50 protein-coding genes (2 of these 50 cut by a window edge) are annotated in these 56983 nt (G+C 71.6%); 27 read left to right on the plus strand and 23 right to left on the minus strand.

Features of this window, described 5'->3' with window-relative positions; all coding sequences use genetic code 11:
- From treS to glgB, 3 genes are all read left to right on the plus strand, one after another.
- Positions 1-545, plus strand: the 3' portion of a protein-coding gene (gene treS, locus F603_RS0105005; RefSeq protein WP_019544922.1) for a maltose alpha-D-glucosyltransferase. Its footprint begins 1168 nt before the window's first position; the window shows 545 of its 1713 coding nt (coding positions 1169-1713); its start codon lies off the left edge, out of view; the stop codon is at positions 543-545.
- Between the two features lie 176 nt (positions 546-721).
- Positions 722-2320: a maltokinase N-terminal cap-like domain-containing protein gene (locus F603_RS0105010; protein ID WP_019544923.1), complete on the plus strand. Its 1599-nt coding sequence runs from the start codon at positions 722-724 to the stop codon at positions 2318-2320.
- A 48-nt stretch (positions 2321-2368) separates the two neighbouring features.
- A complete protein-coding gene (gene glgB / locus F603_RS31585) occupies positions 2369-4675 on the plus strand; it encodes a 1,4-alpha-glucan branching enzyme (RefSeq protein ID WP_019544924.1) in 2307 nt (768 codons plus the stop codon).
- 111 nt (positions 4676-4786) lie between these two features.
- Here glgB and F603_RS0105020 read toward each other — a convergent pair whose 3' ends face one another.
- On the minus strand, positions 4787-6187 hold the full coding sequence (locus F603_RS0105020) for a C4-dicarboxylate transporter DctA (RefSeq protein ID WP_019544925.1): 1401 nt from the start codon (positions 6185-6187) through the stop codon (positions 4787-4789).
- Positions 6188-6318: 131 nt separating this feature from the next.
- On the opposite strand from F603_RS0105020, the gene F603_RS0105025 reads away from it, so the two are divergent.
- From F603_RS0105025 to F603_RS0105035, 3 genes are all read left to right on the plus strand, one after another.
- A complete protein-coding gene (locus F603_RS0105025; RefSeq protein ID WP_019544926.1) occupies positions 6319-8022 on the plus strand; it encodes a sensor histidine kinase in 1704 nt (567 codons plus the stop codon).
- Entirely contained in the window at positions 8019-8777 is a 759-nt protein-coding gene (locus tag F603_RS0105030) for a response regulator (RefSeq protein WP_019544927.1), read from the plus strand. The genes F603_RS0105025 and F603_RS0105030 overlap by 4 nt, the downstream gene beginning before the upstream one ends.
- A gap of 227 nt (positions 8778-9004) precedes the next feature.
- Positions 9005-10039, plus strand: a complete 1035-nt coding sequence (locus tag F603_RS0105035) for a chitinase (protein ID WP_019544928.1) — start codon at positions 9005-9007, stop codon at positions 10037-10039.
- Between the two features lie 192 nt (positions 10040-10231).
- On the opposite strand, the gene F603_RS0105040 is transcribed toward F603_RS0105035, so the two are convergent.
- Positions 10232-10861, minus strand: a complete 630-nt coding sequence (locus F603_RS0105040; protein WP_037955320.1) for an LAETG motif-containing sortase-dependent surface protein — start codon at positions 10859-10861, stop codon at positions 10232-10234.
- A gap of 643 nt (positions 10862-11504) precedes the next feature.
- Positions 11505-12530 (minus strand): 6-phosphofructokinase, encoded by a 1026-nt coding sequence (locus F603_RS0105045; protein WP_019544930.1) that lies wholly within the window; start codon positions 12528-12530, stop codon positions 11505-11507.
- Positions 12531-12934: 404 nt separating this feature from the next.
- Between F603_RS0105045 and pta the strand changes: the two genes are divergently transcribed.
- The 3 genes from pta to pyk all read left to right on the plus strand — a co-directional run bounded on the left by pta (position 12935) and on the right by pyk (position 17773).
- Entirely contained in the window at positions 12935-15079 is a 2145-nt protein-coding gene (gene pta, locus F603_RS0105055; protein WP_019544932.1) for a phosphate acetyltransferase, read from the plus strand.
- Positions 15076-16284 carry an acetate kinase gene (locus tag F603_RS0105060; protein WP_019544933.1) on the plus strand — a complete coding sequence of 403 codons (1209 nt, stop codon included), beginning with the start codon at positions 15076-15078 and terminating at the stop codon, positions 16282-16284. Before pta ends, F603_RS0105060 begins: the two co-directional genes overlap by 4 nt.
- A 61-nt stretch (positions 16285-16345) precedes the next feature.
- Positions 16346-17773, plus strand: a complete 1428-nt coding sequence (gene pyk, locus F603_RS0105065) for a pyruvate kinase (protein ID WP_019544934.1) — start codon at positions 16346-16348, stop codon at positions 17771-17773.
- 150 nt (positions 17774-17923) lie between these two features.
- Here pyk and F603_RS0105070 read toward each other — a convergent pair whose 3' ends face one another.
- From F603_RS0105070 to F603_RS0105085, 4 genes are all read right to left on the minus strand, one after another.
- A complete protein-coding gene (locus F603_RS0105070) occupies positions 17924-19372 on the minus strand; it encodes a putative sodium/potassium/calcium exchanger (protein ID WP_019544935.1) in 1449 nt (482 codons plus the stop codon).
- The gene (locus F603_RS0105075) at positions 19362-19985 is read right to left on the minus strand and encodes a DUF6114 domain-containing protein (protein WP_019544936.1); all 624 of its coding nucleotides are present in this window, start codon (positions 19983-19985) and stop codon (positions 19362-19364) included. Before F603_RS0105075 ends, F603_RS0105070 begins: the two co-directional genes overlap by 11 nt.
- A gap of 113 nt (positions 19986-20098) precedes the next feature.
- On the minus strand, positions 20099-20716 hold the full coding sequence (locus tag F603_RS0105080) for a DUF6230 family protein (protein ID WP_016907340.1): 618 nt from the start codon (positions 20714-20716) through the stop codon (positions 20099-20101).
- A 676-nt stretch (positions 20717-21392) separates the two neighbouring features.
- Positions 21393-22349, minus strand: coding sequence for a tetratricopeptide repeat protein (locus F603_RS0105085; RefSeq protein ID WP_026328159.1), 957 nt, complete (start codon positions 22347-22349; stop codon positions 21393-21395).
- A 282-nt stretch (positions 22350-22631) separates the two neighbouring features.
- On the opposite strand from F603_RS0105085, the gene F603_RS0105090 reads away from it, so the two are divergent.
- Positions 22632-23264: a TetR/AcrR family transcriptional regulator gene (locus tag F603_RS0105090; protein WP_019544938.1), complete on the plus strand. Its 633-nt coding sequence runs from the start codon at positions 22632-22634 to the stop codon at positions 23262-23264.
- Between the two features lie 34 nt (positions 23265-23298).
- Here the strand turns inward: F603_RS0105090 and icmA are convergent, their stop codons facing one another.
- The 5 genes from icmA to F603_RS0105115 form a co-directional block, all read right to left on the minus strand.
- Positions 23299-24999, minus strand: a complete 1701-nt coding sequence (gene icmA, locus F603_RS0105095; protein ID WP_019544939.1) for a coenzyme B12-dependent isobutyryl-CoA mutase large subunit — start codon at positions 24997-24999, stop codon at positions 23299-23301.
- Between the two features lie 125 nt (positions 25000-25124).
- A complete protein-coding gene (locus tag F603_RS0105100) occupies positions 25125-25457 on the minus strand; it encodes a DUF3817 domain-containing protein (RefSeq protein ID WP_019544940.1) in 333 nt (110 codons plus the stop codon).
- A gap of 74 nt (positions 25458-25531) precedes the next feature.
- Positions 25532-26041, minus strand: a complete 510-nt coding sequence (locus F603_RS0105105) for a MarR family winged helix-turn-helix transcriptional regulator (RefSeq protein WP_019544941.1) — start codon at positions 26039-26041, stop codon at positions 25532-25534.
- Between the two features lie 120 nt (positions 26042-26161).
- Positions 26162-26458 carry an MTH1187 family thiamine-binding protein gene (locus F603_RS0105110; protein ID WP_016907346.1) on the minus strand — a complete coding sequence of 99 codons (297 nt, stop codon included), beginning with the start codon at positions 26456-26458 and terminating at the stop codon, positions 26162-26164.
- The gene (locus tag F603_RS0105115) at positions 26455-26841 is read right to left on the minus strand and encodes a DUF3817 domain-containing protein (RefSeq protein WP_019544942.1); all 387 of its coding nucleotides are present in this window, start codon (positions 26839-26841) and stop codon (positions 26455-26457) included. The genes F603_RS0105110 and F603_RS0105115 overlap by 4 nt, the downstream gene beginning before the upstream one ends.
- A gap of 88 nt (positions 26842-26929) precedes the next feature.
- On the opposite strand from F603_RS0105115, the gene F603_RS0105120 reads away from it, so the two are divergent.
- From F603_RS0105120 to F603_RS0105135, 4 genes are all read left to right on the plus strand, one after another.
- Entirely contained in the window at positions 26930-27568 is a 639-nt protein-coding gene (locus tag F603_RS0105120) for an AIM24 family protein (RefSeq protein ID WP_019544943.1), read from the plus strand.
- Complete coding sequence (locus F603_RS0105125; RefSeq protein ID WP_019544944.1) at positions 27568-28218, plus strand: AIM24 family protein; 651 nt, start codon at positions 27568-27570, stop codon at positions 28216-28218. The genes F603_RS0105120 and F603_RS0105125 overlap by 1 nt, the downstream gene beginning before the upstream one ends.
- On the plus strand, positions 28215-28952 hold the full coding sequence (locus tag F603_RS0105130) for an AIM24 family protein (protein WP_019544945.1): 738 nt from the start codon (positions 28215-28217) through the stop codon (positions 28950-28952). Before F603_RS0105125 ends, F603_RS0105130 begins: the two co-directional genes overlap by 4 nt.
- A 110-nt stretch (positions 28953-29062) precedes the next feature.
- Entirely contained in the window at positions 29063-29539 is a 477-nt protein-coding gene (locus F603_RS0105135) for a MarR family winged helix-turn-helix transcriptional regulator (protein WP_019544946.1), read from the plus strand.
- Positions 29540-29541: 2 nt separating this feature from the next.
- Here the strand turns inward: F603_RS0105135 and F603_RS0105140 are convergent, their stop codons facing one another.
- Genes F603_RS0105140 through F603_RS0105150 form a run of 3 tightly spaced genes read right to left on the minus strand, consistent with a single transcriptional unit; the run spans position 29542 to position 32689 of the window.
- Complete coding sequence (locus F603_RS0105140) at positions 29542-30477, minus strand: LLM class flavin-dependent oxidoreductase (protein WP_019544947.1); 936 nt, start codon at positions 30475-30477, stop codon at positions 29542-29544.
- A 60-nt stretch (positions 30478-30537) separates the two neighbouring features.
- Positions 30538-32025, minus strand: coding sequence for a sensor histidine kinase (locus F603_RS0105145; RefSeq protein WP_019544948.1), 1488 nt, complete (start codon positions 32023-32025; stop codon positions 30538-30540).
- A complete protein-coding gene (locus F603_RS0105150) occupies positions 32018-32689 on the minus strand; it encodes a response regulator transcription factor (protein WP_019544949.1) in 672 nt (223 codons plus the stop codon). The genes F603_RS0105145 and F603_RS0105150 overlap by 8 nt, the downstream gene beginning before the upstream one ends.
- 115 nt (positions 32690-32804) lie before the next feature.
- Here F603_RS0105150 and F603_RS0105155 point away from each other — a divergent pair, with 115 nt between their 5' ends.
- Positions 32805-33485 carry a PepSY domain-containing protein gene (locus F603_RS0105155; protein WP_019544950.1) on the plus strand — a complete coding sequence of 227 codons (681 nt, stop codon included), beginning with the start codon at positions 32805-32807 and terminating at the stop codon, positions 33483-33485.
- Positions 33486-33613: 128 nt separating this feature from the next.
- Here the strand turns inward: F603_RS0105155 and meaB are convergent, their stop codons facing one another.
- Both meaB and F603_RS0105165 read right to left on the minus strand, forming a co-directional pair.
- Positions 33614-34582, minus strand: coding sequence for a methylmalonyl Co-A mutase-associated GTPase MeaB (gene meaB, locus F603_RS0105160; protein WP_019544951.1), 969 nt, complete (start codon positions 34580-34582; stop codon positions 33614-33616).
- Positions 34583-34686: 104 nt separating this feature from the next.
- On the minus strand, positions 34687-35862 hold the full coding sequence (locus tag F603_RS0105165) for an acetyl-CoA C-acetyltransferase (protein ID WP_019544952.1): 1176 nt from the start codon (positions 35860-35862) through the stop codon (positions 34687-34689).
- A gap of 227 nt (positions 35863-36089) precedes the next feature.
- On the opposite strand from F603_RS0105165, the gene mce reads away from it, so the two are divergent.
- The 6 genes from mce to F603_RS0105195 all read left to right on the plus strand — a co-directional run bounded on the left by mce (position 36090) and on the right by F603_RS0105195 (position 43877).
- Positions 36090-36533 carry a methylmalonyl-CoA epimerase gene (gene mce, locus F603_RS0105170; protein WP_019544953.1) on the plus strand — a complete coding sequence of 148 codons (444 nt, stop codon included), beginning with the start codon at positions 36090-36092 and terminating at the stop codon, positions 36531-36533.
- Between the two features lie 270 nt (positions 36534-36803).
- On the plus strand, positions 36804-40409 hold the full coding sequence (gene scy / locus F603_RS0105175) for a polarized growth protein Scy (protein ID WP_019544954.1): 3606 nt from the start codon (positions 36804-36806) through the stop codon (positions 40407-40409).
- Between the two features lie 124 nt (positions 40410-40533).
- The gene (locus tag F603_RS0105180; RefSeq protein WP_019544955.1) at positions 40534-41490 is read left to right on the plus strand and encodes a coiled-coil domain-containing protein; all 957 of its coding nucleotides are present in this window, start codon (positions 40534-40536) and stop codon (positions 41488-41490) included.
- Positions 41491-41681: 191 nt separating this feature from the next.
- Positions 41682-42665 (plus strand): ABC transporter ATP-binding protein, encoded by a 984-nt coding sequence (locus F603_RS0105185; protein WP_019544956.1) that lies wholly within the window; start codon positions 41682-41684, stop codon positions 42663-42665.
- Positions 42666-42667: 2 nt separating this feature from the next.
- Positions 42668-43438, plus strand: a complete 771-nt coding sequence (locus F603_RS0105190; protein ID WP_019544957.1) for an ABC-2 transporter permease — start codon at positions 42668-42670, stop codon at positions 43436-43438.
- A 64-nt stretch (positions 43439-43502) separates the two neighbouring features.
- Positions 43503-43877 (plus strand): hypothetical protein, encoded by a 375-nt coding sequence (locus F603_RS0105195; protein WP_019544958.1) that lies wholly within the window; start codon positions 43503-43505, stop codon positions 43875-43877.
- Between the two features lie 12 nt (positions 43878-43889).
- On the opposite strand, the gene F603_RS0105200 is transcribed toward F603_RS0105195, so the two are convergent.
- Positions 43890-44213: a hypothetical protein gene (locus F603_RS0105200; RefSeq protein WP_026328162.1), complete on the minus strand. Its 324-nt coding sequence runs from the start codon at positions 44211-44213 to the stop codon at positions 43890-43892.
- A gap of 302 nt (positions 44214-44515) precedes the next feature.
- On the opposite strand from F603_RS0105200, the gene F603_RS0105205 reads away from it, so the two are divergent.
- Positions 44516-45541 (plus strand): LLM class flavin-dependent oxidoreductase, encoded by a 1026-nt coding sequence (locus F603_RS0105205; RefSeq protein WP_026328163.1) that lies wholly within the window; start codon positions 44516-44518, stop codon positions 45539-45541.
- Positions 45542-45699: 158 nt separating this feature from the next.
- On the opposite strand, the gene F603_RS0105210 is transcribed toward F603_RS0105205, so the two are convergent.
- Positions 45700-46092: an SCO5389 family protein gene (locus F603_RS0105210; RefSeq protein ID WP_019544961.1), complete on the minus strand. Its 393-nt coding sequence runs from the start codon at positions 46090-46092 to the stop codon at positions 45700-45702.
- A gap of 361 nt (positions 46093-46453) precedes the next feature.
- On the opposite strand from F603_RS0105210, the gene nucS reads away from it, so the two are divergent.
- The 5 genes from nucS to F603_RS0105235 all read left to right on the plus strand — a co-directional run bounded on the left by nucS (position 46454) and on the right by F603_RS0105235 (position 52124).
- Positions 46454-47113, plus strand: coding sequence for an endonuclease NucS (gene nucS, locus F603_RS0105215; protein WP_019544962.1), 660 nt, complete (start codon positions 46454-46456; stop codon positions 47111-47113).
- Between the two features lie 338 nt (positions 47114-47451).
- Positions 47452-48765: an ABC transporter substrate-binding protein gene (locus F603_RS0105220; protein WP_019544963.1), complete on the plus strand. Its 1314-nt coding sequence runs from the start codon at positions 47452-47454 to the stop codon at positions 48763-48765.
- Positions 48766-48775: 10 nt separating this feature from the next.
- Positions 48776-49789 carry a carbohydrate ABC transporter permease gene (locus tag F603_RS0105225; protein WP_019544964.1) on the plus strand — a complete coding sequence of 338 codons (1014 nt, stop codon included), beginning with the start codon at positions 48776-48778 and terminating at the stop codon, positions 49787-49789.
- The gene (locus F603_RS0105230; RefSeq protein WP_019544965.1) at positions 49782-50690 is read left to right on the plus strand and encodes a carbohydrate ABC transporter permease; all 909 of its coding nucleotides are present in this window, start codon (positions 49782-49784) and stop codon (positions 50688-50690) included. Before F603_RS0105225 ends, F603_RS0105230 begins: the two co-directional genes overlap by 8 nt.
- A gap of 66 nt (positions 50691-50756) precedes the next feature.
- A complete protein-coding gene (locus F603_RS0105235; protein ID WP_019544966.1) occupies positions 50757-52124 on the plus strand; it encodes a GH1 family beta-glucosidase in 1368 nt (455 codons plus the stop codon).
- Between the two features lie 248 nt (positions 52125-52372).
- On the opposite strand, the gene F603_RS0105240 is transcribed toward F603_RS0105235, so the two are convergent.
- The 4 genes from F603_RS0105240 to F603_RS35510 form a co-directional block, all read right to left on the minus strand.
- Entirely contained in the window at positions 52373-54667 is a 2295-nt protein-coding gene (locus tag F603_RS0105240) for an ATP-binding protein (protein ID WP_019544967.1), read from the minus strand.
- Positions 54668-55012: 345 nt separating this feature from the next.
- Positions 55013-55348 carry an STAS domain-containing protein gene (locus F603_RS0105245; protein ID WP_016907372.1) on the minus strand — a complete coding sequence of 112 codons (336 nt, stop codon included), beginning with the start codon at positions 55346-55348 and terminating at the stop codon, positions 55013-55015.
- A 229-nt stretch (positions 55349-55577) separates the two neighbouring features.
- Positions 55578-56426, minus strand: a complete 849-nt coding sequence (locus tag F603_RS0105250) for a 3-hydroxyacyl-CoA dehydrogenase family protein (RefSeq protein ID WP_019544968.1) — start codon at positions 56424-56426, stop codon at positions 55578-55580.
- Between the two features lie 381 nt (positions 56427-56807).
- Positions 56808-56983, minus strand: the 3' end of a protein-coding gene (locus F603_RS35510; protein ID WP_019544969.1) for a hypothetical protein. It continues 352 nt past the right edge of the window; the window shows 176 of its 528 coding nt (coding positions 353-528); its start codon lies beyond the right edge, outside the window; its stop codon occupies positions 56808-56810.

Genomic DNA, 56983 nt, shown 5'->3' on the forward strand with positions numbered 1-56983 from the left:
CGATCCTCTACTACGGCGACGAGATCGGCATGGGCGACAACATCTGGCTCGGCGACCGCGACGCGGTGCGCACGCCGATGCAGTGGACCCCGGACCGCAACGCCGGCTTCTCCTCGTGCGACCCCGGCCGCCTCTTCCTCCCGACGATCATGGACCCGGTCCACGGCTACCAGGTCACCAACGTCGAGGCCGCGATGAGCTCCCCGAGCTCCCTGCTCCACTGGACGCGGCGGATGCTCGAGATCCGCAGGCAGAACCCCGCCTTCGGGCTCGGGAGTTACGCGGAGCTCAGCTCCAGCAACCCGGCGGTCCTCGCGTTCCTCCGCGAGGTGCGCCTCCCGGAGGGCGGGGACGACGTGGTGATGTGCGTGCACAACTTCTCGCGGTTCCCGCAACCGACCGAGCTGGACCTCGCCGAGTTCACCGGCCGGGTCCCGGTGGAGCTGATCGGCGGCGTCCGCTTCCCGCCCGTCGGCGAACTGCCCTACCTGCTCACTCTCGCGGGCCACGGCTTCTACTGGTTCCGGCTCCGCAAGGACGTCTGACGCCGCGTCCTCCCGCACCCCCGCTCGCGCAGCAGAGCCGAGCGGGGGGCGCGCACCCGGCGCGGGGTCGGGCAGAAAACCCACGAAGTTGCTCGACACGGACCGCGCACCCGAGCATCCCTCTCCGTCATCCGAGAGACTCTGCGTACCTTTCGTGTGCCCGGGGAAAGGACGCCATGTCGGACAGCTCCTCGCCCCTGGCCGCGGGCCTGGCGAGTGCACCCACCCACGCGAGCCGTACGGCGCTGCTCGCCTCGCTCTCGCCCCTCCTCACCGCATGGCTGCCCAGACAGCGGTGGTTCGCCGGCGGGGGGCGCGAGCTCGCCGGGCTCTCGCTCGTCGCCTCCGTCGAGTTGCTCCCCACGCTCGGCGCCGGGCCCGGCCTCCTCCACCTGCTGGTTCGCGCCTGGCACACCGACTCGCCCGCGCTCGCCGCGCAGCCGGAGAGCGGCCCGGGCGCCGCCGCGGCCGGCGAACACGCCGACGACTGCTACCAGTTGCTCCTCGGCGTACGGCCCCGCCTCCCCGAGGAGCTGGCGCACGCCCTCGTCGGGCGGCCGCGCTCGGGGCCGCTGCGCGGTCGCGCCGTCTACGAGGCGCTGCTCGATCCGCGACTCGCGTCCGTGCTGCTGGAGCGGCTGCGTACGCCGGGGAACCTCGGTCCGCTCCGCTTCACCAGGGTGCCGCACACGGACATCGCCGACGGCCTGACGCCGCGCCCGCTCGCCGCCGAGCAGTCCAACTCCTCCGTGATCTACGGGCGTTCGCACATCCTGAAGCTGTTCCGCCGGGTCGAGCGAGGCGTCAACCCGGACCTCGAACTCTCCCTCGCCCTCGCCCGCCACGGCTGCGACCGCGTCCCGGCGCCGACGGCGTGGTTCGAGGCGACGCCTCGCACGCCGCCCCGCACGCCGCCCCGCGCCGAGCGCACGCCCGCGGCACCGGAGTCCCGGGCGTCCCCTCCGCGCCGGGCGGCCCCGGCGCCCACCGCAGCCGCACCGCGGGCCACCGAAGGCTCCCTGACGCTCGGCGTCCTCCAGCCGTTCTTCCCCGAGGCGGTCGACGGGTGGCAGCTCGCGCTCCGCTCGCTCGGCGAAGGCCGCCACTTCACCGCGCAGGCACGCGCGCTGGGGCGCACCACCGCGCAGGTGCACCGGACCCTCGCCGAGGCGCTTCCCACCAGAGTGCTGGGCGGCGACGATCTGGAGGAGGCCGCGGCCGGCATGACCGCCCGGTTGGAGTCGACGACCGCGGCGGTCCCGGCCCTGCGCCCGTACCGCGCCCGCCTGTTGGGCACCTACCACGCGCTCTCCCGGCTCGGCAGCGACGGCAGGCGGCGTCGGGCCCAGCGCGTCCACGGGGACCTCCACCTCGGGCAGGTCCTCCAGTGCCCGGAGGGCGACTGGTCGCTCATCGACTTCGAGGGCGAGCCGGCCCGCCCCCTCGCCGAGCGGTGCCGCCCGCAGCCGGCCGTCCGCGACGTCGCCGGGATACTGCGCTCCTTCGACTACGCCTCCTACCGGCCGGGCGCCCGCTCCGCCGACGACCCGTGGGCGCGGAGCTGGGCCGAGGCGGCGCGCGGCGCCTACTGCGACGGCTACGCCGAGTCGGCCGGCAGCGACCCGCGGGACGACGCGGTGCTGCTGCGCGCGTACGAGACCGACAAGGCCGTCTACGAGGTGCGCTACGAGGCACGCCACCGCCCGAGTTGGCTGCCCGTTCCGCTCTCCGCCGTCCGCAGGCTCGCCGCTCCCCCGACCGAGGCACGCGGCTGAACCGCACCGCAGCAGCGCGGCCCCCGACCGCCCCAGAAAGGCACCGCCGTGACGACGAGCAACCCCCTCCGCCCCGCCCCCGTCCCACCGCAGCACCCCGCACCGCGCTGCGCCGTCCTACCGGCGCCGCCGCTCCCCGAGGCGGACCGCAGACGCCTCCTCGACGGGACGCACCACGACCCGCACGCGCACCTGGGCGCGCACCCGACCGGGGCGGGCGTCGTCTTCCGCGCCCTGCGCCCCTTCGCGCACGCGGTCGCCGTCCTGCTCGACGGGGCACGGGCCGAACTCATCGACGAGGGCGACGGTTTCTTCGCCGCCACCGTCCCGCTGAAGCCGATGAGCGGCCGGGAGCACCCCACCGTCCCGCCGTACGAGCTGCTCGTCCGCTACGGCGCCGAGCCCGGACAGGACGAGCTGCGGACGGCCGACCCGTACCGATTCCTGCCCGCGCTGGGCGAGTTCGACCTCCACCTCGTCGCGGAGGGGCGGCACGAGGAGCTGTGGCGGGCGCTCGGGGCGCACCCGATGACGGTCGCGGGCGTCGTCGGCACGCGGTTCACGGTGTGGGCGCCGAACGCCCAAGGGGTGCGCGTCACCGGCGACTTCAGCCACTGGGACGGGACGGCGCACCCCATGCGCTCCCTCGGTTCGGCCGGCGTGTGGGAGCTCTTCGTGCCCCGCGTGGGCGCCGGCGCACGGTACAAGTTCGAGATCGTGGGGCCCGACGGCAGCCGCTCGCTGCGCGCCGACCCCATGGCACGGCGTACCGAGTGCCCGCCGGCGACGGCGTCGGTCGTCGAGACCTCGACGTACGAGTGGCGGGACGGCGCATGGCTCGCCGCGCGCGCGGGGCGCAGCCACCACGACGCGCCGCTCTCCGTCTACGAGGTGCACCTCCCCTCGTGGCGGCCCGGCCTCGGTTACCGGCAGTTGGCCGAGGAACTGCCCGCCTACGTCAAGGGGTTGGGCTTCACCCACGTCGAGTTGATGCCGGTGGCCGAGCATCCGTTCGGCGGCTCCTGGGGCTACCAGATCACCGGCTTCTACGCGCCCACCGCCCGCCTGGGGACGCCCGACGACTTCCGGTACCTCGTCGACGCGCTGCACCGCGAGAACATCGGCGTCCTCATGGACTGGGTCCCCGCGCACTTCCCCAAGGACGACTGGGCACTCGCCCGGTTCGACGGCACCCCGCTCTACGAGCCCGCCGACCCGCGCAGGGCGGAGCACCCGGACTGGGGCACCCTGGAGTTCGACCACGGCCGCCGCGAGGTCCGGAACTTCCTCGTCGCCAACGCGGTCTACTGGTGCGAGGAGTTCCACATCGACGGGTTGCGGGTGGACGCCGTCGCCTCGATGCTCTACCTCGACTACTCGCGGCCGGAGGGCGGATGGGCGCCGAACGCCTTCGGCGGCCGGGAGAACCTCGACGCCGTCGCCTTCCTCCAGGAGATGAACGCGACCGTCCACCGCCGCTGCCCCGGTGTGCTCACCGCGGCGGAGGAGTCCACGGCCTGGGACGGTGTGACGCGGCGGACCGACGAGGTGGGCCGAAGCGGCTTCGGCGGGCTCGGGTTCGGCTTCAAGTGGAACATGGGCTGGATGCACGACACCCTCGCCTACCTCGCCAAGGAGCCCGTCCACCGCCGCTGGCACCACCACGACATGACGTTCGCGATGGTCTACGCGTACTCGGAGAACTACATCCTCCCGATCTCCCACGACGAGGTCGTCCACGGCAAGCAGGCGCTCGCCGCGAAGCCGCCGGGCGACTGGTGGCAGCGGCGCGCCTCGCACCGCGCCTACCTCGGCTTCATGTGGGCCCACCCGGGGAAGCAACTCCTGTTCATGGGCCAGGAGTTCGCGCAGGGCGCCGAGTGGTCGCAGGAACGCGGGCCCGACTGGTGGCTGCTCGATCCCGGCTATCCGGCAGAGCCGGACCACCGGGGAGTCCGCGACCTGGTACGGGAGTTGAACGCCGAGTACCGCGACGCACCCGCCCTCTGGCAGCGGGACACCGACCCGGCGGGGTTCCGCTGGGTCGAGGCGGACGCCGCGGACGACAACGTCTTCGCCTTCCTCCGTTTCGACGCGGACGGCGCTCCGCTCCTCGCCGTGAGCAACTTCTCGCCCGTCGTACGGGAGGGGTACCGGCTCGGCGTACCGGCAGCGGCGGCGTTCTGGCGCGAGGTGCTCAACAGCGACGCCGAGCGGTTCGGCGGCGGCGGCGTCCACACGCCGGGCACGCTGTCGGCCGAGCCGGTCGCCGCGCACGGGCTGGAACGTTCACTCCGTCCGACGCTGCCCCCGCTCGCCACCGTGTGGTTCCGCCCGGCCGTCTCGTCCGACTGAGCGCGTACCGAGCGGAGTTGGGCCCCGCTCGCACGACGACGCCACTCCCCACCGCGCACGCCAGGGGCGCGGCCCGACCGGGCCGCGCCCCTGGTACGTCGAGCGCAGGCGTCAGCTCCTGGCCGCGCCCTCCGACTGCGCCGGGACGGTGTCGCCCGTCGAGGCCCCCTCTGCGGGCGGCGTGTCCTCCGGGTCGGTGTCGCCCTCGGCGAGGGAGCGCTCGTCGAACGGGAGCTGTCCGCTCAGGACCTCGCCGACGCGATCCCTGTCGATCTCCTTCGTCCAGGTACCGATGAGGACGGTGGCGACGGCGTTGCCCGCGAAGTTGGTGAGGGCGCGGGCCTCGCTCATGAAACGGTCGATACCGACGATCAGCCCCACACCGTCGACGAGTTCGGGGCGGTGCGAGTTGAGGCCGCCCGCGAGGGTCGCGAGACCGGCGCCCGTGACGCCCGCCGCGCCCTTGGAGGCGACGATCATGAAGACGAGCAGCGAGATCTGCTCGCCGAGCCCGAGCGGGCTGCCCATCGCCTCGGCGACGAAGAGGGAGGCCATCGTCAGGTAGATCGCCGTGCCGTCGAGGTTGAAGGAGTATCCCGTCGGGACGGTGATGCCGACGACCGGCTTGCTGACGCCGAGGTGCTCCATCTTCGCGATCAGACGCGGCAGCGCCGACTCCGAGGAGGAGGTCGAGAGGATCAACAGCAGCTCGCGCCCCAGGTACTTGAGGAGCGCGAAGACGTTGACGCCCGTGAAGACCTTGAGGATCACCCCGAGCACGAGGAAGACGAAGAGAAAACAGGTGACGTAGAAGCCGATCATGATCACGGCGAGCGATTTCAGCGCATCGAGACCGGTCTCCCCGACCACCGCCGCCATGGCGCCGAAGGCCCCCACGGGCGCGGCCCACATGATCATCGCCAGCACCCGGAAGACGAGCTTCTGGATGTGGCCGATCCCCTTGATGATCGGCTCGCCCGCGCGGCCCATCGCCTGCAGGGCGAAGCCGACGAGCAGCGCGATCAGCAGCGTCTGGAGCACCTCGCCTTCGGTGAAGGCGGAGACGAAGCTCGTCGGGATGATGCCGAGCACGAAGTCGGTCATCCCCTCGCCGCCGTCCTCGGCCTGCGAGGCGCCGGCATCCCGCGTCGCAGCGTCGAGGTGCATGCCGTGGCCCGGCTCCAGGACGTTGCCCACGAGCAGACCGATCACGAGCGCGACGATCGACATCACCATGAAGTAGCCGATGGCGATGCCGCCCACGGCACCGACCTTCGCGGCCTTCCGCACCGACCCCACGCCGAGCACGATGGTGCAGAAGATCACAGGCGAGATCATCATCTTGATGAGCGCGACGAAGCCCTCACCGATGGGCTTCAGCTCCTTGGCGGCCTCGGGCGCCACGAAACCGAGCGTCACGCCGACCACCACAGCCAGGATCACGGCTATGTAGAGGTAGTGCGTACGGTCCCGCCGCTGCGGCGGTGACTGCTCAGGTGTCTTCTTCGACACGTCGGCTCCTCGTCAATCCTTCAATAGCGACTCCGACTCGTACCGAGTCCCGGTGACTATCCAACGGCTCGTGCGCGACGTCACGCTTCTGTGCATTACGTGCATGAAAAATCTGTAGGCAGACTTGGCGGGTGCGCACCGTGTCCCGACTTTTCGACCGCCTGCCCCGGCGGAGCAGGCGGCCCCGCAGCCTCGCCGGGCAGCTCTTCGCGATGCAGGTGGTCCTCGTCGGCCTGGTGGTCGCGGCGTGCGCGGTCTTCACGTACCTCAGCGACCGGGTCCAGGCCGAGGACGACGCCAGGCACCGGGCCTCCGCCACCGCCTCCTCCGTCGCCGACTCGCCCTCGGTGCTCGGCGCGATCGGCGGGAGCAACCCGTCGGCGCAGCTCCAGCCGTACGCCGAGCAGGTCCGGAAGGACACGGGCGTCACCTTCGTCACGATCATGGACGCGGAAGGCGTCCGCTGGACGCACCCCGACACGGCGCAGATCGGCAAGCCCTTTCTCGGCCACACCGAGGAGGCGCGAGGCGGCCGCGCCTTCACCGAGGAGTACGAGGGGACGCTGGGTCCTTCCGTCCGCGCGGTCGCCCCGATCAGGGCCGACGACGGGGGTGCGGGGACGCGGGTCGTGGGGTTCGTCTCCGCGGGGATCACGGTCGACGCGATCAGCGAGGAGCTCCGCAGGCAGCTCACCGTGCTGCTGCTCTTCGCCGCGGCGGCGCTGGCGCTCGGCGGCGTCGGCACGTACCTCGTCAACCGCCGGCTCCGCCGCCACACCCGCGGCATGAACGCGGCCGAGCTCAACCGGATGCACGACTACCACGAGGCGGCCCTGCACGCCGTCCGCGAGGGCCTGTTGATGCTCGACGGCACCCGCAGGGTGGCCCTCATCAACGACGGCGCACGCACGCTCCTCGGGCTCCGCGACGTCGAGGTGCTCGGCCGGGGCGCGGACCAACTGGGGCTGCCGCGGCGGCTGGCGGGCGCGCTCCTCTCCTCCGAGCCGCGCGTCGACGAGGTGCACCTGACGGCGGACCGGGTCGTCGTCGTCAACACCTCTCCCGTCGCGGGCGGTGAGCGCAGGGGCACCGTGGTGACACTCCGGGACCACACGGAAATCCAGGCGCTGGCAGGCGAGTTGGATTCGGCGCGCGGCCTCGCCGAGGCGCTCAGGGCACAGGCGCACGAGGCGGCCAACCGCCTCCACACCGTCGTCTCCCTCGTCGAACTGGGGCGCACCGAGGAGGCGGTGGAGTTCGCAACCGAGGAGTTGGAGCTCGCGCAGGAGCTCACCGACCAGGTCGTCGCCGCCGTCTCGGAACCGGTGCTCGCCGCGCTGCTGCTGGGGAAGGCGGCACAAGCCAACGAGCACGGCGTCGAGTTGGTGCTCACCCCCGACAGCGGGGTGCACGACGGGCTGCTCCCCGACGAGCTGCCGGCGCGCGATCTCGTCACCGTCCTCGGCAACCTCATCGACAACGCGGTGGAGGCGGCGGTCGGTTCCGGGTCCGCACGCGGTGGCGCGAGCCCGCCGCGCGTCACGGTGACGGTGCGGCTCTCCGCGGCGGAGTCGGACGGAGGACCGCCCGAGTTCCTCGTGCGCGTCCACGACACCGGGCCCGGGCTGCCCGAGGGCAGCGAGGCGGTCTTCGAGCACGGATGGTCCACGAAGACGCAGGGCGGCAGGCACGGCGCCGGCCGGGGCATCGGCCTCGCGCTGGTGCGGCAGGCGGCGCTGCGGCACGGGGGGAGCGTCGTCGCCGCCGAAGGGCCGGGCGGTGGCGCGGAGTTCACCGTACGGCTGCCGCTCCGGAACGCGGAGGCGCCCGCATGAACCCTGCCGTCCGGGATGCGCTGCGCGTGCTCGTCGTCGAGGACGATCCCGTGGCCGCCGACGCGCACGCGCTCTACGTCTCGCGGGTGCCCGGCTTCGCCGTCGCCGGGATCGCGCACACCGCGCTGGAGGCGTTCCACGCGGTGGAGCGGCACCGCGTCGACCTCCTCCTGCTCGATCTCTACCTGCCCGAAGGGCGGGGCGCGGCGTCCGAGGACAGCGGGGGCGGCGAGGGCGGCGGGGACACAGCCACGCCGACAGGGCTGGCGCTGCTGCGGCGGCTGCGCAGCGCGGGTCGCACGACCGACGTCTTCGCCGTGACGTCGGCCCGGGACCTGACGGTGATCAGGGAGGGCGTCTCGCTCGGCGTCGTGCAACACGTGCTGAAACCGTTCACCTTCCGGACGCTTCGGGACCGGCTGCTCCAGTACGAGCGGTACAAGGCGACGGAGGCCGCTGCGGGCGGCGAGGTGCGCAGCCAGGCGGAGGTGGACAGTGCGATGGCGGTACTGCGGGCGCCGAAGCGGGCCGCGCCGCCGAAGGGGATGAGCGCCGCCACGCTAGACCGCGTCGTCTCCGAACTGCGGGAGGCGGACGACGGGCTCACCGCGGCGTCCGCAGCCGAGCGCATCGGCGTCAACCGGATCACGGCGCGCCGGTACCTGGAGCACCTGGTCGAGGCGGGCCGGGCGCGCAGGGCCCCGCTCTACGGGCAGGTGGGGCGGCCCGAGTACTGCTACACCTGGCGCGACTGACACCAACGGCCGGGCTCCGCACGGCGGTTGGCCGCCGACGTTGCCGCCGTCCGCGGTCCGGCGCCGCCGGGCCGCACGACCACCGGAAACACCGCGCCGGACGGCCCGCGCTGAGCAGGGCGCGGCAAAGTCGCAGGAAGGTTTCCTATCCTTTCTATTGTCTGGACCAATCCGGGTCGCTACGGTGCCGAGCACCCACAACTGGACTCCAGAACGGGAGAGTTGCTGTGCGCCCCCACACCCCTTCGCACCGCAGAACAGCCCCCCGCACCCGCCGCAGGCTCGCCCTCGGCCTCGCCGGCGCGCTCACCGCTGCCGGCGCCCTCACCGTCACCGCGCAGGCGGCGCCGGGTGAGGACGCCCCCGCCGCGGCGCCCAGCGGCGCCAGCGGCCCCTACCTGTACCTGGGTTGGGGCAACCCGCCGGACGCCGCCGCCTTCATGGCGGAGACCGGCACCGAGCAACTGACGATGGCCTTCATCCTCTCGGACGGCGGCTGCTCGCCGGCCTGGGACGGCCAGCGTCCGCTGGAAGGCGGCCAGGACCAGCAGACGATCGAGGCGATCCAGGCGGCGGGCGGCGACGTCACACCGTCGATCGGCGGCTGGAGCGGCAACAAGCTCGGCGAAGCCTGCGGCAGCGCCGAGGAGTTGGCCGGCGCCTACCAGCAGGTGATCGACGCCTACGGGCTCGACTCGATCGACATCGACATCGAGGCGAGCGAGGTCGAGTCCGAGGAGGTCAGGCAGCGCGTCATCGACGCACTCAAGATCGTCAAGGACCGGAACGAGGGCATCAAGGTCTACGTCACCTTCGGCACCGCGCCCAGCGGTCCCATCGAGCCCGGCCAGGACCTCATCAACAAGGGGGCCGCCGCGGGGCTCGACGTCGACGGCTGGACGGTGATGCCGTTCGACTTCGGCGACGGCACGACGGACATGGCCGCCGCCACCAAGTCGGCGGTCGACGGGCTCGCCGGACGGGTCGCCGACGCGTACGGGATCTCCGAGGCGGAGGCGTACGCCAAGTCCGGGTTCTCCTCCATGAACGGCCACACCGACGTCGAGGGCGAGGTCGTCTCCGCCGCCGACTTCCTGGAGATGGTCGACTACGCCAAGGAGCACAACCTGGCGCGCGTCAGCTTCTGGGCCGTCAACCGGGACCGCGCCTGCGAGGGTGGCGGCTCCCCCGGCGACTCCTGCAGCGGTATCGACCAGCAGGAGTGGGAGTTCTCCAAGATCCTCGCCGGGTACGGCAGTTGAGCACGCCGGAAGATGAGCACGGCCCCCTGACGGGTCGAGCCCACCGGTAAGGAGCGAGGGCGCGTGCACCGGCTCGGTGCACGCGCCCTCGTCGTCCGTGCGCTTCGTCGTCCGCCGATGTCTCAGGGCGGGCCGACGGCAGGCACGTCGGCCCTCCCGCCCGCGTCGCCGCCGACGGGAGGGACCGGTGCGTCAGCCTCGCGCCGAGCGGCGCTTCCGGGTGACGGCGAGCAGGACGCCGCCGATGACCACGACGGCCGCGGCGATACCGGCGAGCATCGGGGTGGAGTTGGAGGAGCCGGTCTCGGCGAGGTCGGCGGAGTCGCCGCCCTGCTGCGGTGCAGCGGCGGGGGCGCTGCTGCTCGGCTGCTCGCTCGCCGGCGGGGCCGGGGCCGGGGCCTCGGAGGACGGCGGCGTGCTCGGCGTGTCGGTCTCGGACGGCGTCGGGGCCGGCGGTTCGGTCTCCTCGCAGGCCGGGGCCGTCTTCTCCTCGTCACGGGAGAACTTGTCGTCGTCGCCCGCGTTGACGACGAGGCGGACGGTGACCTCGTCCTTGTGCTCGGGCAGGTCGAGCTTCTTGTGGAACTCGCGCTTGAAGGTCTGCTCGGCGAGGAGGTCCTTGCCGTCCACCGTGATCTTCACGGTGTTGTCGACCTGCTCGTTGTAGTTGGTCAGGTCGACGGAGACCGTCGAGCAGTCCACGTCGAAGCCCGGGCTGTGCGCCTGGGCGGGAGCAGCGGCTATCGCGGTGCCGAGGAAAGCCGTCGCCCCCATCGCCGCGATGGCGGCGGAGCGCTGCCACCTCTTCCTCACTGCTGTCATCGTTTTCCTTCCGGGTAATTTCCTGCCGCACGGGGAAAGACGCGGCCGAGGGAGCACGCTACTCCCGCGCGCAACGCGGGACACACCGACCCAGGGGTTCCAACTCCCCCTGGTGCCGGAGTACTTCGAGATCACGCGAGGACCGGTGGCTTCCTGGCGGTGGCACTTTCCCCACCGGCGGAAAGTTCTCCGCCGAAGTCGGACCGTGGAAAGACAAAGAATTCACCAAGATTCTGGATCACTTCGCCGGACGATCTTCCACGGTGCGCCGGAATGGCACCACTGAGAGCGGCCGATGCCCTTGCGACGTACGGGAATTGCGTGTCGGCAGCACAATACGGCAGTCGCGGCCCCGCCGCCCCGCAGAATCGTCACAACCCCGTCACAGTGCCTCCAGAGGAGGGTTGAACGCGAGGCACAGCGACGGGAGTTGGCCGGGGCGGGCCTCACCGGGCTCGCGGGGAGGCACATGGAGGCCCGGTCGCGGGCATCAGGGACGTCCCGCGACCGGCACGACAAGCGCCCTGCACACACGCGCACTTGGGGACGCACGCACACGCAGCACCCGGTGACCGGGACCCCCGGCCCCGACACCCCCGCGTCGCAAACCACTTGCCGCCCTCACGACGGCGAGGCGTCCGCCTCAGAAGACCGCTTCGGTCTCGTCCATCCGGTACTGCGGTACGTGCTTGAGCTCGGTGACCGCGTCGGCGAGCGGCGCCATCACGATCTCCGTGCCGCGCAGCGCCGTCATCTGCCCGAAGTCGCCGCGGTGCGCGGCCTCGACGGCGTGCCAGCCGAAGCGGGTGGCGAGGACCCGGTCGTAGGCGGTGGGCGTGCCGCCGCGCTGGACGTGGCCGAGGATCACCGGCTTCGCCTCCTTGCCGAGGCGGTGCTCCAGCTCGACGGCGAGCTGGTTGCCGATCCCGGTGAACCGCTCGTGGCCGTACTGGTCGATGGTGCCCTTCTCGTAGGGCATCGAGCCGGCGGCCGGACGTGCCCCCTCGGCGACGCAGATGATCGCGAACTTCTTGTTCCGCGCGAACCGCTCCTCGATCATCTTCGCCAACTCGTCGATCTCGAAGGGACGTTCAGGGACGCAGATACCGTGCGCGCCGCCGGCCATGCCGGCCTCCATCGCGATCCAGCCGGCGTGCCGCCCCATCACCTCGACGACCATGACGCGCTGATGGGACTCGGCCGTGGTCTTCAGCCGGTCGAGGGCCTCGGTCGCGACCGTGACCGCCGTGTCGAAGCCGAAGGTGCGGTCGGTCGCCGAGATGTCGTTGTCGATCGTCTTCGGTACGCCGACGACCGGGAGCCCCGCCTCGGCGAGCAGCCGCGCGGCCGTGAGCGTGCCCTCGCCGCCGATCGGGATGAGCGCGTCGAGCCCGAGGCGCGACACCAGCTCCTCGGAGTTGTCGCAGGCGTCCCGCAGCCGCCCCTGCTCCAGCCGGGCCGAGCCGAGGATGGTGCCGCCCCTGGCGAGGATGCCGCTGACCGAGTTGATGTCGAGCGTGCGGTAGCGGCCGTCGAGCAGGCCCTTGAACCCGTCCTCGAAGCCGATGACCTCGTCGCCGCGGTCGTGCACGGCGCGGTGGACGAGGGACCGGATGACGGCGTTGAGACCAGGGCAGTCACCGCCGGCGGTGAGGACTCCGATGCGCATGGGGTTAGCTTCTCCTGCTCGCTGTGGGCCCGCTGAGACGGACCGCTGTACTGCTGTTCCGCTGGTACTGCTTTTCCATGTGAGCCATGTGAGCCGGTGCGATTGTTTCACGTCTTGAACCCATCGGCACTGCCCGTCCCGGCCCCTGGACCCGTCCGCGCACCTGAGCGCGGGCCCGCACGGATCGACTGCGCGCGCGGAGGGATCGCACCCGCAGGTATGGTCGAGAAGCCGGGAGGCAGCGCGGAAGCACGCCTGCACACCCGCGAGCACACCTGCACAGAAGTGCAGCTCGGGGCCGGCCGGACGTCGGCACGTCCGCGCCCGGAGCCGCCGAACCGGGCGGCGTGCGTACGGTCGGACGTGCCGACGGACGGAGCCCACGGGCAGGAGGGAGCCACCGCGTGACGCGCAGCGTGTACGTCTCCGGAATCGGCCGGGGCGACGGCCGCCAGGTCGTCGAACTCGGCCTGATGGAGCTGCTTTCGCGGCAGGTCGACCGCGTCGGGATCTTCCGGCCGCTCGCCCACGAGGGCCCCGACCGGATCTGCGAACTGCTGCGCGCCCGCTACCGGCTCACCCAGCCCGCCGCCTCCGTCTTCGGGCTCCGCTACGAGGCCGCGGCCGAGATCCAGGCGAACCTGGGCACCGACGAACTCGTCTCCCGGCTCGTGGAGCGCTACCACCAGGTCGCCATGGAGTACGAGGCGGTCCTCGTCCTCGGCACCGACTTCGCGGAGACGGGCCTCCCCGCCGAGCTGGGGCTCAACGCACGCCTCGCCAACGAGTTCGGCGCCTCCCTCGTCCCCGTCGTCGCCGCCCGCGACCAGGGCCCCGAGTCGGCCGTCGCGGAGCTCCAGAACGCGCACGAGGCGTACGCCTCGCTCGGCACCGACATCAGCGCCCTCGTCGCCAACCGCGTCCTCGACGAGGCCACCCGGCACGCCCTGCGCGACCTCGGCGAGCACCTGCCCTGCCCGCTCTACGTGCTCCCCGAGGAGCCCGCGCTCAGCGCGCCCACCATCTCCCAGGTCCGCGAGGCGCTCGACGCGGACGTGGTCCTCGGCGACCCTGCGGGCCTCGCGCGCGACGTCCGCGACTACGTCTTCGGCGGCGCCCATCTCCCCGTCTTCCTCCCCGCGTTGACCGAGAGCTGCCTCGTCGTGACGCCAGGGGACCGCGCCGACCTCGTCATGGGGGCGCTCGCCGCGCACGCCGCCGGATCGCCGCCGATAGCAGGCGTACTCCTCACTCTCGGCCACCGCCCCGACGACCAGGTCCTCGCGCTCGCCTCCCGCCTGGCACCGGGGACGCCGCTGCTCTCCGTCCCCGAGAGCTCCTTCCCCACCGCGTACGAACTCTTCGGCCTCGAAGGCGAGTTGACGTCCACCACGCCGCGCAAGGCCGAGGTGGCGCTCGGGCTCTTCGAGAACCACGTCGACACGAGGGAGCTCACCCGGCTCCTCTCGGTCGGACGCAGCTCCCGCGTCACCCCGCTGATGTTCGAGCACGAACTGGTGGAGCGGTCACGCGCCGCGCGCCAGCACATCGTCCTCCCCGAGGGCGCGGAGGAGCGGGTGCTGCGCGCCGCCGAAGTGCTGCTGCGGCGCGGCGTCTGCGACCTGACGCTCCTCGGCGACCCGGTGGAGGTCCGCAAGGTCGCCGCCGAACTCGGCATCTCGCTGCGGCTGCTGTCGGACGGCGAGCCGGCCGAACCGGGCGGTCCCGTGGCCCGCGTCGTCGACCCCCAGGCGTCGCCGCTGCGCGAGGATTTCGCCGAGTCGTACGCGCGGCTGCGCGCGCACAAGGGCGTCACGTACGAACTCGCCAGGGACATCGTCACCGACGTCACCTACTTCGGCACCCTCATGGTCGAGCACGGCCTCGCCGACGGCATGGTCTCGGGCGCCGCGCACTCCACGGCCGCCACGATCCGCCCGGCGTTCGAGGTGATCCGCACCAAGCCGGACGCGGCCGTCGTCTCCTCGGTCTTCTTCATGTGCCTCGCCGACCGCGTCCTCGTCTACGGGGACTGCGCCGTCGTACCCGACCCGGACGCCGAGCAGTTGGCCGACATAGCGATCCAGTCGGCGCAGACGGCGCAGCGGTTCGGCGTGGAGCCGCGGATCGCGATGCTCTCGTACTCGACGGGGAGTTCGGGCTCGGGCGCCGACGTCGAGAAGGTGCGGACGGCCACGGAGCTGGTGCACGACCGCCGTCCCGACCTCCTCGCCGAGGGCCCGATCCAGTACGACGCGGCCGTCGACCCGACGGTCGCCGCCGCCAAGCTCCCCGGCTCGCACGTCGCGGGGCGCGCGACGGTCCTCGTCTTCCCCGACCTCAACACCGGCAACAACACCTACAAGGCCGTGCAGCGCTCGGCCGGCGCCGTCGCCGTCGGCCCGGTGCTCCAGGGCCTTCGCAAGCCCGTCAACGACCTCTCTCGGGGAGCGCTCGTGCAGGACATCGTCAACACCGTCGCCATCACGGCCGTGCAGGCGCAGACGCAGAGCGCCCTGCCGCCGGAGCCGGAGGAGGAAGCGCCGTGACCGCCGCCACGCGGGTGCTGGTGCTCAACTCCGGTTCCTCCTCGGTCAAGTACCAGCTCCTCGACATGGCCGAGGGCGTCCGCATCGCCACGGGGCTCGTGGAGCGGATCGGCGAGCGCGAGTCCCGCATGGAGCACGTGCCGCGGCTCTCCGGCACGGGGGCCCGCGAGCGGCACACCCGCTTCGCCGACCACGACGAGGCACTGGCGGCCGTCGCCGACGAGTTGGCAGCCGACGGGTACGGCCTCGACTCGCCCCAACTCGCCGCCGTAGGACACCGCGTGGTCCACGGCGGTCTCCGCTTCACCGAGCCGACGCTCGTCGACGACGCGGTGCTCGCCGAGATCGAGCGGCTCGTGCCCGTGGCGCCGCTGCACAACCCGGCGAACCTCACGGGCATCGAGACGGCCCGCCGGCTGCGTCCCGACGTCCCGCAGGTGGCCGTCTTCGACACCGCGTTCCACTCCGCCATGCCGGAGGAGGCGGCCCGGTACGCGATCGACGTGCGCACCGCCGACGCACACCGCGTCCGCCGCTACGGCTTCCACGGCACCTCGCACGAGTACGTCGCCCGCCGCACCGCCCAACTCCTCGGCACCGAGCTGGAGGAGACCAACACGATCGTCCTCCACCTCGGCAACGGCGCCTCGGCCTCCGCCGTCTCCGGCGGGCGCTGCCTGGACACCTCGATGGGTCTCACCCCGCTTGAGGGCCTCGTGATGGGGACGCGCTCCGGCGACATCGATCCGGCCGTCGTCTTCCACCTCCACCGGGTCGCGGGGATGTCGCTCGACGAGATCGACACCCTTCTCAACAGGGACAGCGGGCTGCGCGGCCTCTGCGGCGAGAACGACATGCGGCAGATACGCAGGCGTCGGACCGAGGGCGACGCCGCGGCGCAGCTTGCGTTCGACATCTACATACACCGGTTGAAGAAGTACATCGGCGCGTACTTCGCCGTCCTCGGCCGCGTCGACGCACTCGTCTTCACCGCGGGTGTGGGGGAGAACGCGGCCGACGTACGCGCAGCGGCCGTGGCCGGGCTCGACGGCTTCGGACTCGCGGTGGACCCGGAGTTGAACACCGCGGACGCCTCGGGGCCGCGGCTCGTCTCGCCGCCGGACGCGGGGGTGGCCGTGGGGGTCGTACCGACCGACGAGGAATGGGAGATAGCACGTCAGACCTACGCGCTCGTCACCGCCTGAGGCGGTGCGCGCCCTCGCCCCCATTCGTTCCGAACATAAACAAAACGATAGGATCGCCCTCATGCGCCGTTCCAAAATCGTCTGCACGCTCGGGCCAGCCGTCGACTCCTACGAGCAGTTGAAGATGCTCGCCGAGGCCGGTATGAACGTGGCCCGTTTCAACATGAGCCATGGTTCGCACTCCGAGCACCAGGAGCGGTACAACCGCCTCCGCAAGGTCTCGGAGGAGTCAGGACGCGCCATCGGCGTCCTCGCCGACCTCCAGGGCCCGAAGATCCGGCTGGAGACCTTCGCCGACGGGCCCGTCGAGCTCGTGCGCGGCGAGGAGTTCACCATCACGACGGAGGACGTCGCCGGTGACAAGAGCATCTGCGGCACCACCTACAAGGGCCTCCCCAGCGACGTCGCCAAGGGGGACCCGGTCCTCATCAACGACGGGAACGTCGCGCTCCAGGTCACCTCGGTCGAGGGCCCGCGGGTGCACACCATCGTGATCGAGGGCGGCGTCGTCTCCGACCACAAGGGCATCAACCTGCCGGGCGCCGCCGTCAACGTCCCCGCGCTGAGCGACAAGGACGTCGAGGACCTGCGGTTCGCGCTGCGGATGGGGTGCGACCTCGTCGCCCTCTCCTTCGTGCGCGACGCCGCGGACGTGCGCGACGTCCACCAGGTCATGGACGAGGCGGGGCGGCGCGTCCCGGTGATCGCCAAGGTCGAGAAGCCGCAGGCGGTCGCCAACATGGAGCAGATCGTCGCCGCCTTCGACGGCGTGATGGTGGCGCGCGGCGACCTCGCGGTGGAGTACCCGCTGGAGCGGGTGCCCATGGTGCAGAAGCGCCTCGTCGAGCTCTGCCGCCGGAACGCGAAGCCCGTGATCGTCGCGACCCAGATGATGGAGTCGATGATCACCAACTCCCGCCCGACGCGCGCCGAGGCGAGCGACGTCGCCAACGCGATCCTCGACGGCGCCGACGCGGTGATGCTCTCCGCGGAGTCCTCGGTCGGCCAGTACCCGATCGAGACGGTGAAGACGATGTCGAAGATCGTCGGAGCCGCCGAGGGCGAGCTGCTCTCGCGCGGCCTCCAACCGCTCGTGCCGGGCAAGAAGCCGCGCACGCAGGGCGGTTCCGTCGCGCGCGCCGCCGCCGAGATGGCCGACTTCCTCGACGCCAAGGTCCTCGTCGCCTTCACCAAGTCCGGTGACACGGCGCGACGGCTGAGCCGCTACCGCGCGCGCCAGCCCATCCTCGCCTTCACGACCGAGCCGTCGACGGGCAACCAACTCACCCTCTCCTGGGGCGTCGAGGCGCACGTCGTCCCGCACGTCGACCACACCGACGAGATGGTCGACCTCGTCGACGCCGAGCTGCTGAAGATGGGCCGCTTGGAGCAGGGCGACACGATGCTGATCACCGCGGGTTCGCCCCCCGGCGTCCCCGGCACGACCAACATGGTCCGCGTCCACCACCTCGGCAGCAGCGGCAACTGACCTGCGCGTCCCCGCCGTCCCCCGCACGCACTGGAGCCGGGGCCGCGTGGGGACGTCCGTCGGGGCTCGGCCTTCCTGCGTGCACCGGGCCCCTGACGCACGCAGCGTGCGTCAGGGGCCCGGCGGTGTGCGGCTCCCGGAAGGTTCGGGTCAGGTGATGGACTGCTGGAGCCCCGGCACGGTGAGGGTGCCTCCGAACTGCGCGGCCTGCTTCACCGTCACCTTGGTGAAGTACGCCTCGGGGATGTTGAGCGGCGGCGGGTGCTCCGGGTCGAAGGTGATCGGGATGAGCCCGAAGAGGTTCCCCTTCAACTCTTCGGTGTACATGGTGACTTGACCGTCGTCGATCGTCGAGGTCGAGCCCTCGGCCGCCTGCACGTGGTACTTGGTGCCGTCGGCCCCCTCGACGATCTGGTGGAGGTCGCCGATCTCCAGACCCTTGGCGGTGAACTTCAGCGCCTGCTTCGTCTTCCCGCCGGCCGTGCGGATGTTGACGACGCCCTCGTAGTCGAGGCCGTGCAGGGTCAGCGAGGTGGCCTCCAGCGTCCAGGGGTCGTCGGGGACGGCCGCGGGCGTCTGCTCGTCCTCCCCCTCGTCCTTCTTCTCCTCGACGCACGGGAAGGGCTTCTTGCCGTTGGCGTCGCGGCCGTTCTCGTCGAGCTCGGGGGCCTTTCCGTCGCCGGACTCGCCGGCGTCCTCGCCCGCCTTGCTCTTGCCGTTCTCGCCGTCCTTGCCGCCCTTGCCGTTCCCCGAGCCGGTCTCGCCGTTCTCGGAGCCGGAGCCGGCCTCGTCGTCCTCGCCGGACTTCGCGGCCTTCTTCGCCTTGGCGACCGCCGCCTCCGCCTCGTCGAGCGCCTTCTCCGCCTTCTCCTTGGCGTCGTCCGCCTGCTTCTGGAGCTTCTTCAACAGCGGGTCGGTCTCGGTGGGCGCCGACTCGTCCTCGTCCTCGGCCTCGCCGTCCTCGGCCGACGCACCGGACTCCGCCGCCTGCTCCTCCTTCGGCGTGAAGAGATCCTTGAGCTTGTCGCCGAGCCCCAGGGGGTCGAGCGGGTTCTTCGGCTTCTCCTCCTCGGGCGCTTCGCCCTCGTCGGTACCGGAGTCGGCGTCCTCACCGTCCTCGCCCTGCTGCTTCTTCTTCTCGGCCGCGTACTTCTTGGCCGCCTTCTCGGCGGCCTCGACGGCCTTCGTGGCGCGCTCCTTGGCGTCCTCGGCGGCCTGCTCGACGGCCGTCGTCGCCTTCTCGCCCGTCTCGGCCGCGGCGCCCCCGCTCTCCTCCACGGCCTTACCGGGGTCGTCGGCAGCCGAGCCCTTCTCGGTGGCCTTCTCGTCCTCCTGCCCCTTGTCGGGCACGGAGACGCAAGGACCGTCCCTGAAAGGGTTCTTGGGGATCGGCTTCGCGTTGGCGAACTGCGGTGTGACGCCCATGCCCAGGAGGACCGTGGGCATCGCCGCCAGAGCTATCGCCTTGCCCGCCGGCATGTGCAGCCGGGTCAGCAGCGGCTTGCGCGGCAGAGCATGCCGGGGGCCGGTTCTGCCGCGGCCGGCGGGTGCGGATGCCGCACCTCCGCCTGCCTCCTCGTGCACCTCGTCACCCGGCACGGTGCCTCCCGTTCCCCATCGCGTCGGCCCCCGCGGCGGGGGCCACTCCAGAGACTGCTGTGCTCGATCCGGGGCCCTCGGCGTCCGGGCCCTGTTGCGGTTGCTCGGCGCGGGACGCGCCCTCGGCTCCGTGGGCCTGCGCGGGGCGCGGGGCCGCCGTGGCGTCAGGGTCCTCGCCGCTCTCGCCCGTACCGGGCTGCTCCGGCGGCTGCGGCTTACCCGGTGCCCAGGAGACGCCCAACGCGCCGCCTATCAGGCCGAGAAGAAAACCGATCAGGAACGCGCCCACGTTCGAGACGACCAGCGAGACCAGCGACAGCAGGATCGCGGCGACGCCGGCGAAGACCCTGGAGTGCGGCTGGAACCACATGGTGAGGCCGAGGACGACCAGCAGCACGCCGATGATCAGCGAACCGGCCCCCGCCGTCGTCGACATACGGATCGTCAACGAGCCCAGAGTGAGGTTCTGGTACGGGATGTACATGATCGGAATGCCGGCGAGCAGCGTGAGCAACCCTCCCCAGAACGGGCGCTTGCCGCGCCAGTTCCGGAACGAACGGCGCTTCCGGCCGAATCCGGTCATCAGCCTCTGTCGCGTGTCGGCGTCGCTCATGTCGTAGGGCTCCTTGAACTGGCGCAAAACGTACTGGGTGGTGCAAGGCCGGCCGCACGGGCGCGGGACGGAAACACGCCGAAGTCCTCGCGCCCGTACGGTCGTTCAGTGCGTCAGTAGCACTCGTGCTTGCCCTTCTTGACGGACATGTTGAGCCCGCTCAGCTTGAAGGTGCCGGCTGTGGTCGCCCACGCACGCTGCTTGACGTCGGTGAAGTGGACGCTGTCTGCCTGCTGCGAGAACGAGTCCGGCAGGTACTTGTCGCCCTTGTGCGGACCCGGACCCTTCGTGCCCTTGTCGACCGAGACACCGATGTCGATGTTCTTGAACGTCGCATTGGTGCTCATCTGGTCGGCGTCGACGTACAGCTTCTTCGCCTCGACCTTCGGGCTGCCCTTGGCACCCGCACCGAGGTTCATCGACACGTCGCCGAAGACCGGCACGGGTATGACGACCGACTGGCACAGATTCCTGATCTGCGCCGAGTTCATGCCGACGACCGTGACGGGCTTCTGGCCCTTGGCCGTGCTGTCGATGGCGCCGTACTGAACGAAGCCGTTCGCGTCGAGCGACTCGGCAGTGAGCTTGAACTGCTGACCGGAGACGCTGAACGATGCCGCCAACGCGCCTTGCGAGAGCGCGACGCCGATGGCGGCGGTTGCGGCAACGCTGGGCACCATGACCACGGCGAACCGCTTCCATCTGGTCCCGCCACGAGCCTGGGACTCCATGACTTTCCTCCTTCTCGGACGTACATCTCCGGCCCGGGCACTGCCGAGCGGCAGTCGCTCCCGGCCTGGGATGGGAGAAGTGCTACGTCCTCGGGAAGGGGAACGCCGCCGTCGAAGACGTGTCTGCGTCAAGACGTCACGTCCGAGCTGTCGGCGATCACCCCCGAGCGACAACCACTGGCCACGCTCACGCGCAACCTGCTTTGTACGGACAGGCCCTGCCTGGGCAGAGACCCCCCTGTCCGGAAGACCGGCGATGTTCCGGGCGCGCCGTGCAGCGCTCGCGCGGCGCTGATGCCGGTCTGCTCGGTGGGGACCCAGAGCGGCGCAGCACCGAATGGATTGCCGGGCTGCGAGCAATGGACCGAGCTTGGCCGATCGTGGTGCATCTGAACGCTCCGCACAAGGGGGTTCGTTACTTACGAGTAACGCTCAGGTCACCGGAGTTGGGGTCTCTGGTGCAGATCGAGCACGCAGCGTCGCCGGAGGGTGGCGTGCAGAACGGGGGTGAAAGGAGCAATCCCGGACGAGAAGACGAAGATCCGTTACCGGACGTAACAGCGGCCGCGATCGCCAAGTTTTGGCAAAACGCGGCCGCTGTTGTCGCTAAATCAATGAGTAGTGGCGGGGACGGAGCTGGTCAGCACGACCGCCGACGAGCCCCGATCGCCCACGCTCAGAACAGCACCCGGGCGAGCGCCGCACGCGCTGCGACCACCCGCGGGTCCTCGGAGCCGATCACCTCGAAGAGCTCCAACAGCCGCAGCCGCGCGCTCTCCCGCTCGTCCCCCGCGCTCCGCTGCACCGCCTCGACGAGCCGCGAGAAGGCGTCCTCGACATGGCCGCCGGCCATGTCGAGGTCGGCCACGCGGAGTTGGGCCGCGACGTCCCGCGGGGAGTCGGCCGCCTCCTGGCGCACCTGGCGCGCGTCGAGCTGCTGGACGCGGCCGAGCAGCTCGGCCATGGCGAGGCCGACCTTCGCCTCGGTGTTGTTGGGCTGATCGGCGAGCACGTTCTTGTAGGCCTGGACGGCACCGCCCAAGTCGCCGGCGTCGAGAGCCTCTTGAGCTGCGGCGAGCACCGGGTCCTCGGGCTCCGCCGGTTCGGCGGCGGGCTCCTCGACCTCCTCAGGGACCCCCTGGAGCCCAGTGATGCCGAACCGCTGCTCGGCGACCTGGACGAGTTGGTCGAAGGTCTGCCTGATCTGCTCGTCGCCCGCGGCACCCTGGAAGAGGGGGAGCGCCTGGCCTGCGATGACGGCGAAGACCGCGGGGATGCCCTGGATGCCGAACTGCTGCATCAGCATCTGGTTCTTGTCGACATCGATCTTGGCGAGGAGGACGCGACCCGCGTACTCCTTCGTCACCCGCTCCAGCGCGGGCGAGAGCTGCTTGCACGGCTCGCACCACTCGGCCCAGAAGTCGATGACGACCGGCACCTCGGCCGAACGCTGGAGGACGTCGGCCTCGAAACCGGCCTCGTCCACATCGATCACCAGGCCCGCAGGTGCGGGCGCTCCGCCCCCTTCGGCGGAGCGCGTACGCGCCTGCTCCGCCTTCTCCTTGGCCTCCCCGGCCGCCTTCACCGCGGCGAGGTCGACGACTCCGCTCATGGACATGTTGCGTGGCTGCATGAGACCAGTCTCCCCCTTCCGCGCGGGCGGTTGTGCACATGCGCCGGGGTCCCCACCCGGCTCGTGGTTGTCGCAGCGGGAATGACCGCCCGGAGGAGACCGGGCAGGGCAGGAACGCGAGACGCACTCGCACGGCCCTGCATTCCGCTACGCGTCGTAGCGTAACACCGAGCCACCGAGGCGTGCAGCCCACCGAGGACGAAGGGCGAGCGGCCCCCAACTCCCTTTCCTGACCCGGGAAAGCCGGTTACCGGGGAGTACTACGCCCGCGTACCCGGCGGTATGGTGCGCACCATGACAGCCCCCTCCCGCCCGCGACGCGGCCGCCCCCGGAGCCCGGAGGCCGACCGCGCGATCCTCGACGCCACCCGGTCCGCGCTGGTGGAACTGGGGTGGAGAAAGGTGACGATGGGGCTCATCGCCGAACGGGCGGGCGTGGCCAAGACCACGCTCTACCGACGCTGGGCGAGCAAGAGCGAACTGGTGGTGGACGCCGTCTCCGTGGTCTTCGACGAGCTCCACCTCCCCGACAGCGGCAGTCTCCGCACCGACATCGAGGACGTCGTGCTCGCCTTCGCCGAACTGCTCCGCCGTCCGGAGGCGAAGTCCGCGCTGATGGCCGTGGTCGCCGAGGCGACGACGGAGCCCGTACTGCGCGCGAAGATCAAGGAGATCCTCGTCGGGCGGCAGAAGCGGCTCGTGGTGCTCGGACGCCAACGCGCCCAGGCGCGGGGCGAGTTGCCCCCCGACCCGGGCGGCCCCGAGCAGGCGTCCCGCGCCGTGGACCTCATCTTCGACGTCATAGCGGGCGCCGTCGTCCACCGCTCCCTCATCAGCACCGAGCCGATAGACCGCGAGTGGGCACAGCGCTTCACCAACCTGCTCCTCGGCGGCCTCCCCGCCACCTCCGAGTGACCCCGGGCCGCGGAACCGCGGCGGCCCGGGCGGCTCAGAAGACCGGCGGCTCGGTGTAGACGCCCCACTCCTCCCGCAACGCCCCGCAGATCTCCCCGAGGGTCGCCTCGGCACGCACCGCGGCGAGCATCGGCTCGATGAGGTTCGCCGAACCCCGCGCCGCCTCGACCATCGCCGAGAGCGCGGCCGAGACAGCGGCATCGTCCCGCTCGGCCTTGCGTTCGCCGAGCGCCTTCACCTGCTCCTGCTCGACCTCGTGCCCGACACGGAGGATCTCCAACTCCCCCGTGACCGAACCGGTGTGGCAGTTGACGCCGACGACCTTCTTCTCCTCCTTCTCCAGCGCCTGCTGGTAGCGGAAGGCGGACTCGGCGATCTCGCCCGTGAACCAGCCGTCGTCGATCCCGCGCAGGATGCCCGAGGTCATCGGCCCGACCGGGTGCTCGCCCGTCGGCACAGCACGCTCCGCGCGCTCCAGTATCCGCGCGAAGACCTCCTCGGCCTGCTCCTCGATCCGGTCCGTGAGCTGCTCGACGTACCACGAACCCCCCAGCGGGTCCGCGACGTTGGTGACCCCCGTCTCCTCCATCAACACCTGCTGGGTACGGAGCGCGATCTCCGCCGCCTGCTCGCTGGGGAGGGCGAGGGTCTCGTCGAGCGCGTTGGTGTGGAGCGAGTTGGTGCCGCCGAGAACGGCGGAGAGGGCTTCGAGCGCGGTGCGCACCACGTTGTTGTAGGGCTGCTGCGCGGTGAGCGAGACCCCGGCGGTCTGCGTGTGGAACCGCAGCCACTGGGCCCGCGCCGTCTTCGCGCCGTAGACGTCGCGCATCCACCGGGCCCAGATCCGGCGTGCCGCGCGGAACTTGGCGATCTCCTCGAAGAAGTCGAGGTGCGCGTCGAAGAAGAACGAGAGGCCCGGTGCGAAGGTGTCGACGTCGAGGCCGCGGGAGAGCCCGAGTTCGACGTAGCCGAAGCCGTCGGCGAGGGTGTAGGCGAGCTCCTGCGCGGCCGTGGAGCCGGCCTCCCTGATGTGGTAGCCCGAGACGGAGAGCGGCTTGTACGCCGGGACGCCGCGGGTGCAGTACTCCATGAGGTCGCCGATGAGGCGCAGATGGGGTTCGGGCTTGAAGAGCCACTCCTTCTGCGCGATGTACTCCTTGAAGATGTCGGTCTGGAGCGTGCCGTTGAGCGCCCCCGGGTCGACGCCCTGCCGCTCGGCCGCGACGAGGTACATGCAGAAGACCGGGACGGCGGGCCCGGAGATCGTCATCGACGTGGTGACGCTGTCGAGCGGGATGCCGCGGAAGAGGACCTCCATGTCCGCGGCCGAGTCGATCGCGACGCCGCAGTGGCCGACCTCGCCGAGGGAGCGGGGGTCGTCCGAGTCGCGGCCCATGAGCGTCGGCATGTCGAAGGCGACGGAGAGCCCGCCGCCGCCGGCGTCGAGGATCATGCGGTAGCGCTCGTTGGTCTGCTCGGCGTTGCCGAAGCCGGCGAACTGGCGGATGGTCCAGGTGCGTCCGCGGTACCCGGTGGGGTGCAGGCCGCGCGTGAACGGATACTCGCCGGGCCAGCCGATCCTCTCGAACCCCTCGTAGGTGTCCGTGGGTCGAGGGCCGTACACCGGCTCCACGGGGTCGCCGCTGAGCGTGGTGAAATCCGCGTCCCGCCGGTGGGCGGCGTCGTAGCGCGCCTGCCAGCGGTCGCGACCCTGTGCGATGGCTTCAACATCCATACGGCCAATTTAATTGGACGTCCTACTATCCGTCTACGGCAGCAGGTCAGCCCGTTACTCGGCTGCCCCGGACCGGCTCCAGGAGGAGGACGAGCGGCCCGGACTCCGGCCCGGGCCGGGGGAGTTCAGGCCCTGACCGGGTCCTGCTTCGCGTCGGCGAGGAGCGGCTCGACTTCGGCGCGCACCCGGCGCTCGACGAAGAAGGCGGCCGTCGGAATCGTGCCGGCGACGAGGACCCAGAGCAGCTTGCCGAACGACCAGCGCGCCTTCTGCCCGAGATCGAAGGCGAAGCCGAGGTAGACGATGTAGAGCAGGCCGTGCGCCTGGGAGACGACGAACGTGACGTCCTCGCCCATGCCGAAGCCGTACTTGAAGATCATGCAGGCGCAGAGCACCAGCAGCATCACGGCGGTGACGTAGGCCATCACCCGGTAGCGGGTCAGCACGGTCCTCTTCATGAGGACGAGCCTAAGCGGTCCGCTCCGTGCACTCTCCGGCGGGTATGCACGGAAGGCTCCACGGCGTCCCCGCTTCAGTCCTCCTGGAAGTCGTCCGCCGCTATCCGCAGCGGGCGCAGCATCTCGAAGATCTGGCGGCACTCCTCGGAGTCGTAGACGCCGAGGCCGAAGTCGATCGCCATCAGCTCCCGCGTCGTCGCCTCGCAGACCTCCCGGCCCTTGTCCGTGATGGAGGCGAGGGTGCCGCGGCCGTCGTTGGGGTTCGGACGCTTGGCGACGAGCCCGGCCGATTGGAGGCGGTCGATGGTGTTGGTGACCGAGGTGGGATGCACCATCAGCCGCTCGCCGATCTTGGACATCGGGAGCTCGCCCTCGCGGGAGAAGGTGAGGAGCACCAGCGCCTCGTACCGCGCGAAGGTGAGCCCGTAGGGCTTGACGACGGCGTCCACCTCGGCGAGCAGGATCTGCTGGGCACGCATGACGGAGGTGATCGCGGCCATCGACGGCACGGAGCCCCAGTGCTGCTTCCAGTGCTCGTCGGCGCGGGCGATGGGATCGAACGTCAGGCTCAGCGGCTTCGACACGGGGCCGACCCTACCGGCCGCCCACATGGCGGTTGCAGCGGTCTCACGCGACGGGCGGACACAGCGGTAGGACGGGTGGCGGAGGGACCCCTCCGCCACCCGTCCCGGTGCGCCTCCCGCTCAGCGCTCGCCGAGGAGGCGGTCCACCTTCTCGACCTTCTCGTCGAGGCCGTTGGTGACGCCCGGCCGGATGTCCGCCTTGAGCGTCACGGACACCCGCGGAGCACGGGCCTCGACGGCGGCCGTCGCCCTGCGGACCACGTCCATGCAGGCGTCCCAGTCGCCCTCGACGGAGGTGAACATCGCGTCGGTGCGGTGCGGGAGCCCGGATTCGCGGACGACGCGCACGGCGTCCGCGACGTACTCCCCCACGTCCTCACCGACGCCCAGCGGCGTGATGGAGAATGCGACGATCATGAGTCCACGCTACTGGGAACGCTCGTCTGCTCCTTGCGGGCGCGGGCGGCGATGACCCCGGCCTCCTCCTCCCGGCGCAGCATCCGGTCGGCGAAGAACCCGCCCGTCGGCAGGACGGAGAGGACGAAGTAGAGAGCCGCCTTGGGGAAGGGCCACTTGATCCGGTTCCAGGCATCCGCCCAGAAGAGGACGTAGAGGATGAAGAGGATTCCGTGGATCGCGCCCATCACGGGGACGGCGTTGAAGTCGGTGGTCCGCTTCAGGACGGAGCAGACCAGCAGGAGGAGGAACGAGACCGCCTCGGGAGCCGAGGTGAGGCGGAGTCGGCGGAGGGAGGAGACGGCCTTGGGCGGCAGCCCGCTCGGGGTTTCCAGTATGGCCACGGCTGGGTCCTTGTTTGTGAAGGGATGCACAAGCGCTTCCATTGTGGCAGCAGTCCCGGCGATCTCCGCCGCCGGGTAAGTTCGCGGCGTGACTGACTTCCGACTGCACGGCAGCAAGGTGCTCGCCGTCTCATTGGGCGGGGACGCCGTCAAGGCGAAGAACGGGTCGATGGTCGCGTACGAAGGACGGATGGCCTTCAAGAAGCTGACCGGAGGCGGGGAAGGGCTCCGCGGGATGGTGAGCCGCAGACTCACCGGGGAGCAGATGACGGTGATGGAGGTGAAGGGAGACGGGGTCTGCTACTTCGCCGACGAGGCGAGGGACATCAACCTGGTGCGGCTGAGCGGTGAGAAGCTGCACGTCGAGGCGAGCAACCTGCTCTGCACCGACTCGGGGCTGCGCACGGGCACCACCTTCACGGGGCTGCGGGGCGCCTCGCAGGGCAACGGTCTCTTCACGACGACGGTGGAGGGGACGGGCCAGGCGGCGCTGCTCTCGACCGGGCCCGCCGTGCTGCTGCGCGTTTCGCAGGGCGCACCGCTCCAGGTCGACCCGGGCGCGTACGTCGGGCACCAGGGCGAGTTGCGGCAGAGCTTCCAGTCGGGCGTCAACTTCCGCACCGTGATGGGCGAGGGGTCCGGCGAGTCCTTCCAGATCCGGTTCGAGGGAGAGGGCCTGGTGTACGTGCAGCCGAGCGAGCGCGCGACGGTCGGGGGCGATCTGTGATGCCGTTCAGGGAACTCAGCGCCAAGCTCGTGGAAGCGCAACTCGTCCCGGGGCAGCGGATGTTCAGCCAGCGGGGCGCGATGGTGGCGTACAAGGGGGAGGTCAGCTTCACGCCCAACATCCAGGGCGGGCAGGGCGGCTTCGGCTCCATGATCGGGCGGCGGGTCGCGAACGAAGCGACGCCGCTGATGACGGTCGAGGGCCGCGGCACGGTGATGTTCGGACACGGCGGGCACCACGTCGAGGTGATCGAGCTGGACGGGGACACCCTCTGCGTCGAGGCCGACCGGCTCCTCGCCTTCGACGGCAGCCTCCAGCAGGGGACGATGTTCCTCGGCAAGGACGGCGGCGTGATGGGCATGGTCCGCGGCCAGATGACGGGCCAGGGCCTCTTCACCACCACGCTCCAGGGCAAGGGCGGCGCCGCGGTGATGGCGCACGGCGGCATCATCCGGCTCCCGATCACACCGGATCACCCGGTCCACGTCGATCCGCAGGCATACGTCGCGCACCACGGCGACGTACGCAACCGGCTCTCCAGCGCGCTGAGTTGGCGGGACATGGTCGGGCGCGGCTCGGGCGAGGCGTTCCAGTTGGAGCTCTCGGGGGACGGCGCCGTTTTCGTGCAGGCAAGCGAGGAGAAGCTGTGAGGGACCAGGCAGAGCCGTTGGACTTCCGTACCCTTCCGGCGGACGACAACGTCAACGACTACACCTTCTGCGTCGCCCTCGACGGGCGGTGGTTCCTGCAGAAGGGCAAGATGATCGCCTACTACGGGCAGATCGAGTTCCACGGCGTAGGCCACGGCCCGCTCGACGCGCTGATCGCCTCCAGCTTCCACTCCCCGCTCCACGCGGCGGACTGGGTGGTCGCCGAGGGCAGCGGCAAGATGCTCCTCGCCGACCGCGCCTTCGACGTCAACTCCTACGACCTCACCGACGGCAACCTCACCGTGCGCTCGGGGAACCTGCTCGCCTTCGAGCCCTCGCTCTCGCTGAAGCAGTCGATCATCCCGGGCTTCCTGACGCTCGTGGGCACGGGGAAGTTCGTCGCCGCCTCCAACGGCGAGGTGCACTTCGTCGAGCCGCCGGTGCGGGTGGACCCGCAAGCCCTGGTGGGGTGGGCGGACTGCCCCTCGCCCTGCCACCACTACGACCACGCGTATCTGCGCGGATTCCTCGGCGGCGTACGGTCGTTGACGGGTATCGGCGGCGCCTCGGGCGAGGAGCACCAATTCGAGTTCACGGGTGAGGGGACGGTGCTCATCCAGTCGACGGAGACGATGCTCGCCGACCGCGAGACCGGCAACGTACCCGGTCAGGCAGGTGTGCCGGGCGGGCAGCAGGGGCAGGCAGGCCCCGGCTTCCAGCGGTCGTACGGCTGAGGACGCGGGGCCCGGGCGCGGCCGCTCGGGCCCCATCTCGCGCCTGCCACCGTCAACTCCGATGAACGCCGTGCACGCGGGTGTCGGCCCGGCTCGGTAAGGTCTCCGGCATGGAGACCGAGAACGGCACGGCCTGGCTGTCCGAAGAGGAGCAGCGGACCTGGCGCACCCATCTGGAGGTGAGCCGCCTGCTGACCTACCAACTCGAACGCGACCTCCAGCCGTTCGGGCTGACGATGAACGACTACGAGATCCTCGTCAACCTCTCGGAGTCCGAGGACCGCAGGATGCGCATGAGCGACCTCGCCGCGGCCACCCTCCAGTCGAAGAGCCGGCTCTCGCACCAGGTCACGCGGATGGAGAAGGCCGGCCTCGTGCACCGGGAGAGCTGCGAGTCGGACCGGCGGGGCCTCTTCGCCGTCCTCACCGAGGCGGGGTGGGAGACGATGCGCAAGGTCGCACCGCACCATGTCGAGTCCGTGCGGCGGCACTTCATCGACCTGCTGCCCGCCGAGCGGCTCGCCGCGCTCCGTGAGACGTTGGAGCCGGTCGCCGAGGAGCTGCGGGAGCGGCGCGGACGGGTGTGACCTCAACTCTTCTCGCTGCAGGGCTTGTTGAGGTGTGCCAGGAGCCGGTCGGCCGCGTCGAGGTGCTCCTCGCGCACGACGTAGCGGGTGATGCCCCAGCGCCGGGCGTGTGCCGCCGTCGCCGCAGCGATCTCGTCCACCGTACCGAGCCAGACGTACGGCGAGGCGAGGATCTCCGCCGCCGTGGCGCCGATTCGGTCGGCGAGGGCGTGCGCGGCGCGCTCGGCGTCGTCGGTCACCTCGGCGTGCTGCACGAGCGCCTCGCGCTCGGGCGGCGTCTCGCGTCGCGCGGACGCCTCCTCGATAAGCGCGACCTGCCGGTCGATCTGCGCGCCGCTCCAGCGCACCTCGTGGCTGTACCCGTCGGCGAGCGTGCGGCCGAGGCCGGTGAGCGCCACGATGTCGGCATGCTCCCCCGCCCAGCGCAGGAGCGCGGCGTTGCCGCCGCCGACGGCGAGGGGGATCGGGCGCCGCACCGGCTCCGGCACCGTCAGGCGCGCCCCGAACGCCTCCAACCCCGGTCCGTACGCAGTGACTTCGCCGCCGTCGAGCAGGGTGCGGCAGGCTTCGGCGACGGCGATGAGCCGGCGTACGCGCGCGGCGGCCCCCGGCCGCTCGCGGCCGAGCATCCGCCACTCGGCCGGGGTGTGCCCGGCGCCGAGGCCGAGGCGTGCGCGTCCGCCGGAGACGACGTCGAGCGTGGCCACGTCGGAGGCGAGGAGGAGCGGTTCGCGGACGCCGGCCTGCGCGACGTTGGTCCCGAGCGCGATCCGCTCCGTCACCGGAGCGGCGGCCGCGAGGGCGACGAAAGGGGAGGCGACGGCGCCCGGGTGGTCGGCGGCAAGGAGCGCCGCGTAGCCGGTGGCCTCGACGCGTCGGGCGAGGGCCGTCCAGGAGGCTGCGTCGTCGGGCTTCGCCTGTACGGAGAGGGTGGGCATGCTCGGAGCGTAGGGCGCACCGGGTGGCGCGGGGGCTGTTCCGCGGCGGGTGAACGGCCGCTAGCCGACGGGAGGTCGGCCGCCCTCGGCCGTCGGCACGCGGAGCACGAAGCTTGCCCCGCCCGCGGGGGACTGCCCCACCGTGAGCGTCCCGCCGTGCCGTTCGGCCACATCGCGCGCGATGGCGAGGCCGAGTCCTGCGCCGCCCTCGTCGCGGCTGCGTGCGTCGTCGAGGCGGACGAACCGCTCGAAGATCCGATGACGTTCGGCCTCCGGCACGCCGGGCCCGTCGTCCTCCACGGCGAGTTCGAGGCGGCCGGGGCTCTCGCGGCGCATGCGGACGCGCACCTCGCTCCGTGCGTGGCGCTCGGCGTTGTCGAGCAGGTTGCGCAGTACGCGTCCGAACTGGCCGCGGGAGCCAGCGACTTCGTCGGGAACGAGGGACTCGGCGCGGGGCGCCACGCGGTGGCCGGCACGCTGCGACAGCTCCTCGCGGACGAGTTCGGCCGGCGAGAACCGGCCGTGCTGCGGGCGCTCGCCCGCGTCGAGCCTGGCGAGGAGCAGGAGGTCGGCGGCGAGCTGCTGGAGGCGGACCGTGTCGGTCACCGCGCCCGGCAGGTCGAGGAGTTCGGGGTGTGCCTCCGCGACCTCCAACTGGGTGCGGAGGGAGGCGATGGGGCTGCGCAGCTCGTGCGAGGCGTCGGCGACGAAGCGGCGCTGGCGCTCCGTCGAGGTCTCCAGCGCGGCGAGGGTCTCGTTGGTGGTGTGCGCGAGGCGGGCGACCTCGTCGCGGGAGTCGGGGACGGGGACGCGACGTCCCAGGTCGGCGCTGGCGGTGATCGTCCCCATCTCCCTGCGGATGCCCTCGACGGGGCGCAGCGCACGCCGGACGACGAGCCACGTCACCCCGGCCACCACGACGAGCAGCACCGGCAGGCCCACGAGCATCGCGCGGGTGACGGTGGCGACGGCCTCCTCCTGGTCGCGGAGGGACGCGCCGGCGTAGACCGTCACCGGGGTGCCGTCCGCCGTCGTCGTGCGGACGGCGACGACGCTGAAGTCCTGCTCGCCCACGGCGTCTTCGGCGCGGGTCGGCTCGCCGTCGTCGTCGACGGGGAAGGTGACGGTCTCCTCCTCGCTCCCGCTGTCGGCGTCGGGTTCGGGGGAACGGTCGTCCTCGTCGTCGGGGTCGTCGTCCTCGTCGTCCTCGTCGTCGTCGGAATCCTGCGAGGCACGTTCGGGACGGTGGAAGTCGGCGAAGGGCGCCTCGCCCTCCAGGTGGTCCGAGGCGCCGAGGACCCTGCCGTCGGCGTCGACGACCTGTATCGGGTCGTCGTCGAGCGCGTCGAGGTCGTGCACGTCGCCGGTGGCCGCAGCGGAGGTCTGCGCGGCGACCTCGCGGGCCTGGGCCTCCGCGGCGAGTGCGGCATTGTCGGCGAGCCCGGAGCGGAGCACCGAGACCACGAGGAGCCCGACCGCGACGAGAGCGGCCGCGACGACGGCCGTCGCACCGAGCGCGGCGCGCAGCCGCACGGAGCCGCTACGCATCCGCGTCCCCTTCGGTGAGCCGGTACCCGGCGCCGCGCACCGTCGTGATCCAGTCGGCGCCGAGCTTCCGTCGCAGCGCGCTGACGTAGACCTCGACGATGTTCACGTCGCCCTGGTAGGCGAAGTCCCAGACGTGTTCCAGGATTTCGCCCTTCGAGACCACCTCCCCCGCCCGCATCGCGAGGTACTCGAGGACCGCGAACTCCTTCGCCGTCAGCTCCGGTTGACTTTCGCCCACCGTCACGCGCCGCCTGGCCGGGTCGAGCGTGAGGCGGCCGAGGCGGAGCAGGGCGTCGCCGCGGCCCCCGCGGCGGCGGAGGAGGGCGCGGATGCGGGCGAGGAGGACGACGTAGGAGAACGGCTTGGTCAGGTAGTCGTCGGCGCCGGTGTCGAGACCCTCCGCCTCGTCGTACTCGCCGTCCTTCGCCGTGAGCATGAGGATCGGCGTCTCGTCGCCGGACGCGCGGAGCTCGGCGCAGACGCGGTAGCCGTTGAGGCCGGGGAGCATCAGGTCGAGGACGACGAGGTCGTAGCCGCCCTCGCGCGCGAGGTGGAGTCCTTCCGTTCCGTCGTGTGCGAGGTCGACGGCGAAGCCCTCGGCGCGGAGCCCCTTGGCGAGGGACTGCGCGAGACGCCGTTCGTCCTCCACGATCAGCAGGCGCATCCGTACACCTTGCCAGAGCGCACCTGAAGCCATCTTCAGCTCGCTTCAGGTCCCCTTCAGCATCGCCGTCGCATGGTGGTCCCCTGACTCGGTCCGATCCCGACGGAGGGAAACCATGCAGCTCAAGCGATTCACCCGGCGCAACACCGTGCTCGCGGGCGTCGCGGCGGCCGTCCTGGTCGGCGGCGGCGCCTCGGCCGTCGCGTTCAGCGGCGGCTCGTCGGACGGTGGCTCCTCGGCACAGGCGACCGCGGGCTCGCAGCGCGCGCAGGCCGGCGAGTCCTCGCTCGACCGCGAGGACCGGGGCGACGTCCGGATCTCCGCGACCGGCGCCGTCGACCGCGTGCTGAAGGCGGTGCCGGGCAACGTCACCGAGCTGGAGCTCGACCACGACGACGGCCGGTACGTCTGGGAGGCCGACGTGCTCGGGAAGGGCGGCGGCTGGCACGAGGTGACGCTCGACGCCGACTCCGGCAAGCTCGTCGAGAACCACAAGGAGCGCGCGGACGACGCGGAGGAGCGCGCCGAGCACCGCGTGAAGGCTCAGCACACCTCCGCCGTCTTCGGCGGCGACCACGTCGACGCGCGGGACGCCCTCTCCACCGCCGCGAAGTACGGCACCGCGACCGAACTCGACCTGGAGCGCGTCGAGTCGGGCCGTAGCGGCGCCGTCTGGGAGGTCGAGACGGCCGACGGCTCGGGCGTGGAGCGGACGGTCCTGGTGGGCCTCGCCGACGGCAAGGTCAAGAGCGTCGAGACGAAGCAGAAGGCGGACCACGACGAGGACGACGACTGAGGCGTACGCCCCCGCGTTCCGCGGAAGCTCGCACACCACCGGCCCGGGCCAGGCGGCCCGGGCCGGTGCGCGATCCGGCGCGGCGCAAGTACGGCCGCACGCGGCGCACTTGAGGGAAGGGGCGCCCCTCAGCCCGCCTCGGTCAGCTCGGTGAGGAGCTCGTCCGCCGCCCCGTAGGGGTCGAGGGTGCCGTCGAGGACGCGTCCGGCGAGGGCGTCCAGCCGTGCGCCGCCGCGCAGTTCGCCGATCCGCTCGCGGAGGGCCGTCACCGCGATCGTCTCGATCTCGCGGGCGGCCCGGCGTGCGCGGCGCTCGGCGAGCACCCCGTGCTCCTCCATCCAGCCGCGGTGCTTCTCGACGGCCGCCACCACTTCGTCGACGCCCACGCCCTCGGCGGCAATGGTCTTCACCACCGGCTGCCGCCAGTCCCCGGGGGCGCGCGCCTCGCCGAGGCCGAGCATGTGGTTGAGCTCCCGCGCCGTCGCGTCGGCGCCTTCCCTGTCCGCCTTGTTGACGACGAAGACGTCGCCGATCTCCAGGATGCCGGCCTTCGCCGCCTGGATGCCGTCGCCCATACCGGGTGCGAGGAGCACGACGGCGGTGTCGGCCTGCGCCGCGATGTCCACCTCCGACTGCCCGACGCCGACGGTCTCCACGAGCACCACGTCGCAGCCGGCCGCGTCGAGCACCCGGATTGCCTGCGGCGCGGACCAGGAGAGGCCGCCGAGGTGGCCGCGGGTCGCCATGGAGCGGATGTAGACGCCGGAGTCGGAGGCGTGCTCGCTCATGCGGACGCGGTCGCCGAGGAGGGCGCCGCCGGAGAAGGGCGAGGAGGGGTCTATCGCGAGGACGCCCACCCTCCTGCCGGTCCGCCGGTAGGCGCTGACCAGCGCGGAGGTCGAGGTCGACTTCCCCACACCGGGCGCCCCCGTGACGCCTACGACCTGCGCCCCGCCGCAGTGCGGCGCCAACTCGGCCATCACCTCGCGCAGTTCGGGCGCCGCCCCCTCGACGAGGGAGATCAGCCTCGCCACTGCGCGCGGCCTCCCCTCGCGCGCCTGGGCGACGAGACCGGGTACGTCCACTCGGGCCGCCATCGCTGCTCCGCTCCTTGTAAGTACGTCTGGATACGCCGGAGTGCACCGGCGGAAACAAGCGCGGGAGGCGCGCGCCTCCCGCGCCGACTAGCCGGCCGCGCCCGTCACTTGCCCGGCACGCGCAGCAGCAACGCATCGCCCTGCCCGCCGCCACCGCAGAGCGCGGCTGCGCCGGTGCCGCCGCCGCGCCGCCTCAGCTCCAGCGCGAGGTGGAGGGCGATGCGCGCCCCGGACATCCCGATCGGGTGACCCAGGGCAATGGCGCCTCCGTTGACGTTCACCTTTTCGGTGCCGACACCGAGGTCCTTCGTCGACTGCACGGCGACGGCCGCGAACGCCTCGTTGATCTCGATCAGATCGAGGTCCCCGACGGAGAGCCCGTCCTTCTTCAGGGCGTGCTGCACGGCGTTGGACGGCTGCGACTGGAGCGAGTTGTCGGGCCCCGCGACGTTGCCGTGCGCGCCGATCTCGGCGATCCACTCGAGGCCGAGCTCCTCCGCCTTCGCCCGGCTCATCACGACGACCGCCGCGGCGCCGTCGGAGATCTGCGAGGAGGAACCAGCCGTGATCGTGCCGTCCTTGGCGAAGGCCGGACGCAGCTTGCCGAGGGATTCCTCCGTGGTCTCCGCGCGAATCCCCTCGTCCTGCGAGAAGACGACCGGGTCGCCCTTGCGCTGCGGGATCTCCACCGGCGTGATCTCCGCCTCGAAGAGACCGCCCTGCTGCGCCGCGGCGGCCCGCTGGTGGGAGGCGGCGGCGACGGCGTCCTGTTCGGCCCGGCCGATGCCGAGCCGGGTGTTGTGCTTCTCGGTCGACTCGCCCATGGCGACGTTCTCGAAGGAGTCGGTGAGCCCGTCGTGCGCCATCGAGTCGAGCACCTCGAGGGAGCCGTACTTGTACCCCGCGCGCGACTTCGGCAGCAGGTGCGGCGCATTGGTCATCGACTCCTGGCCGCCCGCCACGACGACGTCGAACTCGCCCGCGCGCACGAGCTGGTCGGCGAGGGCGATCGCGTCGAGCCCGGAGAGGCAGACCTTGTTGACGGTGAGCGCGGGGACGTTCATCGGGATGCCGGCGTGCACGGCGGCCTGCCGCGCCGGGATCTGGCCCGCACCGGCCGTGAGGACCTGACCCATGATCACGTACTCGACCTGGTCGCCGCCGATGCCGGCCCTGTCGAGCGCCGCCTTGATCGCGAAACCGCCCAACTCGGAGCCGGAGAAGGGCTTCAGGGACCCGAGCAGCCGCCCCATGGGGGTGCGAGCGCCGGCGACGATCACTGAGGTGGTACGGGAGGTGCGAGTCATGGTGTTCCCTTCCGGCCGGGAAGTGAAGTCGGGGCGCGGCCGGATGCCCGGCCGCCTCCGGCCCGGCCCACACGGTTCCGAGCACGCGCCCGCACGAGGGTTGGCGCCAATGTACTGAGCAGTATGCTTCCCGGTCACCCCGCGTACGGTGTGACCGTGCGCACGTTGCGTAACCACGGCGCAAGCGCTGCACTGTCCCCATGCTGACGCGTATCGACCACATCGGGATCGCCTGCTTCGACGTCGAGGAGACCGCCGGGTTCTACACCCGCACCTACGGCTTCGAGGTCGCCCACACCGAGGTCAACGAGGAGCAGGGGGTCAGGGAGGCCATGCTCAGGGTCAACGGCACCGACGACGGCGGCGCCACCTGGCTCCAGCTGCTGGAGCCGGTACGGGAGGACTCGGCCGTCGGGAAGTGGCTCGCCAAGAACGGCGAGGGCGTCCACCACATCGCCTTCGGCACCGCCGACGTCGACGCGGACTCCGAGGAGATCAGCGAGAAGGGCGTCCGCGTCCTCTACGACGAGCCGAGGCGCGGCTCGATGGATTCCCGTATCACTTTCCTCCACCCCAAGGACTGCCACGGCGTTCTCACCGAACTCGTCACCGCTGCAGGGGCGTCGAGCCGGGCGGACCACTGACGTCCGCTTCTCGGCCCGGTAGAGTGACACTTCGGCCGGGGCGGACTCGCTGCGCTTGCGGTGGGGTCCCCGGCTGGGGGCTCGGTCCACGTTCCGCCGACGATCTGACACCATTTCCGGGAGGACCTCCTCCACCGGACGGGACAGCGCCCGAGGGCACTGCCGCTCCGCCCGGACGGGCCCGGTACCACCGGGCCGGCAAGCGGAGGGGGTTCGACCGAGATGCCCGGATCACCTCCACGACGACCAGGGGACGGATGGGACCGCGCAGTGCGGGGCTACGACCGCTACGAGGCTGACGACCAGCTCTCGCAGTTCGAGGCCGAGATGGATCGGCTGAAGAAGGAACGCGAGAAGGCCGTCGACCACGCCGACGACCTCGGCTACCAGGTCGAAGTGCTGCGTGCCAAGTTGCACGAGGCGCGCCGCACCCTTGCCACGCGCCCGGCGAGCTACGACAACCTCGCGCAGCAGGCGGAGCAGATGCTCCGCAACGCCCAGCTCCAGGCCGACCAGATGCGCGGGGACGCTGAGCGCGAACTCCGCGACGTACGCGCACAGAACCAGCGGGTGCGCCAGGAGCAGGCGGAGCAGCAGGCACGCCTCCAGTCCGAGCTGCACGCCGAGGCCGTACGCCGCCGTCAGCAACTCGACCAGGAGCTCGCCGAGCGCCGCACCACCGTCGAGAACCACGTCAACGAGAACGTCGCCTGGGCCGAGCAGCTCCGCACCCGCACCGAGCAGCAGGCCCGGCGCCTCATGGAGGAGACCCGCACCGAGGCCGAACGCACCCTCGCGCAGGCGCGCGCGGAGGCGCAGCGCCTCGCCGACGAGTCGCGCAGCCGCGTCGGCGCCGAGTCCGAGGAGGCGCGCACCGAGGCGGACGCCATACTCCGCCGGGCACGCGCCGAGGCCGAGCGCCTGGTCAACGCGGCCTCCGCGCAGGCGCAGGAGGCCAGCGAACACGCGGAGCAGGTCCGCGCCACCAGCGCGCAGGAGGCCGAGACCGGCCGGCGGGAGGCCGCCGAGCTCCAGCGCGCCGCGGAGGAGCGGATGCGGAAGGCCGAGGAGGAGGCGCAGCAGCTCCGCGAGGAGGCCGAGCGCCTGCGCACCGAGGCCGAGGAGACGGCGGAGAAGCGCCTCGCGGACGCCGAGTCGGAGAACGAGCAGCGCACCCGCACCGCGAAGGCCGAGGTCGCCCGCCTCGTCGGTGAGGGGACGAAGGAGGCCGAGGCGCTCAAGTCCGAGGCCGAGCAGCTCAAGGAAGAGGCGAAGGCCGAGGCGGAGCGGCTCGTCGCGGAGGCGAAGGAGCAGGCCCGCACGACGACGGCCGAGGAGTCGGCGAACCAGCTCGCCGAGGCGGCACGCACTGCGGACGAGGTCCTCACCAAGGCGGCCGAGGAGGCGAAGGCGACCACCAAGGCCGCGGCGGAAGAGGCCGAACGGCTCCGCAAGGAAGCCGAGGAGGAGGCCGACCGCCTCCGCTCCGAGGCACACGACACCGCGGAAGAGCTCAAGGGCTCGGCGCAGAACGACACCAAGGAGTACCGCGCCAAGACCGTCGCCCTCCAGGAGGAGGCGCGGATGCTGCGGAGCGAGGCCGAGCAACTGCGCACCAGGGCGGTCGAAGAGGGCGAGCGCATCCGCAGCGAGGCCCGCAGGGAGGCCGTCCAGCAGATCGAGGAGGCGGCGACCCGCGCCGAGGAGCTCCTCGCCAAGGCGAAGGCCGACGCGGAGGAGACGCGCACCGACGCGACGAGCGAGAGCGAACGCGTCCGCACCGAGGCGATCGAGCGCGCCACCTCGCTCCGCAACCAGGCCGACGAGGCGCTGGAGCGGGCGCGGACCGAGTCGGAGGAGCTGCGCACCCAGGCCGAGCAGCAGGCCGAGGAGACCCGGGCCGAGGCGGACGACGCCGCGCGCCGCGTCCGCGAGGAGGCGGAGGAGGCGGCCTCGGAGCGCAGGGCGGAGATGGCCGCGGAGGCCGAGCGGCTGCGTGCCGAAGGAGAGCGCCAGGTCGCGGAGGCCGAAGAGGCGCTCGCCGATGCACGGGCCGAGGCCGAGCGGCTCCGTGAAGAGGCGAAGGGCGAGGCCGAACGGCTCCGCAGCGAGGCGGCCGAGCGCGCCCGCACCGTGCAGCAGCAGGCCGAGGAGGAGGCCGAACGGCTCCGCGAGGAGGCCGCGTCGGAGGCTTCGCAGAGCAGGGCCGAGGGCGAGGCGTACGCGGTGCAGCTACGTACCGAGGCCGAGGCGGAGGGCGAGCGCCTCCGCGCCGAGGCGCAGGAGACCGCGGACCGGGTGCGGGCCGAGGCGGACGCGGCGGCCGAGCGGCGCGGCACCGAGGCGGCCGAGGTCCTCGCCGCCGCCCGCGAGGAGGCGGCGAGGCTGCGCGCCGAGGCGGACGAACTCCTCGCCACCGCACGGGAGGAGGCGCACCAGGAGCGCACCTCGGCGCGGGAGCAGTCCGAGGAGCTGCTGGCGCAGGCCCGGACGCGGGTCGAGGAGGCGCAGGCCGAGGCGGAGCGCACGGTGGCGGACGCGGAGCGGCGCTCGGCCGAACTCGTCGCGGCGGCCGAGGAGACGGCGCAGCAGGTCCGCGACTCCGTCGCCGGCCTCCACGAGGAGGCGGAGGCGCAGATCGCCGAGGCACGCGCCGCGGCGGAGGCCGAGGCCCGCACCCTGCGCTCCGAGGCCGAGCAGGCGGCCGAGACGCTGCGCAGGGAGGCGAACGAGGAGTCGGAGACGGCCAAGTCCCTCGCGGAGACGACGGTTTCGGAGGCGTCGGCCGAGTCCGACCGCCTCCGCGCCGAGGCGGAGCAGGCGCTCGACGACGCCCGCACGGAGGCATCGCGCAAGCGCAGCGAGGCGGCGGAGCAGGCGGACGAACTCGTCACCCGCGCGCAGGAGGAGGCACGCGCCGCACAGGCCGCCGCCGAGGAGCAGGCCGACTCGATGGTCACCGCGGCGCGTACGGAGGCCGAACGGCTCGTCGCCGAGGCGCGGACCGAGGGCCGCGAGGCCGTGGAGAAGGCCAGGTCCGACGCGAACACGATGCTGGAGGAGGCGCGGAACGACGCCAACGCCATAAGGACCCGCGCCGAAGAGCTGCGCTCCCGGATCGAGGGCGAGGTCGAGGAGCTCCACGAGCGTGCGCGCCGGGAGTCGGCGGAGGCGATGCAGTCGGCGGGCGAGCGGTGCGACAAGCTCGTCAAGGCCGCGGAGGAGCAACTCTCCGAGGCGCGCGAGGAGTCGGAGCGTCTGGTGTCGGAGGCCGAGGCGGAGGCGGGCAAGGTGCGCATCGCCGCCGTGAAGAAGGCCGAGGGGCTCCTCAAGGAGGCCGAGCAGCGCAAGTCGGAGACGGTCCGCGAGGCGGAGAAGCTGAAGTCGGACACCGAACGCGAGGCGGAGCAGCTCAAGGCCGACGCGGAGGCGGAGGCGGAGCGGATCGTCGCGGCGGGGCAGAAGGACCTCGACGTACTGGAGCGCCGCCAGGAGGACATCAACGCCGAAATCAGCCGCGTTCAGGAGGTGTTGGACGCACTCGGCTCCTTCGAGGCGCCCGGCTCCGGCGGCTCGGCGGGCAAGGGCGACCCGGGCGGCAAGGGCGACTCGGGCGAGGCCGACGAGGGGCCCGCGGGCGGTTCGTCGAGCGGTCCGTCGAAGGGCCCGTCCGGCGGGTCGAACGGAAACGGGGGCAAGGGCTCGGGGAGCGGCGGGAGTTCGGGCTCCTCGGGTGGCGGTTCGAAGTCGGGCAACGGCTCGGGAGCGCGCGGTGACGGCAGGCCGGATCCACGTACCGGCACGGCAAAAGGCGGTGTGAAAGCGGGTGTTGGACCAGGCGCACCACGTTCGGGCGGCAAGGGTTCGAGGGGCTAGCCACTCGAACGAGCGCACATTTTCCAGATCAAACGGGCATCAGCTCGATGACACGCCGCTATGCCCCCTAGGATTCACCTATCACTCCCCCGTCTGATAACCCGTCTGAATCGACAGGAACCCCATGAGCGACACCTCATCCTCCCCCTTCGGCTTCGAGCTCGTGCGGCGTGGCTACGACCGCGGACAGGTTGACGACCGCATCACCAAGCTCGTCGCCGACCGTGACAGCGCCCTCGCCCGCATCACCTCCCTTGAGAAGCGGATCGAGGAGCTCCACCTCGAAACCCAGAACGCCCAGCAGCAGGTCAACGACTCCGAGCCCTCGTACGCCGGCCTCGGCGCCCGCGTCGAGAAGATCCTGCGCCTCGCCGAGGAGGAGGCGAAGGACCTCCGCGAGGAGGCGCGCAGGGCGGCCGAACAGCACCGCGAGCTCGCCGAAGGCGCCGCCCAACAGGTGCGCAACGACGCCGAGTCGTACGCCGCCGACCGCAAGCAGAAGGCGGAAGAAGAGGGCGCCCAGATCGTCGAGAAGGCGCAGGGCGAGGCGAACCACCTGCGCACCGAGGCGGAGAAGGACGCGCAGTCCAAGCGCGAGGAGGCCGACTCCCTCTTCGAGGACACCCGCGCCAAGGCCGCCCAGGCCGCCGCCGACTTCGAGACCAACCTCGCCAAGCGTCGCGAGCAGTCCGAGCGCGACCTCGCCTCGCGTCAGGCGAAGGCGGAGAAGCGCCTCGCGGAGATCGAGCACCGGGCGGAGCAACTCCGCCTGGAGGCCGAGAAGTTGAAGTCGGACGCCGAGCGCCGCGCCCGTCAGACCGTCGAGACGGCGCAGCGCCAGGCCGAGGACATCGTCACCGACGCCAAGGCGAAGGCGGACCGCGTCCGCAGCGAGTCGGAGCGCGAGCTGGCCGCCCTCACCAACCGCAGGGACAGCATCAACGCCCAGCTCACCAACGTCCGCGAGATGCTGGCGACGCTCACGGGCGCCGCGGTCGCCGCGGCCGGCCAGCCCGGCGCCGAGGAAGGCGCGGAGGAGGACGAGCAGCAGGCGGGCGTCCCGGCGCAGCAGTCCCGCTGACCGCCGCGCGGCTCCGCCGAGCATCGAGCGCCGTCCCCCCCACGTACGGCCCCGCCCCTGCGCGGCCCGGTCCACCCGGGCCCGCAGGGGCGGGCGCGTGTCCGCGCCCTGCGGGGACCCGCTCGGGCGGCGTCCTCCGTACGCAGAGCGCCGAGTCGCGGCCGGCCGCGGCCCGACGTAGCGTCGCCCACATGATCGAGCTGCTGGGGCTCACCAAGCACTACGGCGAGAAGAAGGCCGTCGAAGACCTCACGTTCACCGTCCGCCCTGGGAAGGTCACCGGCTTCCTCGGGCCGAACGGCGCGGGCAAGTCCACGACGATGCGGATGATGCTCGGCCTCGACAAGCCGACGGCGGGCGACGTCCGCATCGACGGCATGCACTACCGCGACCTGAAGGAACCGCTCAGCTACATCGGGGCGCTCCTGGAGGCGAAGTCGCTCCACCCCGGGCGTACCGCGTACCACCACCTGCTCTGCCTGGCGCAGTCGAACGGGCTGCCCGAGCGGCGGATCGACGAGGCACTGGAGATGGTGGGTCTCTCCGCGGTGGCGCGCAAGCGACCGCGGTCCTTCTCTCTCGGCATGGGCCAGCGGCTCGGGATCGCCGCCGCCATGCTCGGCGACCCCCGCATCCTGATGTTCGACGAGCCGGTCAACGGGCTCGACCCGGAGGGCATCCGGTGGATCAGGAACCTGATGAAGCACCTGGCCGACGAGGGGCGCACCGTCTTCGTCTCCAGCCACCTGATGAGCGAAATGGCCCTCACCGCCGACCACCTGGTGGTGATCGGCCGCGGAAGGCTGATGGCCGACACCGAGATGTCGGACTTCATCAGCAGCAACTCCCGTACGTACGTGCGCATTCGCACCCCGGAGCCCGAGCGCATGCGTGATCTGCTCACCTCGAACGGGCTGACGTACGTCGCGGCGGAGGACGGTTCGCTGGAAGTCGAGGGCGACGAGACGGCGCGGATCGGCGACCTCGCCGCGCAGTGGCGCCTCCCCCTGCACGAACTCAGCCCGCAGCGCGCCTCCTTGGAGGACGCCTTCATGCGGCTCACCGCCGAGACCGTCGAGTACCACGCACACTCGGGCGACCAGCCGGAGACCGAGCAGGAGCCCGCCGAGCGCTGGGGGCGCGGCTTCCCCGGTCGCGGCGGCGAGGGGAGCTGACGATGCGCCATGCGACGAGGGTCCTCCGCTCGGAGTGGACCAAGCTGCGGTCGGTCCGCGCCACTCGCTGGACGCTGATCGCCGCGGTACTGATCACCGCCGGGCTCTCCGCGCTGATCTGCGTCTTCACCAGGGCCGACTTCGACAACATGTCCCGGCGGTCGCAGGCGACGTTCGACGCCACGTATGTGAGCTTCACCGGCATGGGCATCGGGCAGCTCGCGATGATGGCCTTCGGGGTGCTGGTCGTCTCGGCGGAGTACAGCACGGGCATGATCCGCAGCTCGCTCTCGGCCGTGCCGCAGCGCGGGCTCTTCCTCGTCTGCAAGGTGGCGGTGGCGACGGGGCTCGTTTTCGTCGTCGGACAGATCACCGGCTTCGGCACCTTCTATCTCGGCCAGTGGCTGCTCGGGTCGCACAGCGTCGGTATCACCGAGCCCGGTGTGCTGCGTGCCGTGGTCGGCGCCGGTCTCTACATGACGCTCATCGGGCTCTTCGCGATGGGCTTGACGTTCGTGCTGCGCAGCCCCGTCGTCTCGTTCATCGTGCTGATGCCCTTCTTCTTCATCGTCTCCGGCATCCTCAGCTCGGTGGGCGCGACGCAGAAGATCGCGCACTACCTCCCCGACCAGGCGGGCACGACGATCATGGCCGTCGTGCCGCAGACGCTCGACCGCCCCTACGGGCCCTGGGGCGGCTTGCTGATCATGGTGGGGTGGACGGCCGCCGCGCTCGTCGCCGGCTACTTCGTGCTCCGCGAGCGGGACGCCTGACTGTGCGCCTCCTCGGCGGTGGCGGGGGCAGCGGCCGTCGACGCCTCGCTTCCGCGAAGGTTCGGTGAGCGGTGCCGACGCCACGCCGGGGAGCGAGTGGCTCGGCGCGACGGTCGGTGCGGGTCCCTGCGTCGCGCTGCTCGGCCTGCTCGCGCTGGGCGTCGGCGCACTGCTGCGGCGCTCGGCCGGCGCCGTCGCGACGATGCTGGGCGCCGTCCTGCTGCCCATGGTCGTCTCGGTCTTCATGAGCACGGAGGCGTTGCAACCGGTCCGCGAGAAGCTCATCGAGTACGCGCCGCTCAACGGCCTCACCTCGCTCAACCGCATCCCCACGGACGGGAGCGACGGCACCGGCCGGCCTCAACTCGGCCTGCTCGCCGTGGTCACCTGCGCCGTGCTCGCGGGCGCTCACGCACTGCTGATGAAGCGCGACGCCTGAGCGGAACCGGGGTCACATCCAGCGCTGCGCCCCGCCCGGTCTGCGCATCCGGGCGCTGCGGCGCTCGCGTGCGCCCCAGCAGGCGCCGTGCCAGTGGCGCCTGTCGTCGACGCTGCCCTCCCGCTGCCAGGCGACGACGTGCGGGACGCCCGGCGGGATCTCCTGATCGCATCCGGGGCAGCGGTAGTGCTTCGCCGCTGCGCCTCCGCTTATCCGCCGGACGACCCACTCCTCGCCGCGCCATTCCTCGGTGTGCTCCAGGCCGTATCTGTCCTGCTCCTCCCGCGCCGAGCTGGCCTTGGGCGCGCCTCGGGGGCGGTTGCGTCGCGGGGACACGGCGGGCACCTCGTTGTGGGTCGCGGGCGGTCGGTCGGCGCGCGCCCTGCCGTCGCACCGCTCGGCGAGGAGGGGCGGGCGCTGGGGCCGCACCGGGCGGCCGGCCCGTCCACCAGGTTACGCACCCATATACCGGAAGCGCCTACTCCGCCTGTGCGGAGCGTCCCGTGGAGGCAAGCACCCAGCGGCGGTGTTCTTCCGAAAAGCTGAGCAGTGCGCGTGCCTTTGGCACGTGTCAGGCGTTAGTGCCTGGAGGGGATGGACTTCGCAGAGAGTCCTGGAGACCAAGGAGGTGGCAGCACATGCGAGTTGGGGCGTTCGTGCTGGGCGCGCAGTTCCCCGGGCAGCGGCAGGAGGAGGCGCTGGCCGGAGCGGTGCGGGCAGCCGAAGTCGCGGAGGAGGCGGGGCTCGACGACGTCTGGTTGGCGGAGCACCACTTCGTGCCGTACGGGGTCTGCCCCTCGGCAGTGACCCTCGCCGCGCTGCTGCTCGGGCGCACCAGGCGCATCGGCGTCGGCACGGCGGTCTCCGTGCTCCCCAACACGCACCCCGTCGCACTCGGCGAGCAAACGGCCCTCCTCCACCTGACCTCGGGCGGACGGTTCACGCTCGGCGTCGGGCGCGGCGGCCCCTGGGTCGACCTGGAGGTCTTCGGCGGCGGACTCCCCGCGTACGAACGGGATTTCCCCGAGGCACTCGACGTCCTCCTGCGCTGGCTGCGCCGACCGACCGTGGAGGGCACGGGGCCGCGCTACCGCTTCCGTGAGGTCCCCGTCGTGCCGCGTGCTCCCGACCAAGGGGACGACGCCAGGGTCGTGGTCGCCTGCACCTCACCGGGCACGGTGCGGACGGCCGCACAGCAGGCGCTGCCGATGCTGCTCGGTATGCACTGCGACGACGAGGAGAAGGCGGAGATGACCGCGCTCTGGCGCCGCGAGGCGACGGCCGCCGGGCACCCGCGCGAGCGCGTGGAGTTGGCCGAATCCCGCCACGTCTCGGCGGGCGTCGCGCAGGTCGGTGACTCCGTCGAGGAGGCGACCGACACACTCGCCCGGGCCCTCCCCGGGTGGCTGCGCGAAGGTCTGGGCGCGCACCGCACCGTCGACGGCCGCGCACGCCCGATGCGCGATCCCCTCGGCTACACGGAGCACCTCTGCGGAATCCACGCCGTGGGCACACCGAAACACTGCGCCGAGCGCCTGGCGACGACGGCCGAGCGCACGGGCATCAGGCGGTTCGCGCTGCTCGTCGAGGGCGCGGGCGACCCCGCGCTGACCGAGGCGAACGTCGAGCGCCTCGGCTGCGAGGTGCTGCCGCTCCTGCGGTAGGGGAACGCACCCTGACGGTACGGGCGTTGGGCCCGCGACCGCCGGAACGGCAGCCGGACCAGGAGGTTCCCGCCCCGCGGGGAACCACTCCCGACCCTGTCCGACCGCGTCCGCCGGCACGGAGCCGGGGGGCGCGGCCGGATCATCCTGGCGGACGCTCAGCAGTCACGCAGCTCCGGGGACTGGTTGAGCACCTGCCCGCGGACGGAGGTGAAGCGCGCCAGCCTGTCGTCCACCGCCGAGTCGAGCGGGAAGACCGCCACCCGGTGGCAGTTCTGGAAGGCGAGACGTACACCGAAGTGCCGCTCCAGCGCGCCACGGATCGCGTTGCTGGCGAGAGCGCGCAGCAACTGGCCGCGCGCCTGCTCGTCCGGCGGAGGGGTCTGGTTGTCGGCGAACTCTCCGCCGTCCACTTTCAGTTGAGCGACCAGCGAGCTGACCATCTCCCAGGCGTACGGGAGAGAGGTGCGGACGCAGTCGACGAAAGCCGCTTCATCCACCTCACCGCGCTCGGCCTGTTCAAGAAGCGCAGGTGGAACATCGAGCGACATGGCTTCTCCTCTCACAGCCCCGGCCCCCGGGCCGGGTCTCTTAGGGATACGGCCCCCGACCGGCCGCGGCGGAGCTACAGGCGGGTCGGGACGCCCCCGTGCCGGGGAGCAATGGGGGCTGGACCGGAGGACACACCGCACCGCGTAGTCACGCAACCCCGTACGGCAACGTCCCCGCTGCTTACCGTAGGACGCGCAGAGATGACGCACCATGCGAATGGGAATACTCGCGCCATTACCGAACGCACCCTTCCAAGAACGTCGCGCACCGCACCGCGCCCACGCGCCGCTCCTCCGGAGCCCTCGCCGGCCGAGAGGGCGGATCGCGCGCCGAGGGGGAGTTCGAGTAGCGTTGCCGACCATGCGTCTCGTCATCGCCCGCTGCTCCGTCGACTATGCGGGGAGGCTCACCGCCCATCTGCCCTCGGCCCCGCGGCTGATCCTGGTAAAGGCCGACGGCTCGGTCTCCGTGCACGCGGACGACCGTGCGTACAAGCCGCTCAACTGGATGTCCCCGCCGTGCACCCTCAAGGAGGCCGAGGACCGCTGGACGGTGGAGAACAAGGCGGGCGAGAAGCTGGTGATCACCATGGAGGAGGTGCTCCACGACTCCTCCCACGAACTCGGCGTCGACCCGGGTCTGGTCAAGGACGGCGTAGAGGCGCACCTCCAGAAGCTCCTCGCGGACCGGATGGAGACCCTGGGCGAGGGGTGGACCCTCGTCCGGCGCGAGTACCCCACGGCCATCGGCCCCGTGGACATCCTGGGACGGGACGCGGAGGGCGCCACGGTCGCCGTCGAGATCAAGCGCCGCGGGGAGATCGACGGCGTCGAACAGCTCACCCGCTACCTGGAGTTGCTCAACAGGGACCCGCATCTTGCGCCCGTCCGCGGTGTCTTCGCCGCGCAGGAGATCAAGCCGCAGGCCCGCGTACTCGCCACCGACCGCGGCATCGACTGCGCCGTCCTCGACTACGAGGCGCTCCGCGGCATCGACGACGACAAGCTCCGCCTCTTCTGACGCACCCGCGCCCGCGTCCCGCTCCTGGACCCCCAAGCAGCCTTCGGCTGCCCGCAGTCGACCGGTGAGCGACACCCGGCGGGGAGGCTGCCGTCGGAGAGCGCTCTCATTGTTACCTCTCCGAGTCCGGGAACGCTCCCACGCCCCGCGCCGCAGGTCACCGGCGCGCACTCCGTCGACTCCCCTGCTCGCAGGGCGAGTTGGGCGGCCTGACGGCCCGTCGGCCCATGTCCCACCTCTTGACGCGCTCTTCTCTCAATAATTAACTCACTGCGCGAATTAAGGGTGTTCCGCCTTCAGTTACTTAAGTGAGCTTCCCCTGAGAGGGGCAGACGACCATGAGCAGAAGCAGCAGGAGCCGCGGGCGCCTCGCCGCCGCAGCCGCCCTCACCACGGCGCTCACCGCCACCGCGTGCGGCGGCGGGACCACCACGGACGGCAGCAGCAACGACGACCCGAAGACGCTCACCTACTGGGCGAGCAACCAGGGCCCCAGCGTCGAGGCCGACAAGAAGATCCTCACCCCCGAGTTGAAGAAGTTCGAGAAGAAGACCGGGATCAAGGTCAAGCTGGAGGTGATCCCCTGGGACAGCCTCCTCGACCGCATCCTCGCGGCCACCTCCTCGGGTCAGGGCCCCGACGTGCTCAACATCGGCAACACCTGGTCGTCCTCGCTCCAGTCCAGCGGCGGGCTCCTCCCCTGGAACAAGGAGAACTTCGAGAAGATCGGCGGCCGGGACCGCTTCGAGCCGAGCGCGGTCGCCGCCGCCGGCGCCAAGGGCGAGCCCCCGTCCGCCGTCCCGCTCTACTCGCTCTCCTACGCCCTCTACTACAACAAGGAGATGTTCGAGAAGGCCGGGATCGACGGCCCTCCGAAGACCTGGAAGGAGTTCGACGCCACGGCGAAGAAGCTCACCTCGGACGGCCGTTACGGCGTGGCGGTCGAGGGCGGGAACCCGGTGGAGAACGCCCACCACGCCTTCATCTTCGCCAAGCAGCACGGCGCCGACTTCTTCGACGCCGAGGGCAACCCCACCTTCGACAAGCCCGGCAACGTCAAGGGCGTCAAGCAGTACATCGACCTCCTCGCGAACGACAAGGTCGCGGCCCCCGGCAACGCCGAGTACGCGCAGAACCAGACGATCAAGGACGTCGCCACCGGCAAGGCGGCCATGATGCTCTGGCAGGCCGCGGGCAGCACCCTGAAGCCGCTGGGGATGAAGGAGGACGAGTACGGCGTCGCGCCGATCCCCGTGCAGGAGGGGCAGCAGGACGCCGTCAACTCGATGGTCGCGGGCATCAACATCGCCGTCTTCGAGAACACCGACAACCACGACGGTGCCATGGAGTTCGTGAAGTTCATGACGTCCGACGCCGAGCAGAAGATCCTCAACGAGACCTACGGCTCGATACCGCCGGTGAAGCCCGCACAGCAGGACGCCGCCTTCGGAAAGCACGAGCAGAAGGTACTCCGCGAGGTGTTGTCGAACTCCTCGGCCCCGCTTCCGCAGGTGCCCAACGAGTCGCAGTTCGAGACGCTCGTCGGGACGGCGATGAAGGAGCTCTTCGCCGACGCCGCGGCCGGTCGCACCGTGACCGAGGGAGCGGTGAAGCAGCGGCTCACCAAGGCCCAGCAGCAGATGCAGAAGTGAGCCGAAGGCGATGACAGCCACCGAGACACCGAGCAGCGCCGCACCGTCGGCACCGGGCGGCGGGGAGCGCGGCGGGCCGCCGGCCCGGCGCGGCCTCCGGCGGTTCCTCTCCGCGCGGATACGCCGCGGCGGCCTGCCCTACCTGCTGCTGCTCCCCGCCCTCGTCCTCGAACTCCTCATCCACCTGGTGCCGATAGCCGTCGGCGTGGTGATGAGCTTCCGGGAGCTGACCAACGAGTACCTGCGGCACTGGGGCGACGCACCCTGGCGCGGGCTCGACAACTTCCGCGTCGCCGTGGACTTCGACGGGTCCGTGGGCGCGGCGCTCCTCAAGTCCTTCGGCGTCACCTGCGCGTTCACCATCCTCGCCGTCGGGCTCGCCTGGGTGCTGGGGGCGGGCGCCTCGATCCTCATGCAGGACGCCTTCCGGGGGCGCGGTGTGCTGCGTGCGCTCTTCCTCACCCCGTACGCGCTCCCCGTCTACGCCGCCGTCATCACCTGGTCGTTCATGCTCCAGCGGGACAACGGCCTCGTGAACCACGTGTTCCACGAGCAGTTGGGGCTCACGGACGAGCCCTCGTTCTGGCTCATCGGCGGAAACAGTTTCCTCTCGCTCGTCGTCGTCTCCGTCTGGCGTACCTGGCCCTTCGCCTTCCTGATCATCACGGCCGCGCTCCAGAACATCCCACGCGACCTCTACGAGGCGGCGGCGATCGACGGCGCCGGGATCTGGCAGCAGATCAGGAAGATCACGCTTCCCTCGCTCCGCCCCGTCAACCAAGTGCTGCTGCTCGTCCTCTTCCTGTGGACGTTCAACGACTTCAACGTGCCGTTCATGCTCTTCGGTAAGGCGGCCCCGGAGGCGGCGAACCTCATCTCCCTCTACATCTACAAATCGTCCTTCCTCACCTGGGACTTCGGCACCGGCGCCGCCATGTCCGTACTCCTGGTGCTGTTCCTGCTGCTGGTGACGGCGGGCTACCTGCTCGCGACGTCCCGCAAGAAGAGGGGTGCCGATGTCTAGCGCGACCGAGGGCGCCACCGAAGCGCGACGGCGCACGCCCGCGCCTGCCCGGCGCTCCCCCAACGCACCGCCCGCGTCGTTCCTCTGGACGCGGCGCATCCTGCTCACCTTCCTCGCCGTCTTCTCCGCGGTGCCGATCTACGTCATGATCAGCTCCTCGCTGAAGCCGCTGCAGGACGTCACGGGCAAGTTCCGGTGGATTCCGAGCGGTCTGACGATCCGCCCCTACATCGACATCTGGCAGACGGTCCCGCTGGCGAAGTACTTCATGAACTCGCTGATCGTCTCGCTCGCCGCCACCGCCTGCTCCGTGGTCGTCGCGGTCTTCGCCGCGTACGCGGTGAGCCGGTACCGGTTCCGCGGCAAACGGCTCTTCACCGTCACCGTCCTCTCCACGCAGATGTTCCCCGGCATCCTCTTCCTGCTGCCGCTCTTCGTCCTCTTCGTCAACATCGGCAACGCGACGGGGATCGCGCTCTACGGGTCGCGCGGCGGACTCATCCTCACGTACATGACGTTCACGCTGCCGTTCTCGATCTGGATGCTCGTGGGCTACCTCGACTCCATCCCGCGCGACCTCGACGAGGCCGCGCTCGTCGACGGCTGCGGGGCGGTCGGTGCGCTCTTCCGGGTCGTCGTCCCGGCGGCCGTGCCGGGGATCGTCGCCGTCGCCGTCTACTCGTTCATGACCGCGTGGGGCGAGGTGCTCTTCGCCTCCATGATGACCAACGACGTCACCCGCACGCTCTCCATCGGCCTCCAGGGCTACGCCACGCAGACCCAGGTCTACTGGAACCAGGTGATGGCCGCCTCGCTCGTGGTGAGCGTGCCCGTGGTCGCCGGTTTCCTGCTCCTCCAGCGGTACCTCGTCGCCGGGCTCACCGCCGGCGCCGTCAAGTGACCCCTCAGGCAACGGTGTTCGCCGCAGCGCACAGCGCCGCGGTGGGCGCCGCAAGAAAGGACCACCGTGCAAGCCGAGCACCCCGAGCAACTCAGCGCTCTCCCCGAGGACTTCGTCTGGGGCGTCGCCACCGCCGCCTACCAGGTCGAAGGGGCCGTGGCCGAGGACGGGCGCGCCCCGTCGATCTGGGACACCTTCTCGCACACGCCCGGCATGGTCGCCGGCGGCGACACCGGTGACATCGCGTGCGACCACTACCACCGGTGGCCGGAGGACATCGCGCTGATGCGCCGACTCGGCGTCGACGCCTACCGGTTCTCGCTCGCCTGGCCGCGCGTGATGCCGGACGGCGACGGCGTCAACCCGAAGGGGCTCGCCTTCTACGACCGGCTCGTCGACGCGCTCCTCGAAGCCGGCATCACGCCCTTCCCCACGCTCTACCACTGGGACCTGCCGCAGGCGCTCCAGGACAGGGGCGGCTGGCCCGAGCGGGCGACGGCGGAGCGCTTCGCCGCGTACACGCAGGTCGTGGCGGAGCGGCTCGGGGACCGCGTCACCGAGTGGGCGACGCTCAACGAGCCGCTCTGCTCGGCCTGGATCGGGCACCTGGAAGGACGTATGGCGCCCGGGATCGCCGACATCCGGGCTGCCGTCCCCGCCTCGCACCACCTGCTCCTCGGACACGGTCTCGCGGTGCAGGCGCTGCGCGCCGCCGTGCCGCACGCGCGGATCGGCATCGTCAACAACCTTTCCGACCACACGCCTGCGAGCGACGACGAGGCGGACATCGCCGCCGCGAGGCGGGCCGACGGGCACACCAACCGCTGGTGGCTGGACCCGCTCCACGGGCGCGGCTACCCCGCCGACATGGTCGAGCTGTACGGCGTCGAGCCGCCCGTGCGCCCCGGTGACCTGGAGGCGGTCGCCGCTCCCCTCGACTGGCTGGGGCTCAACTACTACTTCCGCAACGTCCTCGCCGACGCGCCGGGGGGCGAACTCCCGTACGCCGCGCAGGTGGTCGCGGAGGATGCGCGGCGTACCGCGATGGGCTGGGAGGTGCACGCGGAGGGGCTCACGCGGACGCTCCGGCGGATGACCGACGACTACGGCGCGCGCCGGATATACGTCACCGAGAACGGCTCCGCCTACGAGGACACCGTGGGGCCCGACGGGCAGATCGACGACCCCGAGCGGACCAGGTACCTCGAGGAGCACCTGGCGGCGTGCGCCGATGCGGTCCGCCAAGGGGTGCCGCTCGCCGGATACTTCGCATGGTCGCTGCTGGACAACTTCGAGTGGGCGTACGGGTACGAGAAGCGCTTCGGCCTCGTGCACGTCGACTATCCGACGCAGCAGCGGACGATCAAGGGAAGCGGCCACCGCTACCGGGACATCCTCGCCTCGCACCACGCACGGCGGCACCGGGCGGCCTGAGGGTCGGGCGGGGCAGGAGGACCGGTCGCCCGGGGCCGCGGGGATCGTACGGCGACGTCCGGCCGCCCGGGTTCGGGCGGCCCGGCGGCCACGGTCGGCCGGGGCAGGGACAGGCCGTTGTGTCCACCGAGCCCGCCAAGCTCGTTACGGCAAGGCTTGTTGGGGCGGCACACCCGACCCTGAGCCCGGCCGAGCCTCCCCCCGTCGGACAACAACGCCCGACCGTCCGCCGACCGCCCCAATCCGACTCAAACCATCGAGACCTCGGAGGCCGACGGTTGGACATTGCGGGCGGAAGAGGTCCCCGACTCCCCGGCGGAGGAGCTGGAGTCCGGTCCGTCGTCCTCCGGGGCGGACGGGTCCGGGTCGTCGGGGGAGGTCGGGGGGTCGTCCGGGGAGGACGGTGGGTCGTCCGGGGACGTCGTCGGGTCGTCAGGTGAGGTCGGCGGGTCTTTCGGCGAGGAGGGCCGACCGCCGCCACCGCTGTCGCCACCGTCGTCCGAGGAGCTCGGGGCCTCCTTCGTGGAGGAGCGGTCGTCTTCGTCCTCTTCCGAGGGTTGAGAGGCGCTGGTGCTGGGGCTGTCCGAACCGCCGTCCTGCGTCGAGGACTCGACGGGTCGCACGGGTCTGCTCGAGCGGTCCGACTGCTCCTCCACCGGGGAATCGTCGGCGGCCGGCTGCTCGTCGCCCTCCTGCTGCGAGGTCGACTGGCGCGGCCGGACGGAGTCCGGGTCGCCGTCGCCCGCCGTGCTGCCGAGGGTGACGAGAGTCCCGAGGACCGCGACGAGCACCGCGCCCGCGCCCGCCGCCACCAGGTTCCTCCGGCTCCCCTTCGGCGCAGGGCCCTGGCTCTTCTCCGACTCGGGGGCTTCCCCCGCCGAGAGGTTCACACGCGTGCCTGCCGTGGGGGCGCCGGCGGTGTGGTCGGCGGCGGGCGGCGGAATCCGCTCGGCGACAAAGGCGACCCCGGTGGGTGGTGTACTCGCCGGCGAGGGCTCCCCGGCCGCGTCCGCGGGCCCGGCCGCCTCGGCGAGGAGGCGATCGGCGACGAGCGCGAGCGCGCGCCTGCCTGCGACGGTGCCGCGCTGGTCCGCGAGGACCCCGCGGAGCCCGATCGACGCCTCCAGCTCGGCACGTGCTCTCTCCGGCTGACCCGTGCAGAGGGCGAGAACGCCCAACTCGTGGTGGAAGTACGCCTCTTCGGCGACCTCTCCGGCTATCCGGGCCGCTTCCTGGCCTCCCCGGAGAATCCGCTCCCAATCGCCCCAACGGAGCCCGGCGGCGAGTACGGGGGCCGCGGCCCTGGCGAGGAGCACCGCGGCGCTCGGAGCGCCGTCGCGCTGCGCGCCCTTGAGGGCGGCGAGGAGCGCATCGGCCTCGGCTGTGACGCGCTCGTGCGTGACGGAGGGATGGCCCGCCCACCAGCCGTAGTGACGCGCCGCTGTGAGGGCACGTGCGCCGCTGCCTTCCGCGTACCCCGCCTCGGTGAGCTGCTCGGCGACACCGGCGGCGAGGCGGAAGTGCCCACCGACGGGCGAGACGAGGCCGGCGTCCCGGAGGTCGGTGAGGGTGTCGTCGGCGTCGTCCGAGCCTGTGAGGGCGGGGAGGTGCGAATAGTGGGGCACCTCGCCCTCCAACGCGAGGGCGTACCGCAGGACTTCGCGCGCGGACTCGGGGAGCGCGGCGACGACCTGGCGCGCCGGCGGCCCTTCGGCCGGCACCCCTCCCCCGCCCAGCCGCAGCAGCGCGCCCGCCTGGACGAAGGTGCGCACGTTGCCTTCGGAGGAGAGCCAGAGGCCCGAGGCCCAGTCGGCCTCCGCATCGAGGAGCGGGCGCTGCACGGCGTGCTCGAGCAGCTCCAGGCAGGCGGTGCGGCTGAGCCCTTCGAGCGGGACCTCCTCGACGTGCGAGGCGGGCTCGGGGGCGGGGGTACCGGGCAACGCCGAGAGCAGGAAGGCGCATTCGGGGGTGTGGCTCAGCAGCGACTCGAGCGCCTCCTGGCCGAACTCCAGATCGTCGACGAGGACGATCGCCCCGATCCGGCCGAGCGCGGCGTGGAGTTCGGAGGGTTCGGGGCGATGGCCGAAAGCGTCGTAGACCGCCGCGTAGAGGGCGTGTTCGAGATCGCGGGCCGTGCGGTGGTGGCCGCTGAGGCGGACGACGCCGTCGGGCGGCAGCCCGGCGACGTCGCCGGCGACCGCGTCGAGGAGGGCCGTGCGCCCGGAGCCGGGGGCGCCTGTGACACGGACCGAGCGGCCGCACGAGAGCAGTCCGGCGAGCCGGCTGCGCTCCTCCTCCCGTTCCAGGAGCGGCGATTGGCCCGCCTGCCCGGGTACGGCGGAGCGCTCGGCGGCCGGCAGCTTCGTCGGAGAGGACGGGCGCATGCCGGGCGGGCAGGGCTCGACCTCGCTGCCGTCGACCGGGTTGACCGTCAGTAGCAGTTCACCGGCGACGAGTTGGACGATCCGGGCAGGGCCCTTCCCCGGTCCCCCGCCGCCCGCGGCCGACCCCGCGCCGCCGAAGCGGCCGCCTTCCTGCTCCATGCTCGTGCCCCCAGTCGCGTTCTGCGCACACGGCGCCTCCACAGGGCTGCCCCTGCCCCGGGCAGCACGTCCGATGCCGTCTCCTCGTACCGTGCAGGCACACTATCGCCACCCCCCGACAGCGCCCACGGTGCCGACTCGTCCGCTATCTCTCCGCAACAAACCGCCTCCGAAGGGCGGATGGGAGCAGAGCAGAGCCGTGCCCAGCGGCGCGGCGCACGGCTCCCCCACCGCCGCCCCAGGACGCGGGCCGCTTCGCCGGCGGCCGAGCGGGCGAACCGGCCCGCAATGCCGCCGAGTTGCCCCACCATCGAGTGAACTCCCGCCCTCTCGAGGGCGACGGGCCTACTGCTGGGAGAGGAGCGAGGGATCGGCCGCCGGTGGTTCCGCGCCCTCGATCGCCAGGATGCGGTGGAGCCGGGTGGCGACGAGGAGGCGCTGCATCTGCGGCGGCACCTCGCGCAGCACGAGCCTCCGGCCGCACCTGCCCGCCCTGCGGTGCGCCCCCATGATGACGCCGAGCCCCGTCGCGTCCCAGGAGTCGAGTTCGGTGAGGTCGAGCACGAGGTCGCCGTCGCCCGAGTCGACGGCGGAGTGCAGGACCGTACGGGCGTCCGCGGCGCTGCGTACGTCGAGGCGGCCCCCGACGACCAGCTCGGCGTGGTCGCCCCTGATGTGCATATTCGCTCCCCGCTCTCTCGCTGCTGCCGGCCGTACCCGTGCTCGGCCCATGCGACCTTCTCCGTCTGTTGTCCCATCACAACTGACTGCCCGGGCGGCAGCGAAGTTGCCGATCGTGCGCGATCCGGCGCCGATTTCACCCGGCAGGGTGAGCAGTTGGCGGCGCCTCCCCGCTGTCCCGGCACGCGGTCACCAGGCCGGGAACAGGGGTTGCCGGAAGGCCGGAGCCTCAGTAGGTGTAGTACCCGCGGCCGCTCTTGCGTCCCAGGTCGCCGGCGTCGACCATGCGGCGCATCGACTCGGGCGGCGCGAACTTGGGGTCCTTCGACTCCTCGTGGATGTTGTCGGTGGCGTGCAGCAGGATGTCGACGCCCGTGAGGTCGGTGGTGGCGAGCGGGCCCATCGCGTGCCCGAAGCCGAGCCGGCAGGCGGTGTCGATGTCCTCGGCCGAGGCGACGCCCGACTCCTCCAGCTTCGCCGCCTCGACGACGAGCGCGGAGATCAGCCGCGTCGTCACGAAGCCGGCGACGTCCCGGTTGACGACGATGCAGGTCTTGCCGACGGACTCCGCGAAGGAGCGCGCGGCGGCGAGCGTCTCGTCGCTCGTCAGGTGTCCACGCACCAGCTCGCAGAGGGCCATCATCGGGACGGGCGAGAAGAAGTGCGTGCCGACGACGCGTTCGGGCCGCTCGGTGGCGGCGGCGATCTTCGTGAGGGGGATCGCCGAGGTGTTGGAGGCGAGCACCGCGTCCTCGCGGACGAGCCGGTCGAGTGCGGCGAAGATCTCGCGCTTCACTTCGATCTTTTCGAAGACCGCTTCGACGACGACGTCCGCTTCGGCCACCGCGTCGAGTTCGGTGCTGGTGGTGATGCGCGCGAGCGCCGCCTCCGCCTCGTCGGTCGAGAGCTTGCCCTTCGCGGCGAACTTCTCCAGCGAGGTGCTGATCGCGTCCCTGCCGCGGGCGAGCGCTTCGTCCGTCACGTCGCGGAGTACCACGTCCCAGCCGGCCTGCGCCGAGACCTGTGCGATTCCGGAGCCCATCAGTCCGGCTCCGACGACGGCGAGCTTCTTCGCCACGGCATTCACCTCTGCTCGTCTGTGCGTGTACGTGTCTGCGGCACGATGTCATCCCACGGCACGGCTGCGACGCACCACGGTGCGGCGGCCGGGGGCCGATCCCCGAGAGCTCGCCGTCGGTGCGGTGCGCCCGAACGGCCTCGGGCGCCAACGGACCTTTGACGCAGCGTCCGTTGAGCGGACATTACTGGTTATCCGCGGTGCGTGGGCAGGGAAGAGACACGTATCACGTCTCACATGGCGGACGTCACACCGCTGGGCCACAGGCGTCGCACACGAACCACCGTCTCCGCCCCTCGGAACGGCACACGGGCGCCAACGTATGTGCACAGCAGGGAGATCCGCGCTGCCCGGCGTACGCGGGGCGCCGGGCAGCGCCCGTCACGTCCGCCGCACGTGGTGGGCACGCGCCATCGCCAGCGAGAGGAACCCGAGCACCACGGCACCCGCGACGACCCCCGCCGCGACGACCTGCCCGACGGACGGCTCTCCCTGCGACAGCAGCATCCCCGCCACCACAGCCGCCACGAGCAGCCCCGTCAACAGGCTGCCCAGAA

The organism is Streptomyces sulphureus DSM 40104, assembly GCF_000381025.1.
Classification (GTDB): Bacteria; Actinomycetota; Actinomycetes; order Streptomycetales; family Streptomycetaceae; genus Streptomyces; species Streptomyces sulphureus.

What these genes read in the sequence shown, in the direction of transcription:
- meaB (WP_019544951.1), bottom strand. Translation starts at nt 34,582, where the DNA reads ATGGCGGCCCGAGTGGACGTACCCGGTCTCGTCGCCCAGGCGCGCGAG.
- F603_RS0105180 (WP_019544955.1), top strand. Translation starts at nt 40,534, where the DNA reads ATGAGCGACACCTCATCCTCCCCCTTCGGCTTCGAGCTCGTGCGGCGT.
- F603_RS0105145 (WP_019544948.1), bottom strand. Translation starts at nt 32,025, where the DNA reads ATGCGTAGCGGCTCCGTGCGGCTGCGCGCCGCGCTCGGTGCGACGGCC.
- F603_RS0105075 (WP_019544936.1), bottom strand. Translation starts at nt 19,985, where the DNA reads ATGAGCGACGCCGACACGCGACAGAGGCTGATGACCGGATTCGGCCGG.
- F603_RS0105230 (WP_019544965.1), top strand. Translation starts at nt 49,782, where the DNA reads ATGTCTAGCGCGACCGAGGGCGCCACCGAAGCGCGACGGCGCACGCCC.
- F603_RS0105155 (WP_019544950.1), top strand. Translation starts at nt 32,805, where the DNA reads ATGCAGCTCAAGCGATTCACCCGGCGCAACACCGTGCTCGCGGGCGTC.
- F603_RS0105085 (WP_026328159.1), bottom strand. Translation starts at nt 22,349, where the DNA reads ATGCAGCCACGCAACATGTCCATGAGCGGAGTCGTCGACCTCGCCGCG.
- F603_RS0105100 (WP_019544940.1), bottom strand. Translation starts at nt 25,457, where the DNA reads ATGAAGAGGACCGTGCTGACCCGCTACCGGGTGATGGCCTACGTCACC.
- F603_RS0105030 (WP_019544927.1), top strand. Translation starts at nt 8,019, where the DNA reads ATGAACCCTGCCGTCCGGGATGCGCTGCGCGTGCTCGTCGTCGAGGAC.
- F603_RS0105140 (WP_019544947.1), bottom strand. Translation starts at nt 30,477, where the DNA reads ATGCCCACCCTCTCCGTACAGGCGAAGCCCGACGACGCAGCCTCCTGG.
- F603_RS0105080 (WP_016907340.1), bottom strand. Translation starts at nt 20,716, where the DNA reads ATGGAGTCCCAGGCTCGTGGCGGGACCAGATGGAAGCGGTTCGCCGTG.
- icmA (WP_019544939.1), bottom strand. Translation starts at nt 24,999, where the DNA reads ATGGATGTTGAAGCCATCGCACAGGGTCGCGACCGCTGGCAGGCGCGC.
- F603_RS0105150 (WP_019544949.1), bottom strand. Translation starts at nt 32,689, where the DNA reads ATGCGCCTGCTGATCGTGGAGGACGAACGGCGTCTCGCGCAGTCCCTC.
- F603_RS0105190 (WP_019544957.1), top strand. Translation starts at nt 42,668, where the DNA reads ATGCGCCATGCGACGAGGGTCCTCCGCTCGGAGTGGACCAAGCTGCGG.
- F603_RS0105045 (WP_019544930.1), bottom strand. Translation starts at nt 12,530, where the DNA reads ATGCGCATCGGAGTCCTCACCGCCGGCGGTGACTGCCCTGGTCTCAAC.
- F603_RS0105010 (WP_019544923.1), top strand. Translation starts at nt 722, where the DNA reads ATGTCGGACAGCTCCTCGCCCCTGGCCGCGGGCCTGGCGAGTGCACCC.
- F603_RS0105090 (WP_019544938.1), top strand. Translation starts at nt 22,632, where the DNA reads ATGGTGCGCACCATGACAGCCCCCTCCCGCCCGCGACGCGGCCGCCCC.
- F603_RS0105245 (WP_016907372.1), bottom strand. Translation starts at nt 55,348, where the DNA reads ATGCACATCAGGGGCGACCACGCCGAGCTGGTCGTCGGGGGCCGCCTC.
- F603_RS0105040 (WP_037955320.1), bottom strand. Translation starts at nt 10,861, where the DNA reads ATGACAGCAGTGAGGAAGAGGTGGCAGCGCTCCGCCGCCATCGCGGCG.
- F603_RS0105220 (WP_019544963.1), top strand. Translation starts at nt 47,452, where the DNA reads ATGAGCAGAAGCAGCAGGAGCCGCGGGCGCCTCGCCGCCGCAGCCGCC.
- F603_RS0105210 (WP_019544961.1), bottom strand. Translation starts at nt 46,092, where the DNA reads ATGTCGCTCGATGTTCCACCTGCGCTTCTTGAACAGGCCGAGCGCGGT.
- nucS (WP_019544962.1), top strand. Translation starts at nt 46,454, where the DNA reads ATGCGTCTCGTCATCGCCCGCTGCTCCGTCGACTATGCGGGGAGGCTC.
- F603_RS0105240 (WP_019544967.1), bottom strand. Translation starts at nt 54,667, where the DNA reads ATGGAGCAGGAAGGCGGCCGCTTCGGCGGCGCGGGGTCGGCCGCGGGC.
- F603_RS0105110 (WP_016907346.1), bottom strand. Translation starts at nt 26,458, where the DNA reads ATGATCGTCGCATTCTCCATCACGCCGCTGGGCGTCGGTGAGGACGTG.
- pyk (WP_019544934.1), top strand. Translation starts at nt 16,346, where the DNA reads ATGCGCCGTTCCAAAATCGTCTGCACGCTCGGGCCAGCCGTCGACTCC.
- F603_RS0105125 (WP_019544944.1), top strand. Translation starts at nt 27,568, where the DNA reads ATGCCGTTCAGGGAACTCAGCGCCAAGCTCGTGGAAGCGCAACTCGTC.
- F603_RS0105205 (WP_026328163.1), top strand. Translation starts at nt 44,516, where the DNA reads ATGCGAGTTGGGGCGTTCGTGCTGGGCGCGCAGTTCCCCGGGCAGCGG.
- F603_RS0105225 (WP_019544964.1), top strand. Translation starts at nt 48,776, where the DNA reads ATGACAGCCACCGAGACACCGAGCAGCGCCGCACCGTCGGCACCGGGC.
- mce (WP_019544953.1), top strand. Translation starts at nt 36,090, where the DNA reads ATGCTGACGCGTATCGACCACATCGGGATCGCCTGCTTCGACGTCGAG.
- F603_RS0105185 (WP_019544956.1), top strand. Translation starts at nt 41,682, where the DNA reads ATGATCGAGCTGCTGGGGCTCACCAAGCACTACGGCGAGAAGAAGGCC.
- F603_RS0105135 (WP_019544946.1), top strand. Translation starts at nt 29,063, where the DNA reads ATGGAGACCGAGAACGGCACGGCCTGGCTGTCCGAAGAGGAGCAGCGG.